A 42,430-nucleotide genomic window follows, 5' to 3' on the forward strand; every position below is an offset into this window, starting at 1 on the left:
GCGCAAGACACGCAAGGCGCACGGCGACAAGGTCATCCTTGATGACGTGACGCTGAGCTTCCTGCCCGGCGCGAAGATCGGTGTGGTGGGTCCCAACGGTGCCGGTAAGTCCACGGTGCTGAAGATCATGGCGGGCCTGGAGCAGCCGTCCAACGGTGACGCCTTCCTGTCGCCCGGGTTCAGCGTCGGCATCCTCATGCAGGAGCCCCACCTCGACGAGTCGAAGACCGTCCTGGAGAACGTGCAGGACGGCGCCGCCGAGATCATGGGCAAGCTCCAGCGCTTCAACGAGGTCGCCGAGCTCATGGCGACCGACTACTCCGACGCGCTCATGGACGAGATGGGCAAGCTCCAGGAGGACCTGGACCACGCCAACGCCTGGGACCTGGACGCGCAGCTGGAGCAGGCCATGGACGCGCTGGGCTGCCCGCCCGGTGACTGGCCGGTCACCACCCTCTCGGGTGGCGAGAAGCGCCGGGTCGCGCTCTGCAAGCTCCTCATCGAGGCCCCGGACCTCCTGCTGCTCGACGAGCCCACCAACCACCTCGACGCCGAGTCGGTGAACTGGCTGGAGCAGCACCTCTCGAAGTACGCGGGCGCCGTTGTCGCCGTCACCCACGACCGGTACTTCCTGAACAACGTCGCCGAGTGGATCCTCGAGCTCGACCGCGGCCGGGCCATCCCGTACGAGGGCAACTACTCCACGTACCTGGAGAAGAAGGCCACCCGCCTCAAGGTCGAGGGCCGCAAGGACGAGAAGCGGCAGAAGCGGCTCAAGGAAGAGCTGGAGTGGGTGCGGTCGAACGCCAAGGGGCGCCAGACCAAGTCCAAGGCGCGTCTCGCCCGGTACGAGGAGATGGCGGCCGAGGCGGACAAGATGCGGAAGCTGGACTTCGAGGAGATCCAGATCCCGCCGGGCCCGCGGCTCGGTTCCATCGTCGTCGAGGTCGAGAACCTCTCCAAGGCCTTCGGCGACAAGGTGCTCATCGACGACCTGTCCTTCACGCTGCCGCGCAACGGCATCGTCGGCATCATCGGTCCGAACGGCGCGGGCAAGACCACGCTGTTCAAGATGATCCAGGGCCTGGAGACGCCGGACTCCGGCGCCATCAAGGTCGGCGACACGGTCAAGATCTCCTACGTCGACCAGTCCCGCGCCAACATCGACCCGAAGAAGACCCTCTGGGCCGTCGTGTCGGACGAGCTGGACTACATCAACGTCGGCCAGGTCGAGATGCCTTCGCGGGCGTACGTCTCCGCGTTCGGCTTCAAGGGCCCGGACCAGCAGAAGCCGGCCGGTGTGCTCTCCGGTGGTGAGCGCAACCGCCTCAACCTGGCGCTGACGCTCAAGGAGGGCGGCAACCTGCTGCTCCTCGACGAGCCCACCAACGACCTCGACGTCGAGACCCTCTCCTCGCTCGAGAACGCGCTGCTGGAGTTCCCGGGTGCGGCCGTGGTCATCTCCCACGACCGCTGGTTCCTGGACCGAGTCGCCACGCACATCCTGGCGTACGAGGGCGACTCCAAGTGGTACTGGTTCGAGGGCAACTTCGAGTCGTACGAGAAGAACAAGGTCGAGCGTCTCGGTGCGGACGCGGCCCGTCCGCACCGTGCCACGTACAAGAAGCTCACGCGAGGCTGATCGTCTTGGCTCGTCACATCTACAGCTGCCCGCTGCGCTGGTCGGACATGGATGCCTTCGGCCACGTCAACAACGTGGTCTTCCTCCGCTACCTGGAGGAGGCGCGCATCGACTTCATGTTCCGGCTGGCGCCGGGGGACGGCTCGCCCTCGTTCGCGGGCGGCTCCGTCGTGGCCCGGCACGAGATCGACTACGTCCGGCCGCTCGTCCACCGGCACTCCCCGGTGACCGTCGAGTCCTGGGTCACGAAGATCGGTGCCGCGTCGCTGACGATCGCGTACGAGATCAAGGACCCCGAGCAGGTGTACGTACGGGCGTCGACCATCGTCGTGCCGTACGACCTGGCCGAGGAACGTCCTCGGCGGATCTCCGCCGAGGAGAAGCTCTTCCTCCAGAAGTACCTGGCCGAGGAGCCCGCGGCGGCATGACCGTGCCCGTGCAGTCGCTGCGGTTCGCCGACGCGAGGGAGGCCGCGGATCTCGCGGGCTTCCTCCGCCGGCTGCTCCACTACGACCGGGCCGCCGCCGTACGCCTCCAGGCGGGCGGCGGCGCGCTGGCCGTGTTCGGCCGCCCGCCCTCGTTCGAGGTCCTGGCGATCCGGGCGGTGCGGCTGGCGAGCACACGCGACGGCGCGGGTGCGGGGGGCCCTGCGGACGCGCATGACTTCGATGCCACGGTGTCGGCCGGTGAACTCCTCGAATCGCTGGACGTGGAAGGGCCGGACGCCGGTGCGGGTTCACTGCCCTCGCCGGTGACCGGACCGCCGTGGGCGGGGGTACTGCCTCCGCGCGGTGGCTGGCAGGAGTGCCACCCGGGTCTGCCCGGTCCCCTCTCCCTGCGCACGGCGCTGAGCGCCGCCGTGGCGGAGTTCCGGGCGCGCGACGAGGCCCTGCCCGAGGAACGGCGTACGCGGGCGGAGCGGGACCTCATCGGGCGTGACATCTGGTCGCGGACGGTCGGCGGTACGGAGCTGCCGCTGCGGGCCGTGCACGCGGCGCAGGCCCTCGGCTTCCTCCGGTCCGCACCGGACTTTCCCGTCGCGCTGCTCGCGTCGGGGGCGTGGCTGCGGCTGCGCACCCCGTTCGGTGCGATCGCCCTGCGGCGGGCCGGGGCGGCGGGCGGGCTGGGGATGCTCGGCGTCTCGGTGGGCGGTTAGCCGCCCTGGCAGCAGGCGTTGGCTCCTCGCCCGACCGGCGTGCCCGACCGTCCGACCGCCCGTCCGCGCGACAGACAGACAGACAGACAGACCGACCGACCGACCGCCCGCCCGACCGAGTGACAGACTGCCCGACCGCGCGACCGGTTCGGCAAGGGCCCCGGTCACCAGCGCATGTGTACGTCCTCGGCCCAACCCAGCAGCCGTTCCACGGAGATCTCCGTGCCGTCGTCGGTGCGGATGCGTCCGTCGTAGTGGCCGAAGCACTGGTCGGTGCGGTTGGCGATCAGACCGGCCTCCGTGCGTGCCGACCGGTTGTGGAACGGCGTGAACGTCAGGTCGACCTGGCCTGACGAGGGTGTACGGATGGTCCAGGGAGCGAGCGGGTCGGCCGTCGACCACCGCCAGTCCAGCTCCTCGCCGATCTTGCTGAGCCGGCCGTCCACGCAGAGCCCGTTCTCGGTGGAGCCGGTGCCCTCCGTCCAGCGCCCGCCGAACTGGAGTCCCACCGTGTGGCCGTCGGTGCGTCCGGAGGCGGCGCCCCAGTTCCAGTCGACCGTGCGCGGCCAGCGGCCGCGGCCGTGGTCCAGGACGGCCCAGGTGTCGTCCCCGTCGAACTCCAGGAACTCCGTGCCGATCCTGACCCGGCCGGAGGCGGGAAGCGCGGTCTGCTTGGAGGTGTACTGGAATCGCCGGTCGCTCCACGGCACCACGACGGAGAGCGACTCGTGCCCCGGCGGCCGGGCGACCAGGAGGTCGACCTCCAGCGGCAACCGCTCCGAAGTCAGGCACCGGGCCCGCAAGCGGGTGCCTGCGTTCTCGTCGCGGATCTCGATGCGCACCTTGCCGCCGGACGGCCGCGCGGGTCCGACCACGACGTCCTCGGAGCCGGGAGCACCCGCCACGGTGTCGGGGAGTTCGACGCCGAAGCCGCCGGGGATGATCGCGGTGCGCTCCGACTCCAGCCCGCCCGGAGCGTATTCGAGCAGGTAGACGGTGTTCAGGGCGAGGAAGTCGAGGTCGCTGACGGTGAGCGCCACCAGGTGCGTGGGCGTCGTCACGCACCAGTACTCCCAGCGTTTCGTGCGGCCCCAGCCGCGCAGATTGGCGCGGTGGAGCGGCACCCGGGACCAGCCGACCGCGGCCGGATCGAGACTGCCGTCGGGCAGGCAGAGATCGACGGGCCCGGTGATCTCGTGCTCGTGCGTCGCCATGGGCGGGATCCTATAGCGGGGCCGGGTCAGCCTTCGGTGTTCACCATCGAGGCGGCCGCGTAGGTGAGGTAGTCCCACAGCTGCCGCTCGTGCTCCGGGGCCAGTTCGAGTTCGTCGAGCGCCACCCGCATATGGCTCAGCCAGGCGTCGTGCGCGGCCCGGTCCACCCGGAACGGCGCGTGCCGCATCCGCAGCCGGGGGTGTCCGCGCTGGTCGCTGTAGGTGCGCGGGCCGCCCCAGTACTGCATCAGGAACAACGTGAAGCGCTCCTCGGCCGGGCCCAGATCCTCCTCCGGGTACATCGGCCGCAGCAGCGGGTCCTCGGCCACGCCCTCGTAGAAGCGGTGGACCAGGCGCCGGAAGGTCTCCTCGCCGCCGACCTGCTCGTAGAAGGTCAGCTCCTGCACCGTGTCGCGCGGGTTCTCAGTCACCCGTCCATCGTCGCAGACGCTCCGCCCGGGGAACCCAACGGATCCGCGCATTTACAGTTCGTGATACGAACTAGTATGGTTCGCGTTACGAATTATATGTCTCGTAGTTATGGGGGAGCGGGGAATCATGAATCCTACGGTTGTGGTCATCGGCGGAGGGTACGGGGGCGCCGCGGTCGCCAAAGCGCTCGATGCGGAGACCGATGTCGTGCTCATCGATCCCAAGGACGCTTTCGTGCACGCGGCGGGGTCGCTCAGGGCGCTGGTCCAGCCCGGCTGGGCCGGAAACATCTTCTTCCCTTACGACACCCTGCTCCGGCGCGGCACCGTCCGCCGCGAGCGCGCCGTCGCGGTGGACCCGGGTGGTGTCACGCTCGCCTCGGGGCAGCGGATCGCGGCCGACTACCTGGTCCTGGCCAGCGGTTCCGACTATCCGTTCCCGGCCAAGATGGACACCGACCTCTCGGCGCGGGCCCTGGAGCGGATCCACGCGGCCCACGAGGAACTCGCCGCCGCCGGACGGGTGCTGATCGTCGGCGCCGGACCGGTCGGCCTTGAGCTCTCCGGTGAGATCAAGGCGGTCTGGCCGGACAAGCACGTGGTCGTCACCGACCCGGCCGGGACGCTGATGCCGCACTTCCTGCCGGAGCTCCGTGAGGAGCTGCACCGCCAGCTGGACGCACTCGGGGTCGAGCTGCGGCTCGGCACCACCCTCGCCGAGGATCCGCCGGCCGCACCGGGGCTGACGAAGGCCTTCACGGTCGCCACCGACAGCGGCGAGATCTCCGCCGACATCTGGTTCCGCTGCTACGGCGTGCACGTCAACGGCGACTACCTCGCCGACGGACAGGTCACCGTCCGGACCGCGCAGGGGCAGGTCAGGGTCACCGAGACGCTCAACGTCGAGGGCCACGAGCGCGTCTACGCGCTCGGCGACATCACCGACCTGGCCGAGGCCAAGATGGCCGCCTACGCGATGAAGCACGCGGAAGTGGTGGCACAGAACATCCTCGCCCAGGTGCGCGGGGAGCGGCCCACATCCGTCTACCGGCCCTCACCCACGCCCACGATCCTGCTCCCGCTCGGCCCCGGCGGCGGCGTGGGCCAGGCGCCCACCCCCGACGGTCCGACTCTCCTGCCCGCGTCGGCGGTCAGCGAGTACAAGGGGGTGGACCTGTTCACCGGCCGGTTCGCCGAGCTGTTCGGCACCGCCGTCGGCTGAACCACGGGTGCGGGGGGAGGGGCTGTTCCTGCCGGGGGGAAGGGGGGCAGGGGGCCGGCCCTTGGGGTGTGCCGGGCTGTTCTCGTCGGCGGGGGGCTAAGGGCTGGTCCTCCGGGGGGCACGGGGTAGCCCTTAGGGCGCGACGGTGGACGGTTCGGGGGCCGTCGCGGGCGGTGCGTCCGACTCCATGAAGACCACCGGCACCTTGTTGTCCAGCACCAGACGGCCGAGAACCCGGGCGAGCAGCTCGCGCTCGGTGTCGTCGAGGCCGGTCGACAGTGTCTCCACGCGTCGGCAGGTCTCCGCGTAGAACGCCTCGGACAGCTCCTCACCCTTCGCCGTCAGGGCGACCCGGACCGCGCGCCCGTCCTCCGGATCGGCCTCCCGCCGTACCAGGCCGCGCTGGACGCTCCGGTCCACCAGGCCGGTGAGGCTGGACTTCGCCAGACCCAGCATCGAGCCGAGCTCACGCATCCCGTACGGCTGCACCATCAGCACGCAGAGCAGCTGGCCCTGCTGTGCGGTGATGCCGTGCTCGCGGCCTGACTCGGCGTACACCGCATTCACCAGAAAAGAGGATCGCACCAGAGCGGTGACGTATCCCATCTGTTCGCCGTCGGCCTTTCGCATTCCACCAGAATACGGCAGGTGATGGCGGTGCGGATCCGCCGCGGGAACGCTTATTCGTACTGCGAACTAGGGGATCCGGCAGTCGCCGGCCGGTGCGGCCGGGGGAACAGCAATGCGCGGCCGGTGGGGGAGTGCCCCACCGGCCGCGCATGGTGCGACGCGTCAGCCCCGGCGGATCGTGATCGTCGTCCAGGCCCCGACGTGCACCTGGTCGCCGTCCTGGAGGGGAACGGGGACGTAGGGCTGTATCGGGTCCTCGGCGCCGTTGAGCGTGGTGCCGTTGGTGGAGTTCTGATCGACCACGGCCCAGCTGCTGTCCGGCTGTTGCACCAGCACCGCGTGCTGGTGCGAGACGCCCGGGTCCTCCGGCGGTACCGACAGGTCGATGTCGGGGGACTCGCCCGTGCTGTGCCGACGGCGGCCGATGGTGATCTGGTTGCCGGTCAGCGGAAGGTGCTGCTCCGGGGAATACGCGGGCAGGTTGAGCCCGGTGGCCTCGGGGCCACTGCGCTGCATCATGGCCAGGAAGTACTCACGGTCCGGGGCGACGACCGCCGTCCAGCTCGTGGGCGCGCCCTGACCCGGACCCTGGCCCTGGCCCTGATTCCGGCTCTGGTCCTGGCCCGCGCCCGGTCCCTGGTTCGGCCCCGGGTAGGGCTGCTGCATCGGCGTCTGCGGGCCCTGGGCCTGCGACGGCGGCGACAGCACCCAGTCGTCGTTGCCGGTCTGGGGTGCCTGCGGCTGCGGCGGAGCCGGCGGACCGGGCTGCTCGAAGACGGGCGGAGCGGTCTGCTGGAACGCGGGCGGGGCGCTCTGCTGCTGGAACGACGGCGGCGGGGGTGAGCCCTGCGACGATCCCTGCTGCTGGGCGTGCTGCTGCCCCTGCGGGAAGCCCTGCTGGCCCTGCGGGCCGGGCTGTCCCTGGCCCTGCGGGAACGGGGGCGGCGGCGGCCCCTGCTGGCCTTGCGGGCTCGGCGGGAAGGGCTGCTGTCCCGGTCCGGAAGGTCCTGGCCGGCCCGGCCCTTCGGAGAGCGGCTCGGCCGGCCGGTTCATCTGCGAGGGGCGGGAGCCCTGGTACTCGAACGGGTCGCGGGCCTGCGGCGATCCCTCGAACGGGTCGCGGGGCTGCGGGGGCCCCGGCGGCTGCTGGGCCTGGAAGCCCGGCGGCAGATTGAGTCCGGGAACGGGGCCCGGGCCACCACCGGGGCCGCCCGGTCCGCCACCGCCCGGTCCGCCACCGCCCGGTCCGCCGTGCTGCGGGGCCAGGGGCGTGTACGAGGTCGCCGTGTTCGTGAGGAAGTTCCAGCGGCACTCCTCGCAGAACGGCGCCATCGCCTCCCGCGGGGTGCGGCACTGCGGGCAGATCTCGGCGTGGGCCGTCGCGTCCGGGCCGGGGCCCTGCGGGTATCCGTAGCCGGGCGCGGGCGGCGGGGGAGGCGGCGGGGGAACGGCGCCCGCAGGCGCGCCCGCCCCGGCCATGCGATGGCCGCAGACCTCGCACCAGTCCTCGGAACCCGACTGGTGTCCGTTCGGGCAGGTCGGCATGTCGGCGCTTCCCCCTTTCCTCGTCCGGCCCAGGGGGCCGTCATTTTTCTTGCTTCGCCGCCCGGCGGACCTGTCCGGTCGGGCGGCTCATGAGTGCGGATATGTGGTTATTTCTTCACGCGGACGGTCTTCGTGGAGCGCGTTTCGAGTGTCATCTCGTCCGCTTCCGCGACCTTCGCCTTCAGTCGCACAGTACCTGTCGCCGCGTCGACGACGTCGACCACCTTCGAAAGCAGTTTCGCAGTGTCCTCGTTCCCGGACGCCGATGCCAACTGCACCGCGCGGCCGAGTTTGGCCGTCGCGCCGTCGAAGTCTCCCGACTTGCGCGCATCGAGCCCCTGCTGGATGACTTGTGCCAGTTCGGCCTGACCTGTGTAGTGCGCGACCTGCGGGTTGATCGACGTCGAGGCCACCATGTCGTCCGTCCACACCGCCCGTACGAGCCCCTGCGAAAGGGTCTGGGGTGCTCCGCCGGAGGGGTCGGGGAGGATCAGTGAGACCCGGGCGGCGAGCATCTCCTGCCCGATGCCGGCCTCCGGTACCTGCACGCACACGTGGTAGTCACGGGACTCGTCGCCCCAGGAACCGGTGGGGTAGTCACCGGCGCGGGGGCCGGTCTCGGTGCGGCGGTCGGTCAGGTCGGCGACCGTCGGCGCGACCTGCTTCACGAACTTGATCTCCACACCGACGGGCGTCCAGAGCCGCAGTGCGACGTCCGCGACCTCCTTGCCCATCGCGTTCTCCATCATCTGCGTGAAGTCCGCGGCCAGCCCTGTCGGATCGGCGACGATGTCGGCGGTGCCGAGCAGTGCGGAGGCGATCGCTGTGACCTCTTTCACTTCCCAGTCGGTGCCGACGCCGCGGGCGTCACAGGTGAACCGGCCCGCGCAGGCGTCGAGCGCGGCCCGCAGATCCTCCGGCGCCTCGTGCTCGTTGCGCCCGTCCGTCAGCAGGATGCCGTGCCGGATGCTCACATCGGCGGCGCCCAGCAGCCGGTCGGCCAGCCGCAGCCAGGTCCCGATCGCCGTGCCGCCGCCGGCGCCGAGCCGGCGCAGGGCCTCCTTCGCCTGGGCCCTGGTCTGCGGATCGGCGGTGGCGAGCCGCCCGTTGCCCGGGTAGACCTCCTTGGCGACGTGCGTACCGCCGACCACCGCGAAGGAGGTGCCGTCGCGCAGGGTGTCGATGGCGGCAGCCGTCGCATCGCGGGCGTTGCGCATCTTCGTCGGCGGGTAGTCCATCGAACCCGAACAGTCCACCATGATCACCACGGCGGCGCTCGGCGCCTGTCCCGGTACGTGCGAGGGCGAGACGGTGGAGCCCGTCAGTGGTACGCCACCGGTGGTGCCGCCGCCGGTCGAGGTGACGGTGATGATGCCGTTGACCTCGCGGCCGCCCTCCGGCAGGAATTCGTTCTGGTACACCTCGACGGAGAACTGCGGCACGTTCGACTTGGAGAAGTTGGCCATCTGATCGGCTCCTTGAGGCTCCACGTGTCAGATGAAGACAGATCCACGGAAGACAGATTTACGGACAAAGGCAACAGAGGTGCAAGGGGCGGGCGGAACGGGACTCAACCGTCGCTCTGGGCGGATCCTGCCCCTTGCGGTGGTACGGCGAACGGCAGCAGGGCCACTGTTACGTTGTCGTGGCCCCCGCCGTCGAGCGCGTGACCCACCAGCACCTGAGCGCCGTGCAGCGGCCGTTGGTAGGCGTCCGGCGGCACCGCGGCGGCCATCTCGGCCGCCGACTCCGCGTAGTTCCACAGGCCGTCCGTGCAGACCACCACTACACCGGGCCGGTCCGGTTTGAACGACGCGGTGTGCGGCTCCAGTTCGTAGGAGTCGGCGCCCAGCCAGCCCGTGATGGCGTGGGCCCGCTCGTCCGCGTACGCCTCCGCCTCGTTCATCAGCCCGGCCGCGACCATCTGCGCGGCCCAGGAGTCGTCCTCGGTGAGCCGGGCGGGCGGGCTGGTCCGGTCCTCGGGCACCCAGTACACGCGGCTGTCGCCGACCCAGCCGACGACCAGCAGACCGTTGGCCATGATCGCGCCGACCAGGGTGCAGGCCGGGGCGTTCTGATGGCGGTGCGGATCGGCCTCCGGGGTCCGGCCGGTGTCCTGGGCGAGGCGGTTGACCGACTCGGCGGCCACCACGATCGCCTCGTGCATCGCCTGCTGCGGATGCGTGCCGCGCGGCAGCGACTCCAGCAGGGCCTCGTTGGCGGAGGCCGTGGCGGCGGCGGACGCCTCGTCGGGGCGGCTCGCCGACGACACCCCGTCGCAGACGATCGCCAGGACGGCCGGCGTGCCGTCGGGCAGTGCGGTGGTCGAGATCGCGAACGAGTCCTCGTTGCGGTGGTGGCGCAGGCCGCGGTCGGTCACCGCGGCGACCGACCCGAGCTCCTCCTCCATGTGGTCGCGCTCGCGGGGCTGGGCGTGGCCGCAGTTCTCGCAGTAGCCGTCGTTGTCGACATGACCGGCCCTGCAGGCCACGCACATCTTGGTGCCGGCCGCCGGGGCCGGAACCGCGTCCGGTGAGGTGCGGGGATCGGGCATCGTCCCGTCGGCGGCGGCGGCGGCCGGCGCGGCAAGCTCGAAGTCACCCGACGCGTCCGCCCCGTCCGTCCCGGCGGCGGACCCCGCCACCGGACCGGGCTCCGGCGCACCCTCGGGCCCCGGAGCGGCGATGGCGATCGTCGGGTGGTCCTGCGGCGGCTCGGGCACGGCCGACAGGTCGTACCCGCACGCACCGCAGAACAGGTCCCCCGGCTCCAGCGGCTCCTCGCAGCCGGGACACCTCGACAGGGCAGTCTCCTGGTTGTTCTGCGACATCTTCACACCCACGTTCGGGGGCGGAAACGGTTGGCCCGCTCCACCAGTTCGATCCTCTCGTCCCCGGGCTCCGCCAGCCGGGCGAGCATCCGGTACGAGCGTTCGAGCCCGAAACGCAGGCCGCGCTCGTCCAGCTCACTGCCGAGCAGCGTCTTCGGCCCCTGCGCCCCGGCATGCGCCGGCGACTGCGGGGCCGAGGTCCGAGCCGTGGGACTACCGGAGAGTACCCAGTCGAGCGCCGTTCCCAGCACCTCGGTCGACAGCTGCTCCCGGCGCACCGCGTCCAGACCGAGCCCCGCCAGGCCGGCGACCTGCGCCGACGCCGCCATCAGATCGGCGATCAGCGGGTCGTCCGGGGCCCGTTCGCGCAACCGTGCCCGTACCGCGGCGACCCGGGCCGCCGTGTAGTGGATCGACGCCTCCGGCACCGATTCCAGCGACTTGACGGCCCCGCCCCGGTCCCCGGCGGCGATCTGCACCCGGGCCAGGCCGAACGCGGCGCTCACGAAACTCGGGTCGGTCGTCCACACCAGCCGGTAGTACTCGGCTGCGTTGTCCAACTGGCCCAGGACCTCCGCGCAGACCCCCAGGGCCAGCTTCGGCGCCGGCTCCCCGGGGAAGGCGTCGTAGACCGCGTCGAAGGACAGCGCCGCGTTCTCGTTGTCGCCGCTCACCAGTGAGGTGACGCCGCGGTACCAGACCACCCGCCAGTCGTCCGGATGCTTGACCTCGAGGGTCGTCAGGGTCTCCGTCGCCGCCGCCAGGTCGTTCATCTCCAGGGAGGCGCGCAGCTCCCGCAGCCTGGTCTCCAGCGAGGCGGCCGGTACGGCCTGCAGTGCGGCGATCAGTTCGGCGGGTGCCGATGCCATCACACCGGCCAGGAAGCCCGCGTTGGGGTCGTTCGCGTCGACCCGGGGGACCGGCAGCGCGAGCGAGGTGCCCCGCACGTCGAGTCCGGCCAGCCGGGGGCCGCCCGTGCCGTACGGACCGGGCGCGTTGCCCGGGTTCACGACCGGGGACCGGGGCGCCGGGACGACCGCCTGCGGCTGCGGGTACGCGGGCGCGGCGCCGTTCCCGTTGCCGCCGCGGATGTGTGTGGTGGACGAGGGCAGCGGGCCGGCGCCGACCGCGTACCCAGGGGGCGGGCCGGCGGGCAGCGCGCCCGGGACACCGCCCGGTGGTGCCACCGCGGCGGGCGGGTGGCCGGCCGGTGTCACCGCGACCGCACCGGCGCCCCTGCGGCGTCCGAGGAGCCCGGAGCCGCGGGTCGCCGCGCTCCGTGCCCCGAGGCGGGACACCTCACCGGTCAGGGTCGTGAAGAGCTCCGTGTCGATGACCCGCATCTCCGCGCCGAACAGGGTGGAGAGCGCCGGGCGCGGGCGCCCCGTCTGGAGCGACACCACCTCCCGCAACACACCCATCAGCTGCTCGGCCATCTCCGATGCGGAGGCGAACCGACGGGCCGGATCGGGGTCGGTGGCCCGCACCAGCAGCCGGTAGAACGACTCGTACGTCCGGAACACCTCGATGTTGTCCGGGTCCGGCAGCGAGTCCACGAAGACGTTCGTGTAGCCCTGGAAGTCGAAGGTGAGCACGGCCAGCGTCCGCGCGACCGTGTACAGGTCGGACGCCACCGAAGGGCCGACCTCCGCGACCTCCGGGGCCTGGTACCCCACCGTCCCGTAGATGGCCGACTCGTCGTCGTCCATCCTGCGGACCGCGCCCATGTCGATCAGCTTCAGCTGGTCCTCGGTCTGGATCGCGTTGTCGACCTTGAAGTCGCAGTACAGCAGATTGCGGCTGTGCAGGTGGCCCAGCGCCTCCAGCGCCTCGATGCCGTACGCGCACGCCTGCTCGACCGGCAGCGGATCCCGCTTGCCGGCCGGGGTGCGACGCTCGTTGGCGATCTCCTTGAGCGCCTTGCCGCCGACGTACTCCATGACGATGTAGCCGTCGAGCGAACCGGTCCGCTGGTCGAGGTGCTCGACGAAGTTGTAGATGCGGACGATGTTGGAGTGCTCGATCTCGGCGAGGAAGCGGCGCTCGGAGATGGCCGCCGCCATGGCGTCCTGGTCACCGGTGTCGAGCAGGCCCTTGAGTACCACCCAGCGGTCGGAGACCGCTCGGTCCACCGCGAGGTAGACCCAGCCGAGACCGCCGTGTGCCAGACAGCCCGCGACCTCGTACTGCCCGTGCACGACGTCGCCGCCCTGGAGCTTCGGCATGAAGGAGTACGGGTGGCCGCACTTGGTGCAGAACCCCTCCGTACGCCCCTGCCGCTCACCCCTGGAGCGCCCCACCGGTGCCCCGCAGTCCGAACGCGAACAGAACCGCTTCCGCTCCGGCACCTCCGGGTTCTCCATCACCGCGGTACGCGGATCGGGACGCGGCACGTCCGGTACGAGCACGAGACCGGCCCCCAGCCGGTTGCGGCCGGACACCCCGCTGGACGTCCCCGACGAGCGCACCGAGACCGAACGCGACGCCGAACCTCCGGACAGCGCGCGAGAGAGCCGCCCCGACACCGAGCGCCGCGAGGTCGACGAACGCGACGAGGAGCGCGAGGACGCCCTCGACGACGCCTGCGAACCGCTGCGCGCCGACGAGCTGTTGCTGCCCCGGCCACCGCCCGCGATACCGGTGGGTGGCGAACTCACCATGCCGGTCGGTGACACCACCGGAGCCAGACCGCAGGTGTCGCAGTACAGCTCACCGCCGCCCATGTCCTCGTAACTGCCCTCGCACGCGGGGCGCTGGCACTGCGTACTCATGGTCATTCCCCCTGTTCGCCCCGCCGCCGCAGCGGCCATGTCACTCCTGCGCCGGACACCGGGTGCCTCATGGGCGCCCCCGTCCGTCCTCTGGTCCGGACGCCCGCCGCTGGCCCAGTAGTTCCAGCGCGGCGTCCTGATAGCGCTGTACCGCCTGACCCGCGACCCGTAGATCGCAGGGCGCGCTCCACAGCATCCGGCGCGCAGCGTCGTACCGCTCGATGAGCACCGGGTCCTCCGCCAGGCCGTGCCGGGCCACCTTCGCCCTGTACGCGTCCAGCCTGCCGCGCAGCTCCGCCCGGACGGCCAGCGGGGCCGTCACCGCCGTCAGCTGTTCCCTGGCCCGCAGCAACTCCTCCTCGGCCTGCCGCTCCAGGGTCTCCAGGAGCGGGGAGAGCCGGTGCCACTGCGCGTGCCTGCGGTACTCCGACGCTGCCGCGAGACGCTCCTGCAGAGCGGTGGGCGGGCCGTTGACCGCGGGCACCTCGGACGCGGCGATCTTCGCCAGCACCTCGCCGCGCGCCGACCGGGCCTCGGCCAGGGTGCGGTCGGCGCGGGAGAGCACGTCACGCAACTGGACCAGCCGCTGCTCGGCGTCCTGCCGGACCGCGAGCACCGCCTCGATCTCCCGCCGCACCTCGTCCAGCGCCCGCGCCGCCCGGTCGTAGCGGGTGGTGTCCGGCCGGCCGCCGCCGGGCGCCGAACTCCCCGGCCCCGGCAGCCAGAACGCCAGCGGGTCGGAGATCACCTGCACCCGCAGCGTGGTCAGTTCATGGGTGATCGACTCCAGGTCGTCACCCGCCGGGTGCTCCCCGGGCCGTACCCCGACCGAGTGCGCGAGCGAGCGGGTGCGGCGCAGTTCGGCGGCGAGCAGGTCTATCCGGGCGGGCATCGCCGACCACACCGAGTCGGAGGCGACGACCATGTCCAGAGAGCGCGCGTACAGCTCGTTCATCCGGTTGACCAGCTCGGCCAGTGTGAACCGCTCGGAGAGCTTGGCCGGGCCGGTGACCGACGGGTCGGGCCGGGCGGCGGCGTGCGCCACCGTGACGCCCTCGCCGCGCAGCAGTTCGGTCAGCACCGCCAGGTCCTCCCGGTTGGGGTGGCGGCGGCGGGCCCGCACCTCGCGCGCCTCGTTCAGCACCCCCGCGTACGCGTCGAAGTAGTTCCACAGCAGCGTGATCGACTGCTCGGTGGCGCTCCAGCGCTCCCTGGTGACCCCGGTGAGGTCGGCGCCCTCCAGGAGCCGGCGCCCGGCGTGGTCCTGCAGGGCGAGGAGCGAGGTCTCGATCGCCTCGTGCTCCGCACCGAGCCGGGCCAGCGCACGGTCGGCCTCGTCCCGGTCCATGACCGGGCCGGGGGGCCGGGCCGCGTAGCTGGGGAAAGGGCCCGCGACGCCCATCGATCACCTCTCCGCTCTCCCTGCCGGACATGGCCCGGCAGGATCCGCCTGATCCGAAGGACAGGCCCTAGTTGCTGCGGTATTTGGGCGCCGGCGGCCCCGTGATTCCGGGCAGACCGTCCTCCAGCCAGTTGCGGTAGGACTGCATCCAGAGGCTGTTCTTGCCGCCGGAGCGGTAGTCGACCAGCACCTGGTTGACCCGCGCCACCAGGTCGTCGGCGCCCTTCTTCGTGGCCACGCCGTAGTACTCGGTGGTGAAGGGCTTGTCGCCCTTGAGCTCAACGGCCGGGTCCTGGGCCGCCTGGCCGGCCGCGAGGGCGTTGTCCGTGACGATCGCGTCGACCTCGCCCATCTGGAGCCGCACCAGGCAGTCCAACTGGTTGGGGACGGTGAGCAGGTCCTCGTCGGCTTCGGTCCCGTCGTGCTTGTCCTTGAACACCGAGCCGAACGACTGCTTCTCCAGCGCCTCGTACGCCGTGGAGCCCTCCGCGGTGCAGACCCGCTTGCCCGCCAGCGAGGAGTTGTACCCGGTGATGGCCGACTCCTTCGGCGCGAGTACCTGCTGCCCGGCCTGGAAGTAGGCCGTGGAGAAGGAGACCTGGTCGAGCCGGGCGCAGTTGATCGTCATCGTCCGCACGACGACGTCGACCTTGTCGTTCTCCAGGGCGGCGATCCGCTGGTTGGTCGGGATCGCCCGGAAGATCACATCGTCGCGGTCGCCCAGGATGTCCTTGGCGAGGGCCCGCACCAGATCGATGTCGAAGCCTTCGAGATTCCCGGTCTCCGGGTTGCGGTAACCCCACTGGAAGCTGTTCTGGTCGACGCCGGCGATCAGCTTCCCACGCGCCTTGATGCGGTCTATGGTCGCGCCGCCCGCGCCGGACGGCTGGAGGCTGGCCTCCGGATCCGTGCAGTTGTCGGCCCGTGTCTGTACACCCCGTGCGGCGCCCAGCCCCGAGACCTCGGTGCCGAAGGTGTCCCCGCCGCTGTGCGAGAGCGGCAGCAGGGTCAGTGCCGCCGTCATCGCGCAGGCCGCGGCCATGGCGGTCACCCCGCCCCAGCCGCGCAGTCTGCCCAAGGGCCCCCCGGCTCCCGTCCTGGGCTCGTCCTTCCCTGTCATCGCTCCCCCTGTCACCGGAACTCCGAGAGCCTGCGGTTGACCCCGACGATCGCGGCGACCGCGCCCAGTACGGCCAGGGCGGCCGCGCCGATCGGCAGCCCGCCCAGCGCACCGCGCCCGTCCTCGGCGGCCCGGGTGAATTCTTCCTGCTCATGGGCGAGCGCCTGCCGCAGCGCCTTGTCCACCTGGTTGAACGACTCACCGGTCGAGCCCTCGGTCGAGTCCCCGGAGCCGATGATCTGCTTCAGCGCGGTGTCGTAGTCGCCGCCGTCATCGGTCTTGCGGGCCGTCCGGTGCCGGCTCTGCCACTCGGCGACGCTCTTGACGGCGTTCGCCACCGGCTTGCTGCCCTCGGTGTCGTCGGCGAGCTTCGCGGCCTTGCCCAACTCCTCGCCGAGCGCCTTCATGCCCGTGCCGTAGTCGGTCTCGTACTTGTCGTTCTTGCCGTCCGCGGTGAGCACCGCACCACGGGCGACCACCGTGAGGTTCTCGTTGGCGCGCGCCTTCAGCGAGTCGATGCGCGCCCGGTTGAGCACATCCAGGGACTGCTGCCCGCGTGTGTTGGCGTCGGACAGATCGGAGCGGGCCACCGAATGCCCGACGGCCAGCCACAGCAGGACCACCAGGGACGCCGCCGTCGCGGCCAGCAGGCCGTGGTTGAGCACCCGGTTCGTCCGGTGGAAGTTACGGCGCTGGGCCCAGAACAGCACGGCCAGCGCGATCACGCCGATGCCGAGCGAGAAGTACGGCCAGGCCCGTGCGGAGTCGTAGTCCTTGCCGAGCCGACCCGTCTCCGCCGCGTACAACCGCTCGGCGGCCGGGAGCAGTTCACCGGCCATCTGCTGGTTCGCGTACCGGAGGTAGGCGCCGCCCAGCGGCAGGCCCTGCCGGTTGTTGGCGCGGGCGCGCTCGATCAGCCCGGTGTAGCGCGGCAGTCCCTCGTTGAGCGTGGTGATCTCGTGGCCGGACTCCGTCGAGGAGTCCGTGTTGGCCGCGGCCTTCACCAGCAGCCGGGAGGCCTCGTCGATGTCCTTCACGTACTGCTCGTGGACCGCGGGCGGTTCCTGCGGACCGGCCAGGAAGCCGCTCGCCGCCGCCGCGTCGGCATCGGCCAGCGAGCGGTAGATGTTGGCCGCGTCCGCGCTCAGCGGCTGACTGCGCCTGACCACGTCGTCGGCGGCCGCCGCCCGGTCGGAGATCTGGAAGGCCGTCACGGCCCCGAACGCGACGACGAGCAGGGCCAGTACGGCCCCGATGATCCGGAGCCGGCCCGGTTCGGTGGTCGCCGCTGCGCGCAGCCGTTCGGCCGCCACCGCGCGGGCACTGCGCTGCGCCGGTACGGGTACGGCCGTCGGCGCGGGCAGTTGCCCCGGCGCGTGTTGCGGCGCCGGGCGCACATTCGGCGGGTATGTCACTTGACCTCCCCCTCGGTCACTGACGGTGGCCCGCCCCCCGGCCGATCGGGGGACTGGTACCCGGCCAGAAGTATGGCCGCAGGGACCGACATCCACACAAGGAACGCCTGGATCCTGCACCGGTCCATGAACGCAATCAACTGCAGTCAACAGCATTCGATCAAGGTCGACGTCATCGATCAAGACGATCGACGGCGCATTCCCCCGAAGCAGACCGATCTCCCCATCCATGAACACGTCCGTGGCAGCTGATCGGTTCCCTTACGGAAGGGACGCCCCGTTGCACGAAGGCTACGGGACGCCCCTGATACCCACCGATGTCACAGGAAGTCAGGCGTACTGCGACCGCAGCCTGTCGTGCACCTCGTGCGCCGCGCCCGTGTGGTCCAGACCCAGCAGCCCCGCGCCCAGCACCGGGGACTCCGTCACCACCCGCACCACCGCCTTCGGGGCCCTGACGGCGAGGAGTTCGGCGATCCGGTCGTCCAGCTGCGGATGGCGCGCCGCCAGCACGCTGCCGCCCAGCACGACCGGCGCCTGCTCGCCGAGCAGGCCCAGGCGGGAGAGCGCGACCGAGGCCATGGCCACGACCTCCTGGGCCAGCCGGTCCACCAGCCCGTGCGCCACCGCGTCGCCTGCCGCGCCGACCGCGAACAGCACCGGGGTCAGCTCGTGCCGCCGCTCGTACGCGATCCGGCCCAGGTGCAGCGCCTCTATCAGCGCGTACATCGAGCCGAGCCCGAAGTGACCGGGCAGCGCCCGGGCCAGCTCGGTCGGCTCACCGCGGCCGTCCTCGGCGCGCGCGGCGTACCACATCGCCTCCTCGGCCAGCCCCGAACCGCCGCCCCAGTCACCGGAGATCCTGCCGATGGCCGGGAAGCGGGCGGTCCGCCCGTCCGGCACCATGCCGACGCAGTTGATCCCCGCACCGCACACCACGGCCACCCCACGCGGCTCGTCGACCCCGGCGCGCAGGATCGCGAAGGTGTCGTTGCGCACCTCCACCGTGCGGCCCCAGCCGCGGGCGCCGAGGGCCTCGGTCAGCTGCTCCTCCTCGACCGGCAGATCGGCGTTGGCGAGGCACGCCGACACGTGCGCCACCGCCCCGGTGCCCACCCCGGCCGAGTCCAGGGCCTGTTCCACGGCCGCGCCCAGCGCGTCCACGGCCGTGGAGATTCCGACCAGGGGCGGCTGGAAGCCGCCGCCGCGGGCCGTGGACAGCAGGGTGCCGTCCGCACCGATGAGTGCCACATCGGTCTTGCTGTTCCCCGCGTCGATCGCGAGGACCGTGCCTTTCACGCCCACGCGAAGTGCTCCCGGTTGTGCGCGATCAGCTTGTCGGTGAGCGCCTCCGCGTACTCGAACTGGCCGATCAGGGGGTGCGCGAGCAGGGCCTTGAACACCCGGTCGCGGCCACCGCGCAGCGCGGCCTGGAGCGCGAGGTCCTCGTACGCCGTCACATTGCCGATCAGTCCGGCGTAGAGCGGGTCGAGCCGGGGCACGGCGAGGGGCGTCGCGCCGCTCCCGTCGACCTTCGCCTGTACCTCGATCACCGCGTCGTCCGGCAGGAACGGCAGCGTCCCCCTGTTGTACGTGTTGACGACCTGGTGCGGGGATCCGCCGCCGCCCAGCAGCGAGGCCGCCAGGTCGACGGCAGCCTCCGAGTAGAAGGCCCCGCCGCGCTTGGCCAGCAGTGCGGGCTTCTCGTCCAGCGCGGGATCGCCGTACATGGCGAGCAGCTCCTTCTCCATCGCGGCGACCTCGGCGGCCCGCGACGGCTTGGTGCCGAGCTCCCGTACGACCTGGTCGTGCGCGTAGAAGTAGCGCAGGTAGTACGAGGGGACGACGCCGAGGCGGTCCACGATCTCCCGCGGCATGCGCAGGTCGGCCGCGATCGTGTCGCCGTGCTCGGAGATCAGCCGCGGCAGGACGTTCTCGCCGTCGGGGCCGCCGATGCGCACGCCGAGCTCCCACGTCAGGTGGTTCAGCCCGACGTGGTCGAGGTGCACCTCGCCCGGCGTCACGTCCAGCAGCCGGGCGAACTTGCGCTGGAAGCCGATCGCCACGTTGCACAGGCCGACGGCCTTGTGACCGGCCTGGAGCAGCGCCCGGGTCACGATGCCGACCGGGTTGGTGAAGTCGATGATCCACGCGTCCGGATTGGTGCGCCGGACCCGCTCGGCGATGTCCAGGACGACGGGGACGGTGCGCATGGCCTTGGCGAGGCCGCCGGCGCCGGTGGTCTCCTGGCCGATGCAGCCGCACTCCAGGGGCCAGGTCTCGTCCTTGTTGCGGGCGGCCTGGCCGCCCACGCGCAGTTGGAGCAGGACGGCGTCGGCGTCGGCGACGCCCGCGTCGACGTCCGAGGTGGTGATGATCTTCCCCGGGTGCCCCTGCCTGGCGAAGATCCGCCTGGCGAGACCGCCGACGAGTTCGAGCCGGTCGGCCGCCGGGTCGACGAGGACCAGCTCCTCGACCGGCAGGGTGTCCCGCAGCCGTGCGAAACCGTCGATCAGTTCAGGTGTGTAGGTGGACCCGCCACCCACTACTGCGAGCTTCATGAATCAGCCCTTTACTCCGGTCAGTGTGACGCCCTCGACAAAGGCCTTCTGTGCGAAGAAGAAGACGACGATCACAGGGGCCATGACCAGAACGGTCGCGGCCATGGTCAGGTTCCAGTCGGTGTGGTGTGCGCCCTTGAAGGACTCCAGTCCATAACTCAGTGTCCAGGCGCCCGGGTTCTCCGAGGCGTAGATCTGCGGTCCGAAGTAGTCGTTCCAGGCGTAGAAGAACTGGAAGAGGGCGACGGCGGCGATGCCGGGCCTGGCCATCGGTATCACGACGCGCAGCAGGGTGCGCAGTTCACCGCAGCCGTCGACCTTCGCGGCGTCGAGGTACTCGTTCGGGATGGTCAGCAGGAACTGCCGCAGCAGGAAGATGGAGAACGCGTCACCGAACGCCATCGGGATGATCAGCGGCCAGAGCGTGCCGGACATGTCCAGCTGCTTCGCCCAGAACAGGTACATCGGGATCACGACGACCTGCGGAGGCAGCATCATCATCGAGATGACGAGCATCAGCGACAGATGCCGCCCGCGGAAGTGGAACTTGGCGAGCGCGTACGCCACGGGCAGCGAGGACACCACCGTGAGGACGGTGCCCACTCCCGCGTACAGCAGGGTGTTCCGCCACCAGGTCAGAAAGCCCGGGGTGTCGAACACCTCCCTGTAGTTGCTCCACTCGAAGGGGTGCGGCCACAGATCACGGGTCAGTGCCTGCTGGTCGCTCATCAGGGAGGTGAGGAGGAGGAAGACGAACGGCAGCACGAAGAAGAGTGCGGCGGCGACGCCGAGCGAGTGCACACCGATCCAGTGCAGCAGCGCCTTGCGGCGTGCGACGCGCTCGGCCGGGGTGACGGGGTCACTCACCGGACCGGCGGCCTTCGGGGGATCGAGAACCTGCGCCACGTCACTCACCTGCCTGGATCAGTCCGCTGCGGCGCCGCATCAGCAGTGCGGTGAACGCCATGGCGAGCACGAAGAGAACGAGCGCGACCACACAGGCGGAGCCGTAGTCGAAGCGCTGGAAACCGAGGTTGTAGACCAGCTGCGGAAGCGTCAGTGTCGACTTGTCGGGATATCCGGGCTCGAACTGCTGCCCGGAGCCGCCCATGACGCCGGACGCGACCTTCCCGGCCACCAGCGGCTGGGTGTAGTACTGCATCGTCTGGATGATCCCGGTGACCACCGCGAACAGGATGATCGGCGAGATGTTCGGCAGTGTGACCAACCGGAACCGCTGGTACGAGGACGCCCCGTCCAGCTCCGCGGCCTCGTACTGCTCCTTCGGTACGTCCAGGAGCGCGGCCATGAAGATCACCATCAGGTCGCCCACCCCCCACACCGCGAGGGCCGTCAGCGCCGGCTTGGACCAGGCGGCGTCGGTGAACCAGCCCGGGGTCGGCAGCCCGAGCTCGCCGAGGATCGAGTTGACCGGTCCGGTGCCGGGGTTGAGGAGGAAGACGAAGCCCAGGGTCGCGGCGACCGGCGGGGCCAGGTACGGCAGGTAGAAGAGCGTCCGGAAGACCCCGGTGCCCGTCTTGATCCTGGTGATCAGCATGCCGATGCCCAGTCCGAAGACCACCCGGCAGGTCACCATGACCACGACCAGCCACAGTGTGTTGCGCAGGGCCGGCCAGAACAGCGGGTAGTCGTTGAAGACGAAGGACCAGTTCTTCAGACCGCTGAACTCGGGGGCCGAGAAACCGTCGTAGCTGGTGAAGGAGAAGTAGAGCGTGGAGATCAGCGGGTAGGCGAAGAAGACGCAGAACCCGATCAGCCACGGCGACATGAAGGCCGCCGTCCGGAGCGCCGAGCGGCGGCGCTTGGAACGGAGTGTGTACGTGCTCATCGCGCCGGCTCTACTTCGCCTGGTCGATCGCCGCGTCGATCTCCTTGGCGGTCTTCTCCAGACCGGCCTGAAGATCCTTCTGGGTGCCCTTCTCGACGTCGAAGCCGAGGTTCTGCAGAGACGTCAGGTACGCGCCGCCGTTCACCGAGGGCGGGGTGGTGGTGGACTGCGGGTTGGCCGCGATGTCCAGGAAGGTCTTGAAGCGCGGGTCGTACTTCAGCTTCGGCGACTTCAGCGCGGCCAGCGTGGACGGCACGTTGTGGATGGCGTTGGCGAAGTCGACGACCGCGTCGGTGTCGGTCGTCATGAACTTCACCAGCTCCCACGCCGCGTTCTGCTTCGTGGAGGTGGCGGCGATACCGGCGATGGTGCCGGTCAGATATCCCTTGCCGTAGGTGTCGGCCTCGTTGTCGGCGACCGGCATCGGGGCCACGCCGATCTCGAACTTCGGCTTGGTGTCCTCGGCCATGCCGAGCCGCCACTCACCGTCCAGCTGCATGGCCACCTGGCCGGTGTGGAACGGGTGCTTGGCGCCCCACTCGTCACCGAATCCGGTGCGGAACTTCTCCAGCTTCCGGTAGCCGCCGAGGGAGTCCACCAGCTTCTTCTGGGTGGTGAGCATGTCGGTGAAGGCCGGGTCCTTGGCGATGTTCGACTTGCCGTCCGCGTCGAAGTAGGTCGGGTTCCAGCCACCGAGGTAGTGCTCGGTCGTCGACTCGTAGCCGTGGTAGTTCGGCATGAAGCCGAGCTGGTCGTACGAGTCGCCCTTGCTCTTCGTGAGCTTCTTGGCGTCGGCGGCGAACTCGGTCCAGGTCTTCGGCGGGCTCGTGATGCCGGCCGCCTCGAACGCGTCCTTGTTGTAGTAGAGGCCGTACGCGTCGCCGAGCAGTGGCACCGTGCAGCGCACGCCGTCGAACTGCGTGTACTCGTTCATCGCCTTCGGGAAGGTCGCGTCCGCGTCGATCCCGTCCTTCTTCAGGAACGGGTTGAGGTCGACGAACGCCTTCGACCTGCAGAACTTGCCCACGTTGTTCGTGGTGAACGACGAGACGACGTCCGGAGCCTTCGAACCGCCCGCGCGCAGCGCCTGGTTGATCTTGTCGTCCGTCATGTTGCCGACGACCTTCACATGGATGTTGGGGTGCGCCTTCTCGAAGGCGGCGACCGTCGCCCGGATTCCCTTGACCTCGCCCGGGGCACTCCAGCCGTGCCAGAAGTTGATGGTCGTCTCCTTGGACGCGTCATCACTGGCACCGGAGCTGCTCTGCCCGGTACAGGCGGAGGCGAACAGGGCTATCGCGGCGGTCGCGGCGAGTGCGACGGCCGGCTTCCGGCGGTTTCCGGACATGGTGGTGTCTCCCGATGAAGGGTTGGGACGGGGAAGGAGGTGTACGGGGAAGGGAAGCGGTGAAGGGCGGTGTCAGCGCGAGGTGTCGAACACTTCGTCGCGCGTGGTGGCGAGCGCGCTCTCCAGTGCGCCGCGCAGTACGGGCCGGTGGGTCACGTCACCGGCGATCAGCCGCGGTCGGGAGGCCGCGAGTTCGGTGAGTTCGGCCGCCACCCGGCTGCGCAGCGGCTCCCCGCCGCGCGAGATCAGCTCTCCGGACAGCACGACGACCTCGGGGTCGAGAACGGCGACCATGGAGGCGAGGCCGGTCGCGAGACCGGTGGCGAACCGGTCGAGCAGGGCGCTGTACGGTCCGCTCCCGCCGTCCTCCACGGCCTCTGCCGCCCGGCCCACCAGAGCGGCGGCGATCTCGTGGTGGGTGCCCGTACCGCGTACGGCCTCGTCGTCGATCCCGAGCTCACGCGCCAGCCTGGCGAGCACCTGGGCGCCGGCCAGTTCCTGGAAGCCGCCCGAGTTGGCCTTGGTCACCTGGCGGACCAGCGGGGCGCCCGGCACCGGCAGGAAGCCGACCTCACCGGCGCCGCCGGTGAACCCGCGGTGCAGCCGGCCGTTGATGACGAGGGCGGCGCCGAGGCCCTCCTCGTTCCACAGCAGGACGAAGTCCTCGTGCCCACGTGCCGCGCCGAGCCGCTGTTCGGCCACCGCGACGAGGTTCACGTCGTTCTCGTACTCGACCGGCATCGGCAGGAAGGCCGCCAGCTCGTCCAGCAGGGTGGGGGAGTGCCAGCCAGGAAGGTGCGAGGCGTAGCGCAGCCGGCCGGTGCCCGGGTCGAAGGCGCCCGGCGTGCCGATGACGAGCCGGTGCACGTCGGACCGGGTCAGCCCGGCGTCCTTGACCGCCCCGTCCAGTGCCTCGGTCACCTGACGCACCACGCTGTCGGCGCGCCGCCCCGGCGTCCGCAGCTCGAACTCCCCGACCGTCCGGCCCGTCACATCGGCGACGGCGGCGATGATCCGCTGGGCGTTCACGTCGAGCCCCGCCACATGGGCGGCGGCGGCGTTGACGGCGTACAGCTGGGCGTTGGGGCCCGGCCGCCCGGCCGCGGTCCCGGTGGCGACGACGAGACCGGCCGCCTCCAGCCTGGCCAGCAGCTGGGAGGCGGTGGGCTTCGACAGCCCGGTCAGCTTCCCGATCCTGGTCCGTGAGAGAGGGCCGTGCTCCAGCAGCAGATCGAGGGCGGCGCGGTCGTTCATGGCCCGCAGAACACGGGGGGTACCCGGTGTGGTTCTGGCCATGATGACTGCACCCGCTCTCTGTTAGGAAAGTTTCCTATTCGGTGAGAGGACCGTAGGGTGCGCGTCGCCGGGGCGTCAATGGTGCGCACCGCGGTGGCAACCAAAGCGTTACCTGCACGCGCGTGAGGGGCACCCGCGGCCTCCTGCGGGTGCCCCTCGATTAAATCGCCGCGGTGCCGCGGCCGGGTGCTACTTGGAGATGTTCGGCGGCTGGACTATCGGGGTCGTGGCCATGGACTGCGGCGAGGTGGCCGAGGCGTAGGCGGAGGGAGCCGCCATGGCGGCCGTCGGGTCGGCGGCCGAGGGCTCGTCCGGCTGGGCCGGGAGGCCGGCGACCATGCGGATGCCCGCCTCGTCGAAGGCCCGCTTGATGCGCCAGCGCAGCTCGCGCTCCACGCCCAGGGCCTTGCCCGGCATCGTCTTCGCGCTCACCCGGACCGTCATCGAGTCCAGCAGCACCGTGTCCAGGCCCAGGATCTCCACCGGACCCCACAGACGCTCGGTCCACGGGTCCTCCTTGGTCATCTGCTGGGCGGCCTCGGTGATGATCTCGCCGACCCGGGCGAGGTCCTCCGTGGGGCGTACCTGCACATCGACGCCCGCGGTCGACCAGCCCTGGCTGAGGTTGCCGATCCGCTTCACCTCGCCGTTGCGGACGTACCAGATCTCGCCGTTGTCGCCCCGCAGCTTGGTGACCCGCAGACCGACCTCGATGACCTCACCGGATGCGACGCCCGCGTCGATGGTGTCGCCGACGCCGTACTGGTCCTCCAGGATCATGAAGACACCGGAGAGGAAGTCGGTGACCAGATTGCGGGCACCGAAGCCGAGCGCCACCCCGGCGACCCCCGCGGAGGCCAGCAGCGGGGCCAGGTTGATCTGGAAGGCGCCCAGGATCATCAGGGCGCCGGTGCCGAGGATCAGGAACGAGGCGACCGAACGGAGCACCGAACCGATCGCCTCCGAGCGCTGGCGGCGCCGCTCCGCGTTGACGAGCAGTCCGCCGAGAGCGGTGCCCTCCACCGCCTGGGCGCTGCGGTTCATGCGTTCGATGAGTTTGGTCAGGGCCCGGCGGACCGCGATGCGCAACAGGATCGCGATGGCCGCGATGAGCAGGATCCGAAGACCGGTGTTCAGCCAGGTGGACCAGTTCTGCTCCACCCAGCCCGCGGCATTGCCTGCCTGCTTCGCGGCTTCGTCCAGCGAGCCGCCCGGCTCGGGAGACGGAGCTGCTGCCAACAGGGCGGACAGGGACACGGCGGGACCTCCAGTTGGGCGAGCGCTGACCAACCACACTAACGGGGCAGCGCGGGTGCTCCGTTGCCGTGACCGGGGGGAGAGACGCGTCTCACCCGGGGATACGCAACAGGTAAAGGATCCGGTCAACGGCAGGGCGTGTGGCCGATCGCACACCGGGTGAGGCGGTGGCGGCAGGGCCCGCGGAAGAGCCTGTTCCGGTGCTCTTCCGTACGTGTGGACGGCTCGGGCCGGGCAAAATCCTTCCGGCCCGTTACCTGGACGTGGTGGCGCTTCGACCAGGCCTGAGGAGAGACTGAGATCGGATCGTCCCGGCGCGAGCCACGCGCCGCCGGCGTACAAGGAGGCATCAACCGTGCCGCATGTCCTGGTTCTCAACGCGTCGTACGAGCCGCTCGGCGTCGTACCGCTCCGCCGCGCGCTCGTCCTCGTCCTCGAGAACAAGGCCATCTGCCTCGAGGAGTCCGGCGCCTTCATGCACAGTGCCACCCGTGCCGTCCCGGCACCGAGCGTCGTCCGCCTGAAGCGGTTCGTGCGCGTCCCCTATCGGGGCCCCGTCCCGCTGACCCGCCGGGCGCTCTTCGCCAGGGACGGCGGCCGCTGCATGTACTGCGGCGCCGCCGCGACCAGCGTCGACCACGTCATTCCGCGCAGCCGCGGCGGACAGCACGCCTGGGAGAACGTGGTGGCGGCGTGCCGCCGCTGCAACCACGTCAAGGCCGACCGCCATCTGCCCGAACTCGGCTGGCGGCTGCACCAGCAGCCCGCCCCGCCGACCGGACTCGCCTGGCGGATCATCGGCACGGGCCACCGCGACCCGCGCTGGCTGCCCTACTTGCAACCGTTCGGAGCGGACGACGCGATGGCCCGGATCGACGGCATCTCAGCCTGACGATCCGGGCTTCCACGTCCGGGGTAGAAGGGCTCGCGGAGCGCGGGTCCTAGGAGAACCGCAGCTCCGAGGGGTGCGTCATGCGCCGCAGCAGCGGCAGGGACGTCGCGGCGGCCAGCAGACAGGCGGCGTACACCCCCACGGGCACCAGCAGGGGGAGCAACGACGGAGCGGTGCCCGGGGCGACACCGGCGGCGTACCAGAGGTGTACCGCCATGCCGCCGACGCCCGCGAGCAGGACCGCGGGGGCGAGCGGGAGCGCGGTCTCCAGGAGGAGAGTTCGGGCCAGCACCGCTTGCGGCACCCCCGCCGCGGCTTGGGCGGCGAGACCCCTGCGGCGGGTGGCGAGGGACTCCGCGGTGCCCACGGCGAGGCCGAGGAGACTGATGAGCAGGGCCACCAGGACAGCGGCCCCGGTGAGGTCGAGGCCGGTGGTGTAGAAATCGAGGCTTTCCGGCGCGTGGCGACCCGGGTCGTGCAGCTGGTCGAGCATGACGTCCCGTACGCCTACGAAGCCGACGCCGACGACTGTCACCAGCAGCAGTGCGGCATGGGCGCGCGAGGCGGCCCACGGGTCGTCCCGGAGGCGGCCCGCGGCGATCAGTACCGCGGGGCTCTTCGCACGCTCCGTCAGCCGTCGCCCCAGGAAGGCGGCCGATGCCCCGGCTGCCCACAGAGTGCCCACTCCGATGAGCAGCACCGCGGCGAAGACCGGCAGCGTGACCATGCGGCTGTCCCTGAGGACGAGCAGCGCGCCCACCGCGGCGATCGTCGCCACGAGGATCAGGACCCGGCCCGTGCGCGGCCGGCCGCCCCCGGGCCGCACCCGGCGTACCCAGCCGAGGGGTGAGGCGACCACCCGGCGCAGTGTGAACGCGCTCACCAGCGCGGCGACCACCGGCACGGCGAGAACGACCAGCACGAACACCACCCACGTCAGTGGCGACGTCGTGCGGCCGGAGCCTGCGAGGAGCACGGCGAAGACGAGGAATCCGACGGCCGAACCGGCCAGGCACGCCAACGACGACTCCAGCGCGGCGATGCGCCGCACCTGGCCGGGTGACGCCCCGGCGAGCCGCAGCCCCGCCATCCGCCGGTCGCGGTGCACGGCGCCGATCCGGACGCACTGGCTGAGGAGGCCGAACACCGGGATGAGCAGGAGCAGCAGCGTGAGCACCACACCGGCGCGCTGGCCGGGTTGGTTCAGCAGGCCGTGTGCGAACGGGATCGACACCTGCCCGGACACTGCCGCCACCGCGACCGCCGCGAGGGCGAAGCCCGTGGCGAGCAGGGCGCCCACCGCGGTGAGCGAGATACGCCACCACTCACGACGGTCGGAGCCGCGTGTGAGGACCCAGGCGATGCGGGCGTCAGCCTTCATGGTGAGCGGCCTCCTGGACGGTGAACCGGTCCGCGCCGGAGTGCACGGCCCCGTCCCGCAGCCATACCTCCCGGTCCGCGTACGCGGCGATCTGTGCGTCGTGCGTGATCAGCAGCACCGCGGTGCCGGACTCGCGGGCGGTGTGCACCAGAGCGGTCATCACCTGTTCCCCGGCGAGTGAGTCGAGGGCGCCGGTCGGCTCGTCCGCGAAGACGGCCTTCGGCGCCGTCACCAACGCCCGTGCCAGCGCGACCCGCTGGCTCTGCCCGCCACTCAGCTCGCCGGGCCGCAGACCGCGCTGTCCGCGCACCCCGAAGCGCTCCAGCCACTCGTCCGCCCGCGCCTGAGCCTCGGCACGGGCCGTCCCCGCGAGCAGGATGGGCAGTGCCACGTTGTCGAGCACGGTGAGCTCCGGGATCAGCTGTCCGAACTGGAACACCACACCGAAGTCGGTGCGCCGCAGCTCACTGAGGCGCGCCTCCGGCAACCGGTCGAGCTGTTCCGGTCCGTACGAGACCGTGCCCTCGTCCGGACGGACGATGCCGGCCATGCAGTGCAGCAGCGTCGACTTCCCGCTGCCGCTGGCTCCGGTGACGGCGAGGATCTCGCCCGCGTGGAGGTCGACCGAGGCCCCGCGCAGCGCCTCCGACCTCCCGTACCGCTTCTTCAGGCCGGTGGCAGTGAGCAGGGGCGCCGTGGCCCGGGTGTGCTGCTCGGCTTGCGTGTTCATACGGCGTCGACCTCCGCGGTCAGGGTGGCGAGACGGGCTGTCGTGGTGGTCATCCACCGCACGTCGGCGTCCAGATGGGCCAGGGCGTAGTCGGCCGAGAGCACCGTGCTGAGATCGGCCCCCGGGGTGGTCTTGAGCTGGGTCAGTTCGTGCATGCGCGCCATGTGGGCGGCGCGCTGGCCCTGGAGGTACCCGGCTGCGTACGACGTGCGGTCGCCGCCGGTGGCGGCCGCGACGAGGATCGACGTGACGACCTTGGCGAAGATCTCGTTCGTCACGAACGGAGCGGGCGGACTGATCTCGTCCGCCCACTTGGCGAGTTCGCGCGATCCCTCGGTCGTGGAGCGGTAGAGGGTGCGCTCGGGGCCGCCGTCGGAATCGGTGCCCTCCACGGTGGCCAGATCGTCACGCACCAGGCGCTGCAAGGTCGTGTAGACCTGCCCGTACGCCAGGGGGCGCGCCTGCGGAAAGAGTTCGTCGTACCGCCGTTTGAGGTCGTAGCCATGGCTGGAACCCCCGGCGAGGAGACCCAGCAGGACGTGGCGGATGCTCATGGCGGCGACTATATACTCGATATATGTACTGAGTGAATAGCTGGCGGAAATCGATCCGGGCAAGGGTGATGAACCACCTGGGTGTCAGGGACACGCCCCGGCCCGCGGACGTGCGGGCTCGCGCTACTTGTCCGGGTCCGCCACGGCGTACGCCTGGACGGACCAGAGCGAGTACCCGTACTGCGTGGCCCGCGCGTCGCCCTGGATCCTGATGAACCGGGTGTCCTTCGCGTCCATCCGGACAGATTCGTGGCCGCCCCCGCCGTCCCGCACGGTGGCCGCCGTGCGCCAGGTGCGGCCGTCGGTGGAGACCTGGACGCGGTAGCGGGAGGCGTACGCGTCCTGCCAGTCCAGCACCACCTGTCCGAGCCGGACCGGGGCGGGCAGTTCCGCCTGCCACCAGGCGCCGTCCTCGGCCGGTGAGGACCAGCGGGTCTCCGGGTCGCCGTCGGACGCGGCGGACGCCGGGAAGTCCGCCGTCTCGTCGCCCGAGGATGAGGCAGTGGCTGTGCGCAGCAGATCGGGACCCGCGGTGCGCGGGAAGGCCCGGACGGTCAGCGTGGTCTCCTCGGCGCCGAAGGAGAACGGCACCTCGTACTCGCCCGCCGGGGTGTTCGCGGAAACGGTGATCTCCACCGGCACGTCGGTGCGGGAGCCGCGCTGGACGGTCGTCCGATCGGGCACCCGCACCTTGATGCCCGCGGGGGCCTTCGCGGTGAGCGCGCCCCGCACCTCCGCCGGGCGGCCGGGCGAGAGCCGTGCCTCGACCTGCTGCGGCTCGCCGCCGATCTCGGCGTCCGTCACTCCGCGGGCCAGGTCGAGCCGGGCGGCGGGCTCGTCCTCGAACCACGGCACGAGCGCGCGCACCCGGGGCGCCGTCCCGGCGGACGGGGCCGCACCCGCGAGCGGAGGGATGATCAGGGGCGGTGCGCCGGTGACCGAGGGGGTGGCGGTCTGCCAGCTGATCCGGACGGCGTCGGCCCGCAGGCCCTGCCCCCGTGCCTGGGTCCAGCCGCTCGCCGGCACGGTGGCGAGGCTGTGCCAGCCCTCGCCCGGCACATGGGCCTGGACCGTCGCCTCGGCCTCCGGGCCCCCGTCGGCAGGCACGGTCATCGCGGTGACGGCCGCCAGCGGACGGGCCAGGCTCAGCCGCACCGTGTAGCTGCCCTGGGCCTCGGTCACCTTGCCGTTGTCGCGGTCCTTCCCGGTCCAGGCGTCGGCCTCCTTGCGCGCCCGGTCCAGGAACGGCCCGAGCACCCCCTTGCCGACCGTCGCACCGCTCGACTTCACGGCCTTGCCGGCCGGCTCCAGGGCCAGCGACGCCCGCCATGCGGCCGCGCCGTCGCCCTCGGCCTGTGCCTGGAGGAGATCTACCGCCAGCTCACCCGCCCTGCCGTAGTGGGACAGCTGATCGGTCCACGGCCGCACTTCGTCGTCGAGCCGTCCGCCGGCCAGCCCGGTCAGCCGCTGCGGGGCCTCACGCATCACGGTGAACGCGGCCCGCAGCCGGCGTGCCGCCTCGTCGCGCGCCACCGCGTCGGTCCCCGCGCGGGTCTTCCAGAAAGCGGCGAGCAGCGGTTTCAGATAGGCCGACTCGTCACCGCCCAGCACCGAGGCCGTGCTGTTGCCGGCCAGTGCGAGCAGCGCGTCCCGGCCGGCGGTGTCGTCGCCCGCGAGATCGTCGATGGCCGCCTGCCAGGACTCCTGCGCCCGGTACCCCTTCGCGTTCCAGGCGAAGTCGGCCGCGGTGAACAGCGGGATCCGGGACGCGGACGGCTGCTCCATGGCATTGGCCAGCAGTGCCGCCGAGCCGATGGCGACGGCCGGGTCGCGGCCGGTGTAGGGGCCGAGGAAGATCCGGTCCTGCGCGTAGTCGTTGACCGGGTAGTTGTCCATCGTGACCAGCGGATGGCGGAACGTGGCGCGGGCCCCGGCCAGTTCGCCGCCGGTGATGGTCCTCGGCACGACGCCGACACCGGTCCAGGCGATCTCCACCCGGTCGTCGAGTGCCTTGGCGAGCGCCGTGCGGTAGTCGGTCGCGCCGTCCTGGTAGAACTCCGTCGGCATCATCGACAGCGGCTGCGAACCCGGGTGGCGGTCCGCGAGGTGCCGCGCCACCTCGCTCACGACGCGGGCCTGCGCCCTGGCGGCCGCCTGCGGGCCGTTGCCGAAGGTCGCGGCGTCGGCCGAGCAGTGCCACTCGCTGTAGCTGACGTCCTGGAACTGCACCTGGAATACCCGCACTCCCAGCGCCCACATCGCGTCGATCTTCTTCGTCAGCGCCTTCACGTCGCGCTCCGACGACAGGCACATCGACTGGCCGGGAGCCACGGCCCAGCCCAGCGTCACGTGCTCGGCGGCGGCCCGTTCGGCCAGCGCGCGGAAGTCGGCCCGCCGGCCGGCCGGGTACGGGTCGCGCCAGCGGGCCTGACGGTAGGGGTCGTCGCCCGCCGCGTACAGATACCTGTTCTGCTTCGTGCGGCCCATGAAGCCGATCTGGGCGAGCCGTTCCTCCTGCGTCCAGGGCTGTCCGTAGAACCCCTCGGTCATCCCGCGCACGGCGGCGGACGGCCAGTCGCGGATGGTGACCCCGGCGATTTCGCCGCCCCCGATCAGCTGGCGCAGGGTCTGCACCCCGTGGAACAGCCCGTCGTCACCGAGGCCGTCCACGGCGACGGTGTCCCGGCCCGCGACCCGGCCGACCGCGATCCGGTAGCCGCCGACGGGCAGGTCGGCGCGGTCGGGGGCGCGCAGTGTGCGCAGCGCGTCCACCGCCGCTTCGCCGCCGAGCCGGATGACCGGACCGCTGCCCGGCAGGGCCTCGTGGACGGTCCGCACCCCGGCGTCGCGCAGGATGTCGCGGAGGGCGGTGACCGCGTACGGATCGGCCTTCGCGTCGGTGACGAGCGTGACCTCGCCGGAGAGGGGGACCGCGGATCCGGCGGACCTGATGCTCTGCGGCCGGGGCCAGACGGAGGGCGGTGTCGCACCGGCCGTGCGGTCGGGGGTGCCGGCGGCGGGCTTGTCGGGCACCGGAGGGGCGGCGAAGGCGGACGGGGCTCCCGCGGAGAGCAGACCGCCGAGCACGGCCACGGCGACGGCCGCCGCATGCTTCCTGCGCCTGAGCTGCATGCGCGTTCTCCCCTTCGGCCTCACCCGGGATTCCGACCTCACCCGCGATGAGGCCGCTGCTCCCACCGGTGGGCTCCGAGCCCACCATTCCGCGCGTGAGGGTGTCAATGTGTGTGGTCGTTGTGGTGCAAATGTCCGAAGTGGGGGGTGGGGTGGGCGGTGCCTCCGCACCGTCATCTCACGCGAAAGATGGCGCCGAATGGCCGAAAATGGCGGACGTCTTGCGGGTAACCGGCCTCCCGGGAACGGATTGTGACCCAGAGCACGTTGAACTCGTTGTCATAACGCCTACGTCTGCGGACGCGTCCGCTGGGTAGGCCTGCTGTGTCCTGTTCTCAACGGCCAGGAGGCCACCATGCCCGCTGCAGCACAGCTCCTGCACTCAGCCCTGCCCAAACAGGTACCGGGACCCGCCCCGCTGATCAGCGCATGCCCTGCCACCGCCCCCGGCCCGCTGACCAGCGAAGCGCCGCTCGCCGACGCCATACCCCTGACCAGCGAGCCGCCGCTCGCCGACGCCACGCCACTGACCAGCGAGCCCCCGCTCGCCGTCCTCGCCCCGCTGACCAGCGAGCCGGCCACGTCCGGCAGTGCTTGGGGCATGGAGTCCCCAGGAGTCTGAATGGGCTTGTCCCGGCTCGCCGCACTGCACGGCGTCGCCACCTCCTACTCCCCGTCCGCCGACGCCACGGTGTCCGTACCCGACGGCACGGTCGTCGCGGTGCTCGCCGCGCTCGGTGTCGACGCCGCCACCCCCGAGGCGGTACGGGAGGCGCTCGCCGCCGCCGACCACGCGGCCGGCTCCCGGCTGCTCCCGCCCACGCTGGTGGTGTGGACCGGGGAGCCGCTGCCCCCCGCCCTGACCGCGCTGCCGCCCGGCACGGAGCTGACCGTCCGGCCCGAGGAGGCCGCCGCGTCCCCGCCGCCCCTGATGCGGACCCCCGCCGGGGATACGGATCCGGCCGTTTCCGACGCGCCTGGCCCGGCAGTCGGCGCACCCGGCCCGGAAATGGCCGGCACGCCTGATCCGACGGACGGCGCACCCGGCCCGGAAGAGGGCGGCGCACCCGGTCCGGCCGGACGTGCGCCCGTGCCCGGCTGGTGGACCGAACCGCCGCTCGGCGTGCACCGGCTGACCGTCCGGGCCCCGGAGAAGCCGGCCGAGTCCTGCACGCTCGTCGTCGCCCCGGCCCGCGTCCCGCAGCCGCCCGCCCGCAGCCACGGCTTCCTCGTCCAGCTCTACTCCCTGCTCTCCGCACGCTCCTGGGGCATGGGCGACCTCGGCGACCTCGCCGATCTCGCCGCCTGGTCCGGTCGTTCCCTGGGCGCCGGCTTCGTCCAGATCAACCCGCTGCACGCCGCGGTCCTGGGCGACCCCACCGACCCCTCGCCCTACCGCCCGTCCTCGCGGCGCTTCCCCGATCCCGTGCATCTGCGCATCGAGTCGGTCCCGGAGTACGGACACGTGGCCGACCACGCCGTCCTGGACGATCTGCGCCGCCGGGGCGGCGAGCTGAGCGACGCCGTCCTCAACAAGGGCGCCCTGATCGACCGCGACGCCGTCTGGCGGCTCAAGCGGCAGGCCCTGGCCCATCTCGTCGAGGTGCCCCTCACGCCCGGCCGCCGAGCCGCCTACTGCGACTTCCTCGCCGAACAGGGACAGGCCCTGGAGGACCACGCCCTGTGGTGCGCCCTCGCCGAGGTGCACGGCTCCGACTGGCACGCCTGGCCGGCCGGCCTGCGCGACCCCCGCTCCAAGGTGACCGCCCGCGCCCGCACCGAACTGCTCGACCGGGTCGACTTCCACTGCCGGCTCGCCTGGCTGACCGACACTCAGCTCGCCGAAGCGCAGCATGCCGCCCGGGACGCCGGGATGGCCGTCGGGATCGTCCACGACCTCGCCGTCGGCGTGCACCCCGGCGGCGCCGACACCTGGGCCCAGCAGGACGCCTTCGCGCACGGCATGTCCGTCGGCGCACCCCCGGACGCCTTCAACGCACGCGGTCAGGACTGGGGGCTGCCGCCCTGGCGCCCCGACGCGCTGGCCGCGTCCGGCTACGCCCCGTACCGCGGTCTGCTGCGCGGGCTCCTGCGCCGGGCCGGTGCCCTGCGCATCGACCACGTGATGGGTCTGTTCCGGCTCTGGTGGGTGCCCGAGGGGCGCCCGCCCACCGAGGGCACCTACGTGAGCCACGACGCCGAGGCGATGCTCGCCGTCCTCGTCCTGGAGGCCCACCTGGCGGGCGCGGTCGTCATGGGGGAGGACCTCGGCACCGTCGAGCCGGGCGTCCGTGAAGCGCTCGCCCGCCGCGGCGTCCTCGGCACCTCCGTGCTCTGGTTCGAACGGGACTGGTCGGGCACCGGCCGCCCGCTGGCCCCCGAGGAGTGGCGCGAGGACTGCCTGGCCACCGCCACCACCCACGATCTGCCCTCCACCGCCGCCCGGCTGACCGGCGATCACGTGACGCTGCGCCACCGACTCGGCCTGCTCACCCGTCCGCTGGAGCAGGAGCGCACCGAGGACGGCGCCGACACCGCGGAGTGGCTCGGCCTGCTCTCCCGGCTCGGCATGCTCCCCGAGGGCGGCGGTGACGAGGAGGCGGCCGTCCGCGCCGTCCACCGCTTCCTGCTGAGCACCCCGGCCCGGATGGCCGGGGTCTGGCTGCCCGACACGGTCGGCGACCGCCGCCCGCAGAACCTGCCGGGCACCTGGGACGAGTACCCCAACTGGCGGCTGCCCATCGCCGACGCCGAGGGACGTCCGGTCACCCTGGAGGAGTTGGCGGCCTCGCCCCGGCTGCACCGGTTGATGGAGGTTCTCCGGCCTCGTCAGGAGGCGCGGAGGACCCGTACGGCACCCCCGGGCGCGCGGCCCTCGTAGCCGTTCGCTACGTTTGCACCGTGGACAAGAAGAACGCTATGCGCGCCGGCGCCGTCGCCGCCGGAACGACGCTGATGATGCTGCTCATGTCGTCCCCCGCGCTCGCGCTCACCCGCGACGACGGCGACGACCCGGGTCCGGGCCTGAGCGTGATCGACACGATCGGCCTGTTCGTCGTGGCACCCCTCGTGCTGTTCGGGGTCATCGCCGGGCTGGTCATGGTCCTCGACAAGTCCAAGAAGCAGGCCTGACCCACCGGCTGCGCCTCAGGGCGTCCCGGCGTGCGCGAGCACGCCGAGGCGCCCTCTTCGCGTTGCGCCGATGACTTCCGCGGGGCAGTGAGCGAGCCGGCCGGGCGGACGGCGGCGGCTAATGTGCGGACATGACCGAGTGGGACATCAAGAAGCTCCGGATCCTGCGCGTGCTGAGCGAGCGCGGGACCGTCACGGCGACGGCCGAGGCGCTGCTGATGACCCCCTCCGCGGTGTCCCAGCAGCTGTCGAACCTGGGCAGACAGCTCGGAGTGCCGCTGCTGGAGGCGCAGGGCAGGCGGGTGCGGCTCACCGACGCCGCGCACCTCGTGCTCCGTCACGCCGAGGCGGTCTTCGCCCAGCTGGAGCGCGCAGACGCCGAGCTGACCGGATATCTGCGGGGCGAGGCCGGGGAGGTGCGGGTCGGGGCCTTCTCCACCGCCGTGCCCGCCCTCGTCGTGCCGGCGGTCCAACTGCTGCGCACCGAAGGCCGGCCCGGCCCCGACGTGCGGGTGCGGGAGGCGGAGGCCGGTCAGGCGTACGAGCTCCTGGCGGCCGGTGACGTCGACCTCGCGCTCTCGCTCGCCGCGCACGCGCCGACGGTGCGCGACACCCGCTTCGCCCTGGTGCCGCTGCTCGCCGACCCGCTCGACGTGGCCCTCCCCGCCGGTCACCGGCTCGCCGGTCGCCCCGCGCTCCGGCTCGCCGACCTCGCCGCCGAACCCTGGATCTTCGGCGGCTCAGGCCCGTGGTCGGAGATCACCACCGCCGCCTGCGAGGCCGCCGGATTCGTCCCCGAACAGGCCCACAGCGCCTCCGGGTGGACCGCGATCCTGGCGATGGTGGAGGCGGGCATGGGCGTCGCGCTGATCCCGCGGATGGCGTCGGCGGAGCGCCGCAAGGGCGTGGTCCTGCGCGTGCTCGGAGCCGATCTGCCCCGGCGCCATGTGGTGGCGGCGGTGCGGCAGGGCGCCGAGGCCGGTCCGGCGGTGGCCCGGGTGCTGGCCGCGCTCAAGCAGGTCAGCGCCGTGCGCGGAGATTCATTCAGTTCTTCTGAATGAAACGTGCGAAAACTTTCGATGGACCTGATAGGTGGGGTCGTAGACAGTGGTGCACATGACCTTCGACACGAACGAGACCCCCGCCCTGGACAACGACCCCCATGCCAACGACGCGGCTCCGTACGGCGGCGGCGACCCGTACGCCGACTACCGCACCACCGCCCTCCCCTTCACCGAACTGGTCGACCTCGCCGACCGGCGCCTCGGCGCGGGCGTGATCGCCGCCAACGACGAGTTCTTCGCCCAGCGCGAGAACCTCCTGGTCAGGGAGCGCGCGGTCTTCGACCCCGAGCACTTCGGCCACAAGGGCAAGATCATGGACGGCTGGGAGACCCGCCGCCGTCGCGGCGCGGACGCCACCCACCCCTTCCCGGCCGCCGACGAACACGACTGGGCCCTGATCCGGCTCGGCGCCCCCGGCATCATCCGGGGCATCGTCATCGACACCGCCCACTTCCGGGGCAACTACCCGCAGCGCGTCTCCGTCCTGGCGACCTCCCTCCCGGGCTCGCCCGGCCCCGGGGAACTCCTCGCCGACGACGTCAAGTGGGACGAGATCATCGCGCCGACCCCGGTACGCGGCCACGCCGCCAACGGCTTCGAGATCACCGGCGACCGCCGCTACACCCACCTGCGCCTCTGCCAGCACCCCGACGGCGGCATCGCCCGCCTCCGCGTACACGGCGAAGTGCTCCCCGACCCCTCCTGGCTCGCGACGCTGGGCACGTTCGACCTGATCTCGGTCCTGAACGGCGGCAGTTACGAGGACGCGTCCGACCGCTTCTACTCCTCGCCGACCCAGATCATCCTGCCCGGCACCTCCCGCAAGATGGACGACGGCTGGGAGAACCGCCGCCGCCGCGTCCGCGACACCAACGACTGGGTGCGCTTCCGGCTGCCGGCCCAGGGCGCGGTCCGCGCGGTCGAGATCGACACGGCCTACCTCAAGGGGAACGCGGCCGGCTGGATCGCCCTTCAGGGCCGCAACGGTGAGACGGGCGAGTGGTTCGAGATCATCCCCCGCACCCGGCTCCAGCCCGACACCCTGCACCGCTTCCCGCTCCGCGCCCAGGCCGTGGTCACCCACGTCCGGCTGGACGCCTTCCCCGACGGCGGTGTGGCCCGGATGCGCCTGCACGGCTCGCTGACCGAGACCGGCGCGGCCGAACTGGCCCGCCGCTACGAGGAGTCGGGCGCCTGACGGCTGCCCGTGAAGACTCCCGCCCGGCGGGCGGCTGCGCTACAGCGCCTGCCCGCCGGGCGGTTTCCAGTCCGAACAGTGCTACGCGGTCGCCGCCGCCGCGTCCGCCGCACGGGCCTTCAGCGCCCGCTCCACACCCGAACGGGCCTCCGACATCAGCCGGCGCAGGGCCGCGCTCGGCTCCGCCGAGGCCAGCCAGGCGTCCGTGGCGTCCAGGGTCTCCTGCGAGACCTGGAGCGTCGGGTACAGACCGATGGCGACCTGCTGCGCCATCTCATGGCTGCGCGAGTCCCAGACGTCCTTCACCGCGGTGAAGAACTTCTCCGTGTACGGAGCCAGCAGCTCGTGCTGGTCGGTCTGGACGAACCCGCCGATGACCGCCTCCTGGAGGGAGTTCGGCAGCTTGTCGGACTCGACGACCGAGGCCCACGCCTCCGCCTTCGCCTCCTCGGAGGGCCGGGCCGCCCGCGCCGACGCCGCGTGGCGCTCGCCGGCCGCCGTCCGGTCGCGCTCGTACTCGGCGGCGATCTCGTCCTCGTCCAGCAGCCCCGTCGCGGCCAGCCGCTGCACGAAGGCCCAGCGCAGCTCGGTGTCGACGGCCAGGCCCTCGATCTCCTCGGTGCCGTCGAGCAGCGACTGCAGCAGGTCGAGCTGGTGCGGGTTGCGGGCCGTGGCCGCGAACGCACGGGCCCAGGCCAGCTGGTGGTCGCTGCCCGGCTCCGCGGAGCGCAGGTGCGCCAGCGTCGCCTCCGTCCACTGCGTCAGCCCGGCCTCGCGCCACTCCGGTGCCGAGTACAGGTCCAGCGCCGTCTTCACCTGGCGGTGCAGCGACTGCACGACGCCGATGTCGGTCTCCTTGCCGGCCCCGGACAGCACGAGCGACAGGTAGTCCCGGGTGGCCAGTTCGCCGTCCCGGGTCATGTCCCAGGCGGAGGCCCAGCACAGGGCGCGCGGCAGGGACTCCGTGAAGTCGCCCAGGTGCTCCGTGACGACCCGCAGCGACTCCTCGTCGAGCCGGACCTTCGCGTACGAGAGGTCGTCGTCGTTGAGGAGGATGACGGCCGGCCGGGCCGTACCCGACGGGAAGGGCACGGTGGTGCGCTCCCCGTCGACGTCCAGCTCGATCCGGTCCTTACGGACCAGCTTCCCGTCCGCGTCGAGGTCGTAGAGACCGATGGCGATCCGGTGCGGCCGCAGCGTCGGCTCGCCCTTCGCCCCGGCGGGCAGCGCCGGCGCCTCCTGGACCACGGTGAACGAGGTGACGTGACCGTTCCCGTCCGTCTCGATCTCCGGACGCAGGATGTTGATGCCGGCCGTCTCCAGCCATGCCTTCGACCACGTCTTCAGGTCGCGGCCGGAGGTCTCCTCCAGCGCGCCCAGCAGGTCGGAGAGCCGGGTGTTGCCGAAGGCGTGCGCCTTGAAGTACGCCTGGACGCCCTTGAAGAACTCGTCCATGCCGACGTACGCCACCAGCTGCTTCAGGACCGATGCGCCCTTGGCGTAGGTGATGCCGTCGAAGTTGACCAGGACGTCGTCCAGGTCACGGATGTCGGCCATGATCGGGTGCGTCGACGGCAGCTGGTCCTGCCGGTACGCCCACGTCTTCATGGAGTTGGCGAACGTGGTCCAGGAGTGCGGCCACTGCGAGCCCTCGGCGTGCGACAGGCAGGCGATCGAGGTGTACGTGGCGAACGACTCGTTCAGCCACAGGTCGTTCCACCACTCCATGGTGACGAGGTCACCGAACCACATGTGGGCCAGCTCGTGCAGGATCGTCTCGGCCCGCGTCTCGTACGCCGCGTCCGTCACCTTCGAGCGGAACACGTACTGGTCGCGGATGGTGACCGCGCCCGCGTTCTCCATCGCGCCCGCGTTGAACTCCGGTACGAACAGCTGGTCGTACTTGGCGAAGGGGTACGCGTAGTCGAACTTCTCCTGGAACCAGTCGAAGCCCAGCCGGGTCACGTCGAAGATCGCGTCCGCGTCGAGGTACTCGGCCAGCGAGGGGCGGCAGTAGATGCCGAGCGGGACGGACTGGCCGTCCTTCTCGTAGCTGCTGTGCACCGAGTGGTACGGGCCGACGATCAGCGCGGTGATGTACGTGGAGATGCGCGGCGTCGGCTCGAAGGACCAGACGTCGTCCTTGGGCTCCGGCGTCGGCGAGTTGGAGACCACGGTCCAGCCGGACGGGGCCTTCACGGTGAACCGGAAGGTCGCCTTCAGATCGGGCTGCTCGAAGCTCGCGAAGACGCGGCGCGCGTCCGGCACCTCGAACTGGGTGTAGAGGTAGGCCTGCTGGTCGACCGGGTCGACGAAGCGGTGCAGACCCTCGCCCGTGTTGGTGTACGAGCAGTCGGCGACGACCTTCAGCTCGTTGGAGCCCGCCGCCAGGTGCGGCAGTGTGATGCGGGAATCGCGGAACACGGCCGCGACGTCCAGCGCCCTGCCGTTCAGCTCGACCTCGTGCACGGCCGGGGCGACCAGGTCGATGAAGGTCTCCGCACCGGCTTCGGCGGAGTCGAAGCGCACGGTGGTCACGGACCGGTAGGTACCGCCGTCCTGCGCTCCGGAGAGGTCGAGATCGATCTCGTACGCGTCCACGGTCAGCAGGCGCGCCCGCTCCTGTGCCTCTTCGCGGGTCAGATTCGTGCCAGGCACGCGGTCATCTCCTTGATATGTGGTGTTTCCGTCATCCTTCCACGTGACCTGCGCCCAAGGCGATGTCCGTTTTCCGCCGGAGCGGGCCGGAGGGGCGCGCCATCCTCGTCGTATGACCAGTTACGAACCACGCGCGATCGACCCGGACGCGCTCGAGGAACTCCGGAAGACCGACGACGCGGGGCGCCCCTGCGTCCCGTACACCGCCACGGACGCGGGCAGCCCGCTGCGGTGCTGTCTGCGCGGCAACGAGGCGGGGGAGCGGATCGCCCTCGTCTCCTACGCACCGCTGCGGCGGTGGGCTGCTGCGACGTGGGCGAAGCCGGGGGCGTACGACGAGCAGGGGCCGGTGTTCATCCACGCGGAGCCCTGCGCCGGTCCGGCGCCCGGCCGTACGGGCTACCCGTTCTCGCGGGCGGGGGCGCTGCGGACGGTCCGGCGCTACGACGCGGAGGGCCACATCGTGGGCGGCCGGCTGATGGAGATCCCGGCGGACGAGGAGCGGGGCTACGACGAGGCCATCGCGGAGGCGTTCGCCGACCCCGAGGTGGTGCTGGTCCACGTGCGGGCGGTGGAGTACGGGTGCTGGCACTTCGAGGTGCGCCGCCCCTGAGTACCCCCGGGGCTCCGCTCAGGAGCGGGCCGAAATCAAGCCCGTCCGGCGATTGAGGACACAAGGGGGCCCGGGGGACTGCCCCCGGTTTCGGGAAGGGGCGGGTAGGGGGCAGCCCGCGCGGCGGCACCGCACCCGCACCGCCCCCCGCCGCGTCAGCCGGCCAGCTCCGCCGCCACCAGCTCCGCGATCTGCACCGCGTTCAGCGCGGCGCCCTTGCGCAGGTTGTCGTTGGAGACGAAGAGCGCGAGCCCGTGCTCCACGGTCTCGTCGACCCGGATCCGCCCCACGAAGGACGCGTCCTGCCCCGCTGCCTGGAGCGGGGTGGGGATCTCCGAGATCTCGACGCCCGGGGCGTCCTTGAGCAGCTCGTACGCGCGCTCCACCCCGATCGGACGCGCGAACCGGGCGTTGATCTGGAGCGAGTGGCCGGCGAAGACCGGGACCCGGACACAGGTGCCGGACACCTTCAGCTCCGGGATCTCCAGGATCTTGCGCGACTCGTTGCGGAGCTTCTGCTCCTCGTCCGTCTCGAAGGAGCCGTCGTCGACGATGGCACCGGCCAGCGGCAGCACGTTGAAGGCGATCGGGCGCTTGTAGACACCGGGCTCGGGGAAGTCGACGGCCGAGCCGTCGTGGGTGAGCTTGTCGGCCTCGGCGACGACCTTGGACGCCTGGCCGTGCAGCTCGGCGACGCCGGCCAGACCGGAACCGGACACCGCCTGGTAGGTGGCGACGGTCAGCGTCTGGAGGCCGGCCTCGTCGTGCAGCGGGCGCAGCACGGGCATGGCGGCCATCGTGGTGCAGTTCGGGTTGGCGATGATGCCCTTGGGGCGGTTCGCGATCGTGTGCGCGTTGACCTCGGGGACGACCAGCGGGACCTCGGGGTCCTTGCGCCAGGCGGAGGAGTTGTCGATCACGACGGGGCCCTGTGCGGCGACCTTCTCGGCGAGCGCCTTGGAGGTGGCGCCACCGGCCGAGAACAGCACGATGTCCAGGCCGGTGTAGTCGGCCGTGGACGCGTCCTCGACGGTGATGTCCTGTCCCTGCCACTCGATCGTGGAGCCCGCGGAGCGCGCGGAGGCGAACAGCCGCAGCTCGTCGGCCGGGAACTTCCGCTCGGCCAGGATCCTGCGCATGACTGTGCCGACCTGACCGGTGGCGCCGACGATTCCGACCTTCACAGGAACTCCTTCAGACGTACGAACGGGCACGGTTGCCGCTCCATGATGCGTATGTCCACGGCTTCCTTGTCCAATCCATTGTCCGGGGAGCGGACAGTCCGCGCGCGGGCTGCGGACAGCGCAGTGGGGGGGGGGGCCCGGGGGGGCCCCCCCCCCCCGGAATGGGCTAAAAAAAGGTGTAGCGGGTTGACGAACCCGCTAAA

34 protein-coding genes (1 of these 34 only partly in view) are annotated in these 42,430 nt (G+C 71.5%); 11 read left to right on the forward strand and 23 right to left on the reverse strand.

Features of this window, described 5'->3' with window-relative positions:
* The 3 genes in view from ettA to ACFVJX_RS12040 are tightly spaced (at most 5 nt apart) and all read left to right on the forward strand, a layout consistent with a single transcriptional unit that may run on beyond the window.
* Nucleotides 1-1,642: the 3' portion of an energy-dependent translational throttle protein EttA gene (gene ettA / locus ACFVJX_RS12030; RefSeq protein ID WP_384127145.1), read on the forward strand. 23 nt of this gene lie to the left of the window's left edge; 1,642 of the gene's 1,665 nt are visible here — the last part of the coding sequence; its start codon lies off the left edge, out of view; its stop codon occupies nt 1,640-1,642.
* Nucleotides 1,643-1,647: 5 nt separating this feature from the next.
* Entirely contained in the window at nt 1,648-2,070 is a 423-nt protein-coding gene (locus ACFVJX_RS12035) for a thioesterase family protein (protein ID WP_207317066.1), read from the forward strand.
* The gene (locus ACFVJX_RS12040) at nt 2,067-2,798 is read left to right on the forward strand and encodes a hypothetical protein (RefSeq protein ID WP_384127143.1); all 732 of its coding nucleotides are present in this window, start codon (nt 2,067-2,069) and stop codon (nt 2,796-2,798) included. The genes ACFVJX_RS12035 and ACFVJX_RS12040 overlap by 4 nt, the downstream gene beginning before the upstream one ends.
* 164 nt (nt 2,799-2,962) lie before the next feature.
* Here the strand turns inward: ACFVJX_RS12040 and ACFVJX_RS12045 are convergent, their stop codons facing one another.
* Nucleotides 2,963-4,012, reverse strand: a complete 1,050-nt coding sequence (locus ACFVJX_RS12045) for a DUF2804 domain-containing protein (RefSeq protein ID WP_384127142.1) — start codon at nt 4,010-4,012, stop codon at nt 2,963-2,965.
* A 26-nt stretch (nt 4,013-4,038) separates the two neighbouring features.
* Nucleotides 4,039-4,443: a globin gene (locus ACFVJX_RS12050; protein ID WP_384127141.1), complete on the reverse strand. Its 405-nt coding sequence runs from the start codon at nt 4,441-4,443 to the stop codon at nt 4,039-4,041.
* 127 nt (nt 4,444-4,570) lie between these two features.
* On the opposite strand from ACFVJX_RS12050, the gene ACFVJX_RS12055 reads away from it, so the two are divergent.
* Complete coding sequence (locus ACFVJX_RS12055; RefSeq protein ID WP_384127139.1) at nt 4,571-5,665, forward strand: NAD(P)/FAD-dependent oxidoreductase; 1,095 nt, start codon at nt 4,571-4,573, stop codon at nt 5,663-5,665.
* A gap of 132 nt (nt 5,666-5,797) precedes the next feature.
* Here the strand turns inward: ACFVJX_RS12055 and ACFVJX_RS12060 are convergent, their stop codons facing one another.
* The 15 genes from ACFVJX_RS12060 to ACFVJX_RS12130 form a co-directional block, all read right to left on the reverse strand.
* On the reverse strand, nt 5,798-6,271 hold the full coding sequence (locus ACFVJX_RS12060; RefSeq protein ID WP_384127252.1) for a MarR family winged helix-turn-helix transcriptional regulator: 474 nt from the start codon (nt 6,269-6,271) through the stop codon (nt 5,798-5,800).
* 186 nt (nt 6,272-6,457) lie between these two features.
* Nucleotides 6,458-7,840 carry an FHA domain-containing protein gene (locus tag ACFVJX_RS12065; RefSeq protein WP_384127138.1) on the reverse strand — a complete coding sequence of 461 codons (1,383 nt, stop codon included), beginning with the start codon at nt 7,838-7,840 and terminating at the stop codon, nt 6,458-6,460.
* Between the two features lie 107 nt (nt 7,841-7,947).
* Nucleotides 7,948-9,306, reverse strand: coding sequence for a VWA domain-containing protein (locus tag ACFVJX_RS12070; RefSeq protein WP_384127137.1), 1,359 nt, complete (start codon nt 9,304-9,306; stop codon nt 7,948-7,950).
* 104 nt (nt 9,307-9,410) lie between these two features.
* Nucleotides 9,411-10,670: a PP2C family serine/threonine-protein phosphatase gene (locus tag ACFVJX_RS12075; protein ID WP_384127136.1), complete on the reverse strand. Its 1,260-nt coding sequence runs from the start codon at nt 10,668-10,670 to the stop codon at nt 9,411-9,413.
* A gap of 2 nt (nt 10,671-10,672) precedes the next feature.
* On the reverse strand, nt 10,673-13,441 hold the full coding sequence (locus ACFVJX_RS12080; RefSeq protein ID WP_384127135.1) for a tetratricopeptide repeat protein: 2,769 nt from the start codon (nt 13,439-13,441) through the stop codon (nt 10,673-10,675).
* 67 nt (nt 13,442-13,508) lie between these two features.
* Complete coding sequence (locus ACFVJX_RS12085) at nt 13,509-14,843, reverse strand: hypothetical protein (RefSeq protein ID WP_384127134.1); 1,335 nt, start codon at nt 14,841-14,843, stop codon at nt 13,509-13,511.
* Nucleotides 14,844-14,910: 67 nt separating this feature from the next.
* Nucleotides 14,911-15,963 carry a glutamate ABC transporter substrate-binding protein gene (locus ACFVJX_RS12090; RefSeq protein ID WP_384127132.1) on the reverse strand — a complete coding sequence of 351 codons (1,053 nt, stop codon included), beginning with the start codon at nt 15,961-15,963 and terminating at the stop codon, nt 14,911-14,913.
* Between the two features lie 11 nt (nt 15,964-15,974).
* On the reverse strand, nt 15,975-17,327 hold the full coding sequence (locus ACFVJX_RS12095) for a hypothetical protein (RefSeq protein WP_384127251.1): 1,353 nt from the start codon (nt 17,325-17,327) through the stop codon (nt 15,975-15,977).
* Between the two features lie 381 nt (nt 17,328-17,708).
* Entirely contained in the window at nt 17,709-18,683 is a 975-nt protein-coding gene (locus tag ACFVJX_RS12100) for an N-acetylglucosamine kinase (RefSeq protein WP_384127130.1), read from the reverse strand.
* On the reverse strand, nt 18,674-19,939 hold the full coding sequence (locus ACFVJX_RS12105; protein WP_384127129.1) for a 6-phospho-beta-glucosidase: 1,266 nt from the start codon (nt 19,937-19,939) through the stop codon (nt 18,674-18,676). The genes ACFVJX_RS12100 and ACFVJX_RS12105 overlap by 10 nt, the downstream gene beginning before the upstream one ends.
* Before the next feature lie 3 nt (nt 19,940-19,942).
* Nucleotides 19,943-20,845, reverse strand: coding sequence for a carbohydrate ABC transporter permease (locus tag ACFVJX_RS12110; RefSeq protein WP_384127127.1), 903 nt, complete (start codon nt 20,843-20,845; stop codon nt 19,943-19,945).
* Between the two features lies 1 nt (nt 20,846).
* Nucleotides 20,847-21,788, reverse strand: coding sequence for a carbohydrate ABC transporter permease (locus ACFVJX_RS12115; RefSeq protein WP_384127125.1), 942 nt, complete (start codon nt 21,786-21,788; stop codon nt 20,847-20,849).
* Nucleotides 21,789-21,798: 10 nt separating this feature from the next.
* Nucleotides 21,799-23,136, reverse strand: coding sequence for an ABC transporter substrate-binding protein (locus tag ACFVJX_RS12120; protein ID WP_384127123.1), 1,338 nt, complete (start codon nt 23,134-23,136; stop codon nt 21,799-21,801).
* A 72-nt stretch (nt 23,137-23,208) separates the two neighbouring features.
* Complete coding sequence (locus tag ACFVJX_RS12125) at nt 23,209-24,432, reverse strand: ROK family protein (RefSeq protein ID WP_384127122.1); 1,224 nt, start codon at nt 24,430-24,432, stop codon at nt 23,209-23,211.
* Nucleotides 24,433-24,621: 189 nt separating this feature from the next.
* Nucleotides 24,622-25,689: a mechanosensitive ion channel family protein gene (locus ACFVJX_RS12130; RefSeq protein ID WP_384127120.1), complete on the reverse strand. Its 1,068-nt coding sequence runs from the start codon at nt 25,687-25,689 to the stop codon at nt 24,622-24,624.
* A gap of 355 nt (nt 25,690-26,044) precedes the next feature.
* Between ACFVJX_RS12130 and ACFVJX_RS12135 the strand changes: the two genes are divergently transcribed.
* Entirely contained in the window at nt 26,045-26,581 is a 537-nt protein-coding gene (locus tag ACFVJX_RS12135) for an HNH endonuclease (protein WP_250969730.1), read from the forward strand.
* Between the two features lie 49 nt (nt 26,582-26,630).
* Here the strand turns inward: ACFVJX_RS12135 and ACFVJX_RS12140 are convergent, their stop codons facing one another.
* The 4 genes from ACFVJX_RS12140 to ACFVJX_RS12155 form a co-directional block, all read right to left on the reverse strand.
* Nucleotides 26,631-27,962, reverse strand: coding sequence for an FtsX-like permease family protein (locus ACFVJX_RS12140; protein WP_385744482.1), 1,332 nt, complete (start codon nt 27,960-27,962; stop codon nt 26,631-26,633).
* Nucleotides 27,952-28,692, reverse strand: a complete 741-nt coding sequence (locus ACFVJX_RS12145; RefSeq protein WP_384135600.1) for an ABC transporter ATP-binding protein — start codon at nt 28,690-28,692, stop codon at nt 27,952-27,954. Before ACFVJX_RS12145 ends, ACFVJX_RS12140 begins: the two co-directional genes overlap by 11 nt.
* A complete protein-coding gene (locus ACFVJX_RS12150) occupies nt 28,689-29,246 on the reverse strand; it encodes a PadR family transcriptional regulator (RefSeq protein WP_384135602.1) in 558 nt (185 codons plus the stop codon). The genes ACFVJX_RS12145 and ACFVJX_RS12150 overlap by 4 nt, the downstream gene beginning before the upstream one ends.
* A 123-nt stretch (nt 29,247-29,369) precedes the next feature.
* A complete protein-coding gene (locus ACFVJX_RS12155) occupies nt 29,370-32,378 on the reverse strand; it encodes a beta-N-acetylglucosaminidase domain-containing protein (protein WP_384135604.1) in 3,009 nt (1,002 codons plus the stop codon).
* Nucleotides 32,379-32,733: 355 nt separating this feature from the next.
* Here ACFVJX_RS12155 and ACFVJX_RS12160 point away from each other — a divergent pair, with 355 nt between their 5' ends.
* From ACFVJX_RS12160 to alc, 5 genes are all read left to right on the forward strand, one after another.
* Nucleotides 32,734-33,000: a hypothetical protein gene (locus tag ACFVJX_RS12160; protein ID WP_384135606.1), complete on the forward strand. Its 267-nt coding sequence runs from the start codon at nt 32,734-32,736 to the stop codon at nt 32,998-33,000.
* Entirely contained in the window at nt 33,001-35,259 is a 2,259-nt protein-coding gene (malQ, locus tag ACFVJX_RS12165; protein ID WP_384135608.1) for a 4-alpha-glucanotransferase, read from the forward strand.
* 38 nt (nt 35,260-35,297) lie between these two features.
* Nucleotides 35,298-35,510 (forward strand): hypothetical protein, encoded by a 213-nt coding sequence (locus ACFVJX_RS12170; protein ID WP_384135641.1) that lies wholly within the window; start codon nt 35,298-35,300, stop codon nt 35,508-35,510.
* A gap of 131 nt (nt 35,511-35,641) precedes the next feature.
* Entirely contained in the window at nt 35,642-36,571 is a 930-nt protein-coding gene (locus ACFVJX_RS12175) for a LysR substrate-binding domain-containing protein (protein ID WP_384135610.1), read from the forward strand.
* A 55-nt stretch (nt 36,572-36,626) separates the two neighbouring features.
* A complete protein-coding gene (gene alc, locus ACFVJX_RS12180) occupies nt 36,627-37,772 on the forward strand; it encodes an allantoicase (RefSeq protein WP_384135612.1) in 1,146 nt (381 codons plus the stop codon).
* 81 nt (nt 37,773-37,853) lie between these two features.
* Here the strand turns inward: alc and pepN are convergent, their stop codons facing one another.
* Nucleotides 37,854-40,430 carry an aminopeptidase N gene (gene pepN / locus ACFVJX_RS12185; RefSeq protein WP_384135614.1) on the reverse strand — a complete coding sequence of 859 codons (2,577 nt, stop codon included), beginning with the start codon at nt 40,428-40,430 and terminating at the stop codon, nt 37,854-37,856.
* A 112-nt stretch (nt 40,431-40,542) separates the two neighbouring features.
* Between pepN and ACFVJX_RS12190 the strand changes: the two genes are divergently transcribed.
* Entirely contained in the window at nt 40,543-41,043 is a 501-nt protein-coding gene (locus tag ACFVJX_RS12190; RefSeq protein ID WP_384135616.1) for a DUF1203 domain-containing protein, read from the forward strand.
* A 155-nt stretch (nt 41,044-41,198) separates the two neighbouring features.
* On the opposite strand, the gene ACFVJX_RS12195 is transcribed toward ACFVJX_RS12190, so the two are convergent.
* Nucleotides 41,199-42,227 carry an aspartate-semialdehyde dehydrogenase gene (locus tag ACFVJX_RS12195; protein ID WP_384135618.1) on the reverse strand — a complete coding sequence of 343 codons (1,029 nt, stop codon included), beginning with the start codon at nt 42,225-42,227 and terminating at the stop codon, nt 41,199-41,201.
* Nucleotides 42,228-42,430: the final 203 nt, after the last annotated feature.

The sequence above is a fragment of the Streptomyces sp. NPDC127177 genome (assembly GCF_042672475.1).
GTDB lineage: Bacteria > Actinomycetota > Actinomycetes > Streptomycetales > Streptomycetaceae > Streptomyces.

Coding starts and splice junctions, on each gene's coding strand:
- ACFVJX_RS12040 (WP_384127143.1), top strand. CDS start 2,067: ATGACCGTGCCCGTGCAGTCGCTGCGGTTCGCCGACGCGAGGGAGGCC.
- ACFVJX_RS12045 (WP_384127142.1), bottom strand. CDS start 4,012: ATGGCGACGCACGAGCACGAGATCACCGGGCCCGTCGATCTCTGCCTG.
- ACFVJX_RS12055 (WP_384127139.1), top strand. CDS start 4,571: ATGAATCCTACGGTTGTGGTCATCGGCGGAGGGTACGGGGGCGCCGCG.
- ACFVJX_RS12060 (WP_384127252.1), bottom strand. CDS start 6,271: ATGGGATACGTCACCGCTCTGGTGCGATCCTCTTTTCTGGTGAATGCG.
- ACFVJX_RS12065 (WP_384127138.1), bottom strand. CDS start 7,840: ATGCCGACCTGCCCGAACGGACACCAGTCGGGTTCCGAGGACTGGTGC.
- ACFVJX_RS12070 (WP_384127137.1), bottom strand. CDS start 9,306: ATGGCCAACTTCTCCAAGTCGAACGTGCCGCAGTTCTCCGTCGAGGTG.
- ACFVJX_RS12075 (WP_384127136.1), bottom strand. CDS start 10,670: ATGTCGCAGAACAACCAGGAGACTGCCCTGTCGAGGTGTCCCGGCTGC.
- ACFVJX_RS12080 (WP_384127135.1), bottom strand. CDS start 13,441: ATGAGTACGCAGTGCCAGCGCCCCGCGTGCGAGGGCAGTTACGAGGAC.
- ACFVJX_RS12085 (WP_384127134.1), bottom strand. CDS start 14,843: ATGGGCGTCGCGGGCCCTTTCCCCAGCTACGCGGCCCGGCCCCCCGGC.
- ACFVJX_RS12090 (WP_384127132.1), bottom strand. CDS start 15,963: ATGACAGGGAAGGACGAGCCCAGGACGGGAGCCGGGGGGCCCTTGGGC.
- ACFVJX_RS12105 (WP_384127129.1), bottom strand. CDS start 19,939: ATGAAGCTCGCAGTAGTGGGTGGCGGGTCCACCTACACACCTGAACTG.
- ACFVJX_RS12115 (WP_384127125.1), bottom strand. CDS start 21,788: ATGAGCACGTACACACTCCGTTCCAAGCGCCGCCGCTCGGCGCTCCGG.
- ACFVJX_RS12120 (WP_384127123.1), bottom strand. CDS start 23,136: ATGTCCGGAAACCGCCGGAAGCCGGCCGTCGCACTCGCCGCGACCGCC.
- ACFVJX_RS12125 (WP_384127122.1), bottom strand. CDS start 24,432: ATGGCCAGAACCACACCGGGTACCCCCCGTGTTCTGCGGGCCATGAAC.
- ACFVJX_RS12140 (WP_385744482.1), bottom strand. CDS start 27,962: ATGAAGGCTGACGCCCGCATCGCCTGGGTCCTCACACGCGGCTCCGAC.
- ACFVJX_RS12145 (WP_384135600.1), bottom strand. CDS start 28,692: ATGAACACGCAAGCCGAGCAGCACACCCGGGCCACGGCGCCCCTGCTC.
- ACFVJX_RS12150 (WP_384135602.1), bottom strand. CDS start 29,246: ATGAGCATCCGCCACGTCCTGCTGGGTCTCCTCGCCGGGGGTTCCAGC.
- ACFVJX_RS12155 (WP_384135604.1), bottom strand. CDS start 32,378: ATGCAGCTCAGGCGCAGGAAGCATGCGGCGGCCGTCGCCGTGGCCGTG.
- ACFVJX_RS12160 (WP_384135606.1), top strand. CDS start 32,734: ATGCCCGCTGCAGCACAGCTCCTGCACTCAGCCCTGCCCAAACAGGTA.
- malQ (WP_384135608.1), top strand. CDS start 33,001: ATGGGCTTGTCCCGGCTCGCCGCACTGCACGGCGTCGCCACCTCCTAC.
- ACFVJX_RS12170 (WP_384135641.1), top strand. CDS start 35,298: ATGCGCGCCGGCGCCGTCGCCGCCGGAACGACGCTGATGATGCTGCTC.
- ACFVJX_RS12175 (WP_384135610.1), top strand. CDS start 35,642: ATGACCGAGTGGGACATCAAGAAGCTCCGGATCCTGCGCGTGCTGAGC.
- alc (WP_384135612.1), top strand. CDS start 36,627: ATGACCTTCGACACGAACGAGACCCCCGCCCTGGACAACGACCCCCAT.
- ACFVJX_RS12190 (WP_384135616.1), top strand. CDS start 40,543: ATGACCAGTTACGAACCACGCGCGATCGACCCGGACGCGCTCGAGGAA.